Here is a 56,712-nt window from a genome sequence, read left to right as displayed (position 1 = left end):
CTGCCCGCCAGGCTGACGCCGAGCGGACCGGGGAACATCTCGGGGTAGAGGGTGAGGACGGTGGCGGAGAAGGTCATGCAGGTACTCATTATCTGGGCCTGACTGGGGCTGCAGGCGATCACAGTGTCCAGTTCTCTACCTTGAGACCGGGCACGTCCGCGAAATCGGGCTCGTTGTTGGTGATCACCACCGCACCGATGCTCAGCGCATGGGCAGCCAGCAGCCGATCGAAGCGGGCGCGCTTGAATGGCAGCTTGGCGTATGCGCGTGCCGCGGCCTCATCGAACGGGACCAGCGGCACTGCGGTCAGAAACGCCTCCAGCACTTCGGGCGGCGGCGGCCTTTGCAGTTGTACGCCCAATGCGATCTCGGCGAAACTGATGGTCGAGACGACCACGTCGCCCGGCTCGCACTCGGCCAACCTGGCATTGACCGGACTTGCCCGATCCACCATCGCGTAGATCGAGCTGTCCGCATCGATCATGTAACGGGTCATTCGCCGCGCTGCGCCTTTTCGCGCGCGGCGATGGTGCTCGGGCGCTCCTCAAATTCACGCAACTCGGGCGGAAGGGGTTTGAGCCAGGGCGCCTTGCCGGCAAAGCCGCTGACGTCGATCTTGCGGCGGGGCTGTTCCTTGGCGCGCAGGCGCAAGTCGCCATCGACCCACTCGGCGATCCATTCGCGGTCGGGCTCCACGCCAAGGCCAGCCGGCATGCGGATGGCGACCGAGTTGCCCGACTTGAAGCTCCTGGTGGTATATTCCTTGCCCATGGTGCGCTCCCGCGATGTATATATGCAACGTATATACATCGCCCTGCCGGAGACGGCAAGCACACGCCGCTTGCGCGGCTATTCTTCCGCGAAGGCCGCGTTGAGGACGATGCGCTGCGTGTCCCATTCGGGCACCGCGGCGCGCGTCATCGGCACCATGAAGCGGCGGCGCTTGCCATCCTCGCCCGACGGGCGCTCGATCTCCAGCACGTCGCCGGCGCCGAAGTTCTCGACCGCGATGCAGGTGCCCAGCGCCTCGCCCTCTTGCGAGACGACGGGCAGGCCCAGGAGGTCGGCGTGGTAGTACTCGCCTTCGTCCAGCGCCGGCATCGCGGAACGCGGGACGGTGAGGGCCGTGCCGCGCAGCCTTTCGGCGGCGTTGCGGTCCTGCACCTCTGCGAAACGGGCGATCGCGCCGCCCTTGCCGTCGTCGCGCAGCTTCACCGGCGTGAGCGAAGCGTCGTTGAAGGCGCGGTAGCGCTTGAGCGCCGCCACGCCTTCCCCGAACAGCTTGAGGCGAACCTCGCCCGTCACGCCGTGCGCACCGGTGACGGCGGCAAGCGTGACGGGACGGTCGTTCTTGCCGTCGACCAAGGCTTAGGCCTCGGTGGATTCCTCGGCGGTCTCGGCCGGAGCTTCCTCGGCCGGAGCCGCGGCAGCAGCAGCAGCGGCCTCTTCGGCCTCGCGCTGCTTCTCGGCCTTCTCCTCGGCGCGGTCCTTGGCCTTCTTGCCCGGCTCGCCCTTGCTCGGGTTCACGGTCGCCGCGCGCTCCTTGATGCCGGCCTTGTCGAGCAGGCGAGCGACGCGGTCGGTCGGCTGCGCGCCGACGCCGAGCCAGTAGCGCACGCGGTCCTCGACCAGGCGGACGCGGTTCTCGTCGTCCTTGGCGAGGATCGGGTTGTAGGTGCCGACCTGCTCCAGGTACTTGCCGTCACGCGGCGCGGTCGCGTTGGCGACGACGATCTTGTAGTACGGGCGCTTCTTGGCGCCACCGCGCGACAGACGAATGGAAACTGCCATTGAACTTACCTTTCTGTGATCTTTGAAGAACGTAGTCTTACTTTTTCAGGAATTTTCCGAGATCGGGGGCACCGCCGCCGCCGAGAAGGCCGGAGAGCCCGCCCGCGCCGGGGCCGAGGCCCTGGCCGCCGAGGCCGGGCATGGCCGCATCGAGGCCGCCCTTGCCGAACAGCGCAGCCAGCCCCTTCATGCCGCCCATCTTCTTGATCTGCTTCATCGCCTTGGACATCTCCAGGTGAATCTTGAGCAGCTTGTTGACGTCCTGGACCTGGGTGCCGGAACCGTTGGCGACGCGGATCTTGCGCTTGGCATTGAGCAGCGCCGGGTTGGCGCGCTCCTTGGGCGTCATCGAGCCGATGATCGCGTCCATGCGCAGCAGCACCCGGTCGTCCATGCCCGAAGCCTGCATCGCCGCCTTGGCCTTCTTCATGCCGGGCATCATGCCTGCCAGCGCACCGAGGCCGCCCATGGACTGCATCTGCTTGAGCTGCATGCGCAGGTCGTTCATGTCGAACTTGCCCTGCTCCATGCGCTTGGCGAGCGCCTCGGCCTCCTCGACCTTGACCGCTTCGGCCGCCTTCTCGACCATGGAGACGATGTCGCCCATGCCCAGGATGCGGTTGGCGACGCGGCTGGGATGGAAGACCTCGAGAGCCTCCATCTTCTCGCCGGTGCCGGCGAACTTGATCGGCTTGCCAGTGACCGCACGCATCGACAGCGCCGCACCGCCGCGGGCATCGCCATCCATGCGGGTGAGCACGACACCGGTGAGGTCCACCTGGCCCGCGAAGGACTGCGCCACGTTCACCGCGTCCTGACCCGTCAGCGAGTCGACCACCAGCAGCGTCTCGCGCGGGGTGGAGATGGCGGCGACCGCCTTCATCTCGTCCATCAGCTGCTGGTCGACGTGGAGGCGGCCGGCGGTGTCGAGCAGCAGCACGTCCACCGCCTGGAGGCGCGCGGCCTGCATGGCGCGCGTGGCGATCTCGGTCGGCTGCTGGCCCGCGATGATCGGGAGCGTGACGACCGACACCTGCTCGCCCAGCACCTTGAGCTGCTCCTGCGCCGCCGGACGGTTCACGTCCAGCGAGGCCATCATCACCTTCTTGCCCTGCTTCTCCTTGAGGAGCTTGGCGATCTTGGCGGTGCTGGACGGTTCACGTCCAGCGAGGCCATCATCACCTTCTTGCCCTGCTTCTCCTTGAGGAGCTTGGCGATCTTGGCGGTGCTGGTGGTCTTGCCCGAGCCCTGGAGGCCGACCATCATGATGACGACGGGCGGCGCCGCGTTCAGGTCGAGCCCGGGGGTGTCCTCGCCGCCCAGCGTCTCGATCAGCGCATCGTTGACGATCTTGACGACCTGCTGGCCCGGCGTGACCGAGCGCAGGACGTTCTGGCCCACGGCCTTCTCGGTGACCTGGTCGATGAAGCGACGGACCACCGGCAGCGCGACATCGGCCTCGAGCAGCGCGATGCGCACCTCGCGCATGGCGTCGAGGACGTCCTGCTCCTTGAGCGCGCCGCGCCCGCGCAGCTTGTCGAACACACCACCGAGACGATCGGACAGGCTGTCGAACATGGGCCGTTCACTCCATCATCACGACGCCGGCCCACCGCGAGCTAACGCCAAAAACGCCGGTGGGCGAAACCTCGCTGACCGGCGTGTGCATGAGCTTATAGCGAAAAACGCCGGTGGACGAAACCTCGTCAACCAGCGTGTCGCCATCATGCGAAACTGCAATGTTCGAAATGGTGGAGCCGAGGGGGATCGAACCCCTGACCTCTACAATGCCATTGTAGCGCTCTCCCAGCTGAGCTACGGCCCCGTCCATTTCAGCAGGCCGACCCTGGGAGGTTCGGCCCGTTTTCCCTTGTTTCCTGCGCTTCCGAAGAAGCGCCTTCGCTTGGGAGGCCGCCATCTAGTGGCGGCGCAAAACGTTGGCAAGAGGAAATTTCGGAGCGCCTTATTTTTCCTGTCCGGCGCTCCGCACCACCGCCTTGAACCTTCCGCGCGGGGGCGGACGACGGCTCAGTTGTCGTGGTCGTCCTCGTCGTCGCCGGCACCGATGCCGAGATCGTCGTCGCCGCCAAGGTCCACGTCGTTGTCCGGCGAATCGCCGTCCTCGTCGATGTCCAGATCCTCTTCGGCGAGGTCCGCGTCCTCACGCTCGACCACTTCCTTCTTCTGGATTTCCTCGAAGGGGATCGGCTGCTTGGACTTCAGCACCGGTTCGGGGTGCCACTCGTTGCCGCACTCGATGCAATGGACGGGATCGTCCTTGCCGAGATCGTAGAAGCGGGTGCCGCACTTCGGGCAGCCATGCTTGGCGCCCCATTCAGGCTTGGCCATGAAATGTCCTCGTCTGGCCCGTCCGGAAGCGGCGCGGGCGAATAATCCGTGTCTTGATGGTAAGGCGCGCGCGCAAAATCAAGCGTGCGGGCTGCATCAGGGCGCGCGCCTTGCCATAGGCGGCCGGCGCTGTCAAAAGCCGGCCGGATTTTCGCCACCCCTGATACCCTGGAAGAGCCGAGACCTTGAGCCACGACCGATCCTCCATGCGCCCCCGCCGGTTCCAGCCCAGGGGGCCGCTGAGGGGGCGCATCCGGGTTCCCGGCGACAAGTCGATCAGCCATCGCTCGATCATGCTCGGCGCGCTCGCGGTAGGCGAGACGCGCGTGACCGGGCTGCTGGAAGGCGAGGACGTCCTGGCCACCGCCGCGGCGATGCGAGCCATGGGCGCAAGGGTCGAACGCCTCGGCGACGGCGCCTGGTCGGTCCACGGCGTGGGGGTGGGAGCGCTGCTCCAGCCGGAAGCGCCGCTCGACATGGGCAATTCGGGCACCTCCACGCGCCTGCTGATGGGCCTTGTCGCCAGTCACCCGATCACCGCCAGCTTCGTGGGCGACGCCTCGCTCTCCAAGCGCCCCATGGGCCGGGTGATCGATCCGCTGTCGACCATGGGCGCAGGGTTCGAGGCCAGCGAGGGCGGGCGCCTGCCGCTGATCGTCCGCGGCGCCTCGCCCGCGGTGCCGATCCGCTACCGGCTGCCGGTCGCCTCGGCGCAGGTGAAGAGCGCGATCCTGCTGGCCGGGCTCAACACGCCGGGCATCACCACGGTGATCGAGCCTGTGCCGACGCGCGACCACTCCGAACGCATGCTCCGCGGCTTCGGCGCGGACCTCACGGTGGAGGTCGAGGCGGACGGGACGCGGGTGATCTCGATCCGCGGCGAGGCGGAATTGCAGCCCCAGGTCATCGAGGTGCCGGGAGACCCCTCTTCCGCCGCCTTCTTCATCGTCGCCGCCCTGCTCATTCCGGGCAGCGAGGTGATGATCGAGAACGTGGGTCTCAACCCGACCCGCGCCGGCATCGTCGAGGTCCTGCGCCAGATGGGCGGCGCGATCGAGGAGGTGAACCCGCGAGAGGTCGGCGGCGAGCCGGTGGCCGACCTGCTGGTGCGCCACTCCGCGCTGAAGGGTATCGCCGTCGACCCGGCCATCGTGCCCAGCATGGTCGACGAGTTTCCCGCCCTTTTCGTCGCCGCCGCCCTTGCCGAGGGGACCACCACCACTCGCGGGCTGGAGGAACTGCGCGTCAAGGAGTCCGACCGCATCGCGGTGATGGCCGCGGCGCTTGGCGCGGCCGGCGCCAGCGTCCGCGAAACGCCGGACGGCCTCGTCATCACCGGCACCGGGGGCGAGCCGCTGGACGGGACGCCGGGCCCGATCGCCACCCATCTCGATCACCGCATCGCCATGTCGATGGCGATTGCGGGCCTCGCCAGCCGGGCCGGCGTCGAGGTCGACGACACCCGCCCCATCGCCACGAGCTTCCCCGCATTCGAAGCCATGCTGGAGGCGCTCTCGGCATGATCGTCGCCGTCGACGGGCCCACCGCATCGGGCAAGGGCACCATCGCCAAGGCCCTGGCCGCCCACTTCCACCTGCCCCACCTCGACACCGGCCTGCTCTACCGCGCCGTGGGCCGCCAGTGCCTGCTGGACGGCGGCGATCCCGACGATCCGGTCGCGGCGCTCGCCGCCTGCAGCTTTCCCGAGGGCCTCCTGCTCGACCCGGAGCTGCGATCGGAGACGACCGGCGGGCTCGCCAGTCGCGTCTCGGTCCACCCGGCGGTGCGCCAGGCGCTCTACGAACGGCAGCGCAGCTTCGCCCTCCAGCCCGGCGGCGCCGTGCTGGATGGGCGCGACATCGGCACCGTGATCGCCCCGGAAGCCGGGACCAAGCTGTTCGTGATCGCTTCGGTCGAGGCCCGCGCCCAGCGCCGCTTCCTAGAGATGCAGGCGCAGCAGCGCGAGATCACGCTGGAGGCAATCGCTGCGGACCTCGCCGCCCGCGACGAACGCGACCGCTCCCGCAAGGATGCGCCGCTGGTCGCGGCTCCGGACGCCATCGTGATCGACACGTCCGACCTGCGACGCGAGGAAGCCGTCGCCGCCGCGATCGCCGCGGTCGACGCCCGCCGCGATCAGGTGGGCGAGGCCTGATCGGTCTTGCGGTCGCGCCAGCGCTGGACGCCCGCACGGGCATCCTGGACGAAGCGGGAGCGCCGCACCCCTTCCAGGAACAGGCTGCCCACCACCCATCCGACCGGGCCCACGGGTCGCTTGAACTGCACCAGCAGGACGATGCGGGTCTCGTCGCTGTCGTTCTCGACCTCGTGGTTGTAGACGTCGTCGAAGACGAGGCACCGGCCCTCTTCCCATTCGAGCCATTGATCCACGACGCGCATGCGGCACTTGTGCGACTCGCGTGGGACCTGGATGCCCAGGTGGCAGGTCAGGAACGCCTTGGAGACGCCGGTATGCTGCGGGATCCGGGTGCCCGGCACCAGCACCGAGAAGAAGGCGGAGTTCAAGCCCGGCACGCGTGACAGCAGCTGCGTGGTGCGCGGGCAGGCGCGGCAGTTCTGCTCGTCGCGATACCGATAGCCCACCAGGAAGTACGAGCGCCACCGGCCGGCCGGCGCGATGCGCCGATGGTCGGGAGAGATCGTCGCGAGAGGGGGAACCTCCTCCAGGTCCTGCAGCGCCGCTGCGGCCTCTGCCCGGATCACCTCCCAGTTCTCCTCCAGGAGGCGAGTCCACGCGAAGGCCCCATGCGGGTAGACCGGTATGTCGGGCACGCGGGAGCTGCGCGAGATCAGCCGGTTCACGCGGGGCTGCACCCACTTGCCGAACCGCATGATGAGCGGGGTCTTGGGGACCAGCGCCTTGCTGGGGGCGAGCGTGGCATCAATCGCGTCGGGAATCTGCAGCGGCGTCTGGTCCGCCATCGGCACCTCGGAAACTGTCGTTGGCAGGTGGGAATGCCCAAGTCCATCATGAGAAACAAGGCCTCGCGGGCCCCAGCGCCGCAACCCCGCCCAACGCGCCATTTTCCTTGCTTTTCGGCCGCTACGCGCCTATTGGACCGCCGGTCCGCGCAGGCATCCGCCCGGGTGGACGCCGTGACCGGCATCCGGCCGCCGCGGCAGTTCGGCCCCTTTGGCCCGCTTCCCGCATGGTGCGGACAGGCGGAGAAAAGACCGGCGGATCCAACCGCCAGGCCGGAAAATCGAACGAAGGACATCATGTAATGGCATCTGCTGCCAATCCCACCCGCGACGATTTCGCCAAGATGCTCGACGAGCAGCTCGGCGGCGTCGCTGACGACGGCTTCGAAGGCCGCGTCGTCAAGGGCACCGTCACCGCCATCGAGAACGACAAGGCCGTCATCGACGTGGGCCTCAAGAGCGAGGGCCGCGTGTCCCTGCGCGAGTTCGCGCGTGGCGAGGACGACCACGGCCTGAAGGTCGGTGACGAAGTCGAAGTCTATGTCGACCGCGTCGAGAATGCCGACGGCGAAGCGATGCTGTCGCGCGATCGCGCCCGCCGCGAAGCCGCCTGGGACAAGCTCGAGAGCGAGTTCGGCGAAGGCAAGCGCGTCGAGGGCGTGATCTTCGGCCGCGTCAAGGGCGGCTTCACCGTCGACCTCGACGGCGCCGTCGCGTTCCTCCCCGGCTCGCAGGTCGACATCCGCCCGGTGCGCGACGTCACCCCGCTGATGGACGTGCCGCAGCCCTTCCAGATCCTCAAGATGGACCGTCGCCGCGGCAACATCGTCGTGTCGCGCCGCGCCGTCCTCGAAGAAACCCGCGCCGAGCAGCGCAGCGAGCTGATCGACAAGCTGAGCGAAGGCCAGGTCATCGACGGCGTCGTCAAGAACATCACCGACTACGGTGCGTTCGTTGACCTCGGCGGCATCGACGGCCTGCTCCACGTCACCGACATGAGCTACAAGCGCGTCAACCACCCGAGCGAAGTGATCGCCATCGGCGACACCGTGAAGGTCCAGATCATCCGCATCAACAGCGAAACCCAGCGCATCTCGCTGGGCATGAAGCAGCTCGAGAGCGATCCCTGGGAAGGCGCTGCCGTCAAGTACCCGGTCGGCGCGAAGCTGTCGGGCACCGTCACCAACATCACCGAATACGGCGCCTTCGTGGAGCTGGAGCCGGGCATCGAGGGCCTCGTCCACGTGTCCGAGATGTCCTGGACCAAGAAGAACGTCCACCCCGGCAAGATCGTCTCGACCTCGCAGGAAGTCGAAGTGGTCGTGCTCGAGGTCGATTCGGACAAGCGCCGCATCAGCCTCGGCCTCAAGCAGGCCCAGCAGAACCCGTGGGAGGCCTTCGCCGAGAAGCACCCGGTCGGCTCGCAGGTCGAAGGCGAAGTCAAGAACGCGACCGAGTTCGGTCTGTTCATCGGCCTCGACGGCGACGTGGACGGCATGGTCCACATGTCCGACATCGCCTGGGGCATCTCGGGCGAGGACGCGCTGGCGCTGCACCGCAAGGGCGAGCAGGTCTCGGCCGTGGTTCTCGACGTCGACGTCGAGAAGGAGCGCATCAGCCTCGGCATGAAGCAGCTCGAGCGTGGCGCTCCGGCCGCTGGCGGCGTCGCCACCTCGGGTGGCGCGGGCTCGCTGCGTCGCGGTGAAGTCGTCACCGTCACCGTCCTCGAAGTCCGCGACGGCGGCCTCGAAGTCCAGGCGGGCGACGATGGCGCCACCGGCTTCATCAAGCGCTCGGACCTGGGCCGCGACCGCGACGAGCAGCGTCCCGACCGCTTCCAGGTCGGCCAGAAGCTCGACGCCATGGTCACCGGCTTCGATCGTTCGAAGAAGCCGAACTTCTCCGTCAAGGCCCGCCAGCTGGCCGAGGAGAAGGAAGCGGTGGAGCAGTACGGCTCGTCCGACTCGGGCGCGTCGCTCGGCGACATCCTCGGCGAGGCTCTGAAGAACCGCTCGTAAGAGCGTTTCGAGCCTCACCCGACGGTGAGACAGTGAAGGCCCGCCCGGAGCGATCCGGGCGGGCTTTTGCTTGCCGGAGCGGCCATGCGCGCCGGCAGGTGCGGAAGGCGGCGTCGGGATGGAAGGAACCTCGGCGCCGGACCGGCTTTGTCCTTGGCGAGCCTCGCAAGGACACCGCACCCATGCACGCTGTTCCATTCCTGATGTTCCAGGGCGACGCGCAGGACGCGCTGATGTTATGGAAGCGGGCGTTCCCCGATCACATCGAGGTTGCCGCGCTGGAACGTCACGCCAGCGGCGAGTTCGAAGGGCGGCTCTCCTCCGCCCGCTTCACCTTGGGCGGCACCGAATGGCGGGTTTCCGATAGCCCCATCCCCCACGCCTTTACCTTCACGCCCTCGACCTCGTTCTTCGTCGAGTGCGACGACGAGGGGCAGCTGCGCCACGCGGCGGAGGTACTGGGCAAAGGCGGCAAGGTCATGATGCCGCTCGACAGCTACGAGTTTGCCGCGCTGTTCACCTGGATCAGCGATGTGCACGGCGTCAGCTGGCAGCTCAGCCTCCCCTTCCCGCCCGCGGCGTGAACGCCTAGATCTCTTCGTGCAAGGAGAGGTCCCCATGCTCGAAGTTCACCAGTTCCCCTGCCTGTCCGACAACTACGGCTACCTGCTGCACGATACCGAGAGCGGCGAGACCGTCTGCATCGACACGCCCGATGCGGACGAGTACCTGCGCCAGGCGGGACGGCGCGGCTGGCAGATCACGCAGATATGGAACACCCACTGGCACCCCGACCATGCCGGCGGCAACGCCGCGATCAAGAGCGTGACCGGCTGCCGGATCACCGCTCCGCAGGGCGATGCGGCGAAGATCGAGGGCATCGATCGCACCGTGGGCCAAGGCGACGTCGTCAGCATCGGCGATCGTGAGGCCTTCGTGATCGACGTGGGCGGGCACACCAAGGGGCACATCGCCTACCATCTGCCCGGTGCCTGCATGGCCTTTGTCGGCGATTCCCTTTTCGCCCTGGGCTGCGGGCGCATGTTCGAGGGAGACCCCGCGCAGTTCTGGGCCTCGCTCAAGCGGCTGAAGGCGCTTCCCGGCGAAACGATGATCTACTGCGCGCACGAATATACCGCTTCGAACGCGCGCTTCGCGCTCCATGCGGACCCCGACAACGCGGAACTGCAGGCCTATGCCGAGGAGATCGCCCGGCGCCGCGAGAAGGACCTGCCGACCGTGCCTGCCAAGCTGGCGCGCGAACTGATGACCAACCCCTTCCTGCGCGCCGACGAGCCGGCGCTGCAGGCGCGCTGGGGCGGCGGCGATGCCATCGCCACCTTCGCCGCGCTCCGGAGTGCGAAGGACTCGTTCTGAGTGCAAGCCGGTCCGGCGCCCGGCCGGACCGGCGGACGCGTCAGCGCACGGTGAAGTCGAAGATGCGCGCCGTCATCGCGCCGACGCCGCCCGAAAGCGAGTAGATGAAGCCGTACTCGCCCGGCGGCAGGCTCGCCTCGGGGCGTACCTCGTACACGCCGGGCCGGATCTCCGTGTGCGCGAACGCGATGCGATCCTTGTCCATGACACCCGTCTTCGCGCCGCCGATGTTCATGCTGCCGACCCGCGCCTCGCGCCGGCCGTCCTTGGCGACCAGGCGGATCAGGGTCAGCTCGGCCGGTGAGACGACGATGGTGTTGGTGCCGCTGGCCCACGCCCCGCTCTGATCTCCGTTCGACGCGGCCGAGAAGAAATAGAACTTGGGATCGGCGGAAACGGGCACGCGGGAGGTGGCGTTCTGCAAAGCGGCCTTGACGCTCATCGATGCGATGCCGCCTGTCAGCGCATAGCCGAAGATGCCCCCGGTCTTCGCCTGGTTCGTCACCGTCGGCTCCATGCGCTCCATCCTGGCAGCGCCGTTGCCGCCCATCAGCGCGTAGAAACCGGCGGGATGCGGCACCAGCGGGTCGGGAGAATCGAGCGACGGCTCGACCTTCGCCACATAGCGGTTGGTGATGATCGCCGCGATGACAGGGGACGTGATGCCCTGCTTCTTCAGCTCCACCATCTCGTCGGTCGAAAGATCGAAATCCACCTTGTCGGCCTCTATCTTGGCCGTGACCGCGTCGTCGCCGAGACCCATCCGAGTGAGCTGGAGAACCGAGTTCTTGTCCAGAGGCTTGGCCAGCGCTGTCGACGAGAGTAGCGACAGGACCAGAGCGGCCGAAGCCGCATACGTATGCTTCATGATTTTCCCCACATGGCCGCCCCCTCGGCGCCCAGGGCACAAACGCCACCAAAATGCCCTTAGGTCAATCTCGTAGTTTCACGCGCCCAGCAGCGGCACACGCAGCGCCACGGCGAACGCGATGGGATGAGAAGCCGGGCCATCGCGCATCGACCCGCAGCAGCCGGGGCCACGCCCTCACTCGCCCCTCTCCATGGCGCATGCGAAAAGAGCCCCCGCCCGGGGGGGCGGAGGCTCCTTGATCCTGCCTGCGCAGGCTCGGAAGAGGATCAGATGCCGGCGATCGCCTGGTCGACCAGCGCCCGGTCGGCGTCGGCGGAATGGTTGGCGGCGATCAGGCGACCGGCGGCCGCAGCGGCAGCGGCGGCAGCCTGGTTGCGCAAGTCGGTGACGGCCGCGAGCTCGGCCGCGGCGATCTTGTCCTGCGCCATCTTCTCGCGGCGGGTGACCGCCTCGGCCGTGTCCTTCTCGGCCTTGGCGACAATCGCCTCGGCTTCGTGACGCGCGTGTTCGAGCATCGCGGCGGCGTCCTTCTCGGCACCGGCGATCTTGTCCGCATACTCCTTGCGCAGGGCTTCCGCCTCGGCGCGCAGGGTCTTGGCTTCCGCGAGCTGCGCCTTGATCTCCGCGATCTTGGCGTCCAGCCCGCCGGTGACCAGGCGCGGCACGCCCTTCCACACGAGGATGGCGAGCAGCACGATCATCGAGGCGCTGACCACGGCGACCGGCGGCGCGAAGCCGAGGAACAGCGGCTCGGCGTGGTGCTCGACGCCGACGTGGGCGTCGGCCCCGGTCACCTCGGCGCCTTCATGCGCGAGGCCCTGTTCGATGGCGGTGTTGGTTTCAGCCATGGACCAGGTTCTCCTTCACCGCGCCGCGCACGGCCGCGTCGTCGAGCGAGAGGCCGGCGACACGGCTGACGATCTCGCGGGTGGCGTCTGCAGCGACGTCCTCGATCTCTGCGGCGGCCGAACGGCGCGCCTCGGCGATGCGGGCCTCGGCCGAAGCGATCGTCGCGTCGATGCGGGCCTGTGCGCCGGCGAGCTTCTCCGTCGCCGCGGCTGCGGCCTTGGCGCGGGCTTCGGCGATGAGGCCCTGGGCCTCGGCCCGGTTGGCGTTCTCGCGCGTGCGCCAGGACGCCTCTTCGGCATCGGCCTGGGCGCGGGCGGCCTCGGCGGCCTTGAGGTCTGCGGCGATCTGGTTGTCGCGCTGGGCGACGGTGTCCATCACCTTCGGCACCATGCCCCGTCCGACGACGAAGAAGGTGATCCCGAAGAAGACCAGCAGCCAGAAGATCTGGCTGGAGTAGAACTCGCCTAGCTGAGCGATCTGAGGCATGGGTTCAGCCCTGTCTCGAGGAAGCCGGAAATCCTGAGCCGGATGCCGGCCGCCCCACCAAAGGGTGAATCCAAAGGATCAGGGGCGGCCGGAGCAATCCGGTCGGCGCTGGGATCAGGCGAAGATCAGCAGCGCGGCAATGACGAACGAGAGCAGGCCCAGAAGCTCGGCACCGGCGAAGCCGATGAACAGGCGGCCCTGCTGGGCGTCAGCGGCGCCCGGGTTGCGCAGCGCGCCTTCGAGGAACTTGGCGAAAACGTTGCCCACGCCGATCGAGGCGAGACCGGCGCCGATGGCGGCGAAACCAGCTCCGAGCAGCTTTGCAGCTTCTGCGTCCATTTCAAAAACTCCCTTTGGTATGCCCGTTGTGGCGAAAAAAGATCAGTGAAGGTTCTCGGCGTCGTTCAGGTAGACGCAGGTGAGAAGGGCGAAGACGTAGGCCTGGATGCCGGCGACCAGCAGCTCCAGCGCACAGATGCCGATCATCAGCAGGAAGCTGGGCAGGCCGGCGATCACGAAGAGCGCGGGGCCGGCGTTGCCGCCGCTGATGACGAAGCTGGAGAGCACCTCGAGCAGGACGTGGCCGGCCATCATCGCCACGAAGAGACGCAGGCCGAGGCTGAACGGGCGCACCAGGAACGAGATCAGCTCGACCACGAAGATGATCGGGATCATGAACACCGGCGTGCCGTGCGGCACGAACAGCGAGAAGAAGTGCAGCCCGTGCTTGGCGAAGCCGACGATGAGCACGATCGAGAACGAGAGCACCGCCAGCACGCCCGTCGCCGAGAAGTGGCTGGTGAAGGTGAAGGGATGCACGCCCACGACGCCCAGCGGCATCAGGCCGAGGAAGTTCGCGAAGAGGATGAACATGAACAGCGAGAAGATGTACGGAACGTACTTCTTGCCCGCCTTGCCCACGTTTGCGGCAAGCATGCTGTCGATGAAGCCGGTGAAGGTCTCCACCGCCATCTGCCAGCGGCCGGGAACGACCTGGCGCTTCATGCCACCTGCCACGAACACGATCAGGGCGACCGTCGCGATCGCCATCCACAGCGCGCTGTTGGTGAAGGCGATATTGTAACCGGCGATGTTCCAGTCCGCCCCAGCCAGCTTCTCGAGCTGGAACTGGTGCATCGGGTCGACCTTCGCTTCGGCTGCCACGCGATTACCCCTGTCGCCATGAACGACGGCGCCCCTCCCCCTCTTTTCGGGTCAGTCGGGACGCCGGTTCGAAATCCGGATGATGTTCCTGAAAGCAATGCCTATTCCCACGAACAGCATCACCATCAGACCCCAGGGCGACGTTCCCGCGAAATGGTCGATCAACCATCCGAGGAACAGGCCGCCCGCAAGACCCCCCAGCAATTCCGAAAGGACGCGGTTGCCAAGGCGATAGCTCGCATCGGTTTCCGCACCGGCCTTCGGTCGGTTGCGTTCCTCTTCCCGCTCGCGAAGGGCCTTCAGCCTCTCGTCGAGCGAATCGATGCGCGCATCCTCGCCAACAGGGTCTCGGACAGGTGGCTCGTCGGTCATGTCAGGCTCCTCTTTATGACAACAGGAACGCAGGACGCAAACGACGGCTGCCCGCCAAGAGCGCCGCCCCCTTAGGGTGGGGCTTTTCCCGAGTCAACCGGGGCACGTCCTGCATTGCGCCGCTTCCCGGCGCATCGCGCGCCCAACAACGCAGGCCGACCAAGTCACGGGGGCAATACCGCGATGGCGATACGGCCTAGCGCGGCGCTAAAAAGGCCGGAAAAGCGTGCCCGCTTCCCGGCCTGTTCTTGAACACGTCAGCTGCTTCCCTCTGGCCGGGGCCGCGGACCTGACACTTTTGCGGGTCGGCTCCCTCGCCGGCACAACAGGACCTCAGGGGCAGCGCGGATCGAGCTCGGGCGCTCCACCGCCGCGCGTCTTCCACGAGCCGTCGAGGCCCTGGTACTTCTCGCCCGGGCGAGTGTCGCGGATCAGCTTGCACCCGGTGGTGAAGGCGTATTCCTCGATCGTGCTCTTGCCGGCGGCGGCCGAGGTGTAGACCGAGCGGCGCTTGTTGTTGATGTCGCGCACCATGGCGGCGATGTCCGCCCCCTGGCTGCCGACGACGCCGAGATAGCCGTCGCGCTGCTCGCCCACCTTGCCGTCGGAGCGGGCCGCCGCATACTCGGGGCTGCGCTGCGCATGCGCGGCGGTGATGCCGCTCACCGTGAGAACGGCGGCGGCCAGCGCGGCGGTGGTGCGGATCCTCTTCATCAGAAAATACCCTCGTTCTGCTCCACCGTCTTGGCGGCGTCGGCCGCAAGACGATAGACCACTTCCTGCCGGATGTTGATGTTGAGCTCGATCACGATCGGCTTGTCCGGAGCGGCCACCTGGATGCAGCCGCCCAGCCCGATCGCCCCCGAAGCCGCCATCGTCATGGCCATCGTCATCGCGACTGTCCTTGCGGCGCGAACGGCGCGCCCGCCGGACCTTGCGCCTGCCTGCTGCGCCCTCGTTTCCTGCCCTTGGCTCATGGCCGGGCTTGTCGCAGCCGGAAGGCTTCCGGTCAATTCGCAGGACGTCATGGCGCTTTCTCGCTGACTGGAGGCTGAATGTCGGTGGGTGGAGGCGGCGGCGCAGACAGCGTCGCATCCGGACCGTTCTCCCGCCGGTTGCCCGCGCCGTCGAGCAGCCCCAGCACGCGCGGGTCGGTGACGTAGGCCGGATCGTAGAGCGAGCGGACCGAGCCGAACAGACTGAAGAACGGCGCCCGGATGTTGACGATGAAGCGGATCGGCAGCTTGGCGACCTGCTTGGTCAGGAAGTTCTTGCTCGCCCCCTGCCCCTGGCTGAGGCCATCGAAGCTGATGCGCGTGACGATCTCGCCCGAGAGCGAGCCGCCCAGCCCGATATCCATGCGCTTGTATGCGATCGACTTGAGCGCGTCGAAGGCGAAGTTCCCCATCGCCGACAGGTCCTTGTAGGTGAGCGCCCCGATGTACGAGACGCTGCCGCCCGGATCGCGGGAGATCAGCGAGCCGTCCTCGATCCGCCCCCCGTTCTCGTCGAAGACCAGCGGCATCACGCCGTCGAACACGCCGGTGGCGTTGATGTTGGTCAGCTCCAGGTGCTGCACGAAGGTGGCGGCGTTGAGGCCGGAGACGCGCAAGGTGTAGCGCCGCGTCTCGGCGACGCCGATCTGCATGCGCGCGGGATCGAGCGTCAGCGTGCCGTCCATGAACGGCCAGCGCGCGCCGTTCACCTGCAGGTTGTAGCCAGGCCTGAGCTCGAACGAGAGGGTGCCGTCGGTCACCTCGATACCCGGATTGACCGAGGCGATCCGCAGCGTCTGGTCGGGCGCGGTCACCAGGCCGAGCAGGTCGGTGAACACCACTTCGCCCGACAGGCCGCGCACGGGCCCGAAGGCGGCGGCGAAGTCCACCCCGTCGCTGGCGAACCGGCCGCGGCTGGTCACGCCCCTGGCGTTCCAGTCGATCCGCCCGGTGCCGCGGACCAGCCCCTTGAGGTCGGACACGACGCCGAGCGCGAGGCGGGACAGCGCGTCGGGCTGGAGCCTGACGTCGAACGTGATCCCGTCGACCGCCAGGTCGGCGTGCCCCGCGGCCGTCGCGAGGTCGTGGACGATGTCGGCGCGCACCACCGCCCGGTCGCTGGCCGGCTCGCGCAGCAGCGCCTGCGCGACGATGCGGTTGTCGACCAGGCGCAGCGTGGCGTCGCGCGCCGCCATCGGCTGGAACCGGGCGACCGGCTGTCGGTCGACGAGCGTGAAGCGCGCCCCGTCGATCGATACCACGCCGCCGGCGTAGCGCCAGTTGCCCGCCGCCTGCCGCATGTCGAGCGGCACCGCGGCGAGGCGTATGTCGGCTTCGTCGAAGGTGCCGGCGATGTCGCTGCCGAGCCTGGCGTCGATGCGGCTGACGGTGAAGTGCGAGGCGGTCTGCGCCGGGCCGAGCGCGACCTTCACTCCGCTGGCAGTCAGGGCCCCGCCCCGCCCGGTGTTGCCGGTCGCCAGCCCGAGCGGACCGCTGGCGATGCGGATCGGCGTCTGGCCCAGACGCCCCGCCAGGTCGAGCGAAGTCGCGCCCGCGGCCACGATGAGCGCGTCTCCGCGCATCTGCACGATAGCGCCGCCGCGCGAGGGGCAGAGCGTCAGCTGGCGCTTGTCGATGCTGAGCCTGGCGAATCGCAGGCCATCGAACGACACCCGGGTACAGGCCTGCCAGGCGGAGAGATCGCCGTCCGCATCCCACCGACCGTCCACCGGGAACAGCAGGTTGCGCGCCTCTCCCCCGGGCAGCGCACCGCTCAGCAGCACCTGCCCGTTGAAGCGCAGGGCGCCGTCGCGGCCCTGCTCCAGCGCCAGCCGCGGGATGCCGACCGAGGCGGTGCCGGCCCGATAGTCCGGCATGGAAACCCGCATCGCCAGCCGCCCGGCTGCGTCGGTCTCCATGCGGCCCCACACCTGCGGCAGATCCCTGCCCCCGGTCGCGAAGTTGCCGGTCACGCGCGGCGCGGCTCCTGCTTCGCCGCCGAACAGTGCCTGAACGCGCGAGAGCGCCACCAGCGAGGCACCGCTGCCGCCGCGCAGCGACCCGCGCGTCACCACCAGGCTCAGCCCCTCGCGCGAGTTGCGCAGGATGACGTTGGCGTCGAGCGAACTGCCGCGGGCCTCCCGCGCCAGGGCGCTGCGCATCTGCGCCGCGATCGGCGCCAGCAGCGTGCCGGCGCCCGTCCGCTCGGCGGAGAGGAGGGCCTCGCCGACGGTGTCCCCCAGGGCCACGCCCGTGCCCTGCAAGTCGCCTTCCACCTCGACGCGCGCAAGCCTGCCCGCCGAACGCGCCCGGCCCTCGAAGACCAGCCGGGCAAGGCGTGCCTGCGGCGCCTCCAGGCGCTTGCCGGTGATCCGGTAGGTGGCATGGAGCGCATCCTTGCGATAGGCCACGCGCCCGGTCGCGGCCGCTTCGGCAAGCCGCTGCGCCCCGTAGCGTGTCCGGCCGAGCGCCGCGCTCACGGCGGCATCACCCCCGTCGAGCGCTTCGTCGAGCGTGAGATCGAGCTGCAGGCCCATCCGCGCGACGGCGAGCGCCTGCCCGGGGCAGGCCAGCGCGTCGATCCGCACCGGCCCGACGAACCGGGGTCGGGCCGCGGCCGTGGTCAGCCTGCCATAGATCGTCGTCCGCCCCGCCCGGCAGGAGCCCAGGACAAGATCGGGCGCGACGGCCGCCAGTTCGCCCGAGAAGCCGCCGCGCAGCGCCCCTTCCCCGGCCAGCTTCACCCCGATTCGCCCGTGATCGCTCTCCACCAGGGCACGACCGTCGACGATCCGCAGGTCGAGGTCGGGCATCTCGAAGGGGCCGTCCTTGCCGGTGAACAGCACCTTGTCGAGGCTGCCGAAGCTGACCTTGCCGGCACGATGGGAGCCGTAGAGCCGCGGCCGCACCACGGTGATGCGGCCGATGCCGGGAAAGCCCCAGGACAGGCGCGTCGCCACGCGCAGCTCGGCCACGGTGAGGTCGGGCCGGCGCGGGTCGCCGATCGAGAGATTGCGGATCACCTGCTCGGCCGGCCCGATCCGCACGATCTCGTAGCGCGCCGGCAGGTCCATGGCCTCCAGCTCGCCCTCGATCACGTTGCGCGCGATCTCCTCGCGCGCCAGCCAGACCGCGCCGAATGCTGCCAGCAGCAGCGCCAGCACGACGAACGCCGGCACGCGCAGACGCCGCCACCCACGCCGCGCGCGCCGCCGGGACATCCCGGGCGCGGCTTCGTCGGTCTCGGGGGCGGGGTCCTGCTCTTGCGACATCCGATCCTTCACTTGCGCCGGGCGCGCCGGAAAGGCAATTGCTTGTACGCACATGCCCCAGCAGACGCCTCTCTTCGATGAACGCCCGGAGCGTCCTGCCGGGCCCGGCGACGACCCGAGCGGCCATCGCTCGCGGCTGCGCAAGCGGCTGCTCGACGGCGGAGCCGAGGCGCTGGCCGACCATGAGGTGATCGAGCTCCTGCTGATGCAGGCCGTCAAGCGGCTCGACATGAAGCCGCTGGCGCGCACGCTGATCCACCGCTTCGGCTCGCTGGCAGGCGTGCTCCAGGCCGACCCGCGCACCCTGGCCGCACACCCCGGGATGGGAGAGGCGACCACCGCCGCACTGCGGATCGTCTCCGTCGCCGCCACCCGCCTCGCCCGCCAGAAGGTCCGCGAAGCGCCGGTCATCGGTTCGTGGCAGGCGCTGATAGACTACCTGACCATCGACATGGCCCATCTGACGGTGGAGCGCGTGCGCGTGCTCTACCTCAATGCCCAGAACATGCTGATCGTCGACGACCTCGTCGGCGAGGGCACGATCGACGAGGCCGCGATCCACCCGCGCGAGGTGATCCGCCGCGCGCTCGACCTCGGCGCCACCGCGCTGATCCTGGTCCACAATCATCCCACTACCCCCGATATTGTCACGAACAAGCACGCTCAAGCACATTGAAACACTGAGAAATTCGCGCTTTTTTGCCCTTGCGTATTGGGGGCGGTTTTGGCAAATTGGGGGCGGTAAGAGGGGTAATAAACGGCCTTCCGCTCCCAGCTAGCGATCCCTGTTTCTCCCCGACCGATCCCAGTTCCGGGAAGGAGGAAACGCCATGGCCGCACTCACCGACTCGACGATCCGACATGCGCTGAAGCGCGTCGAGATGAGCCAGAAGCAGGAAAACCTCGCCGATGGCGAAGGACGCGGCACCGGCCGTCTCGTCCTCGTTCTCAAGCCCATGCCGAAGCGCGTCACCGCCGACTGGATGGCGCAGCAATGGCGCGACGGTAAGCGCACGAAGAAGAAACTCGGCGCCTATCCCTCGATGTCACTCGCCCAGGCGCGCGAGATCTTCAAACGCGACTTTGCCGACGTCATTCAGAAAGGTCGGAGCATCAAGATCGCCACCGACACCCGCCCCGGCACGGTCGCCGATCTGTTCGCGGGCTATGTCGCCGCTCTCAAGGACGCTGGGAAGCCCTCGTGGAAGGAGACCGAAAAGGGTCTCAACAAGATCGCCGACACGCTCGGGCGCAATCGCCTCGCCCGCGAGATCGAGGCCGAGGAAATCATCGAAATCATCCGCCCAATCTACGATCGCGGCGCGAAGTCGATGGCTGACCATGTGCGCTCCTATCTCCACGCCGCCTTCGCCTGGGGCATGAAGTCCGACAACGACTATCGGCAGCAATCCTCCCGCCGCTTCCGCATCCCTTTCAATCCGGCGACAGGCATTCCGACCGAGCCCAAGGTTCAGGGCACGCGCTGGCTCGATGAAGACGAATTCGTCCAGCTCTATCGCTGGCTCGAATGCCCCGACACGCCGGTCCATCCGTCTTATCCGCGCGCCGTGCAGATAATCATGCTGACCGGCCAGCGCGTCGAGGAGATCGCGCGCCTGCACGTCGATCAGTGGGACGCCAAGGAGCGGATCATCGACTGGTCCAAGACCAAGAACGACCAACCTCACGCCGTTCCGGTTCCGCTACTCGCCGCCGAACTGATCGAGTCGATCACACCGAACGAATGGGGATGGTATTTCCCGTCAGCCAAAGACCCGTCAAAGCCCGTCAGCCACGGCACGCTCTATAGCTTCGTCTGGCGCCAACGGGATCGCGGCGTGATTCCTTATGCGACGAACCGCGACCTGCGCCGAACTTTCAAGACGCTCGCCGGCAAGGCCGGCGTGTCGAAGGAAATCCGCGATCGCCTCCAGAACCATGCGCTACAGGACGTCAGCTCCAAGCATTATGACCGCTGGCATTACATGGTCGAGAAGCGCGCCGGTATGGCGAAATGGGACAAATTCGTCCGCAATATGCTCAGCCGTAAGCGATTGAAGCTGGTCGCGTGACTTCCGTCAATGTCGTTGACCCGACATAGCTTGAAAGCTATTTTGGCCGGACAGATTCGATATTTGTTCCGGACGTTGAGGGCGCCTTGGGGCGCGAGCGGAGTCGTGCGAAACGCAAATTTGCGTGCCTCTCGACACACAGCAGTTCGCACCCCCTCGCCTTGCTTCGCCGACCCACGTTCCCGTGCTTCCGGCTTTACGGAAACACGGCTGCCAACACCAAAGAGCGAGTTAGATGGGCCGCAGCCTTGATGAACTTATCACCTCCCTCCCGCCGGAAGACCGCGAGCGGGTCGACGCGCGGTATACCGAACTCGTGCAGGAGGTCGAAGGGTTGCGCGCGCTGCGTCAGATCGCGGGCAAGGCCCAGGCCGATGTCGCCGCCGCACTGAAGATCAAACAGCCATCCGTATCCAAGATCGAGAATCAGGCTGACATGCATCTTTCTACGCTTCGCAGCTATGTCGAAGCCGTCGGTGGTGAGCTTGAGTTGACGGTCAGGCTTCCGAAGCAGCCAGCCGTACGCATCCACGCGCTTGGTGATGTCACCCCCGTCATATCTCCTCGCAAAGCTTCTCTCGCCAAGGCGGGAGACCGCGAATGACCTACCCCTCCCCCAACTACAGCGAGGCTATCGCTAGAGAACGCCGAGCACCGGCTGAATATATAGAAAGGCGTTTCATTCCATGATCGGCACCGAGACACGAACCGCAGCCGGAATTCTCACGCTCACGGCGTTGCGCGGCATCGGCCCCGCTACGGCCGAACGCCTTGCCGAGCGCTTCTCCATCCTCGATGCGATCGTTGAAGCCGAGCCCGCCAAGCTCCGGTCCGTCGTCTCGGCTGCTATCGTGCAAAGCCTCCACGAGCCGACCGCTATCGTTCATGCCGGCGAGAAGGCGCAGCGTGTTCTGGAAGAAGCCGACCGTCGAGGCGTGCGTGTTCTTTCCATCTTCGACGCGGACTATCCCGAGGCGCTTCGCTCGCTTTCCGATCGCCCCCCCATTCTGTTCGTAAAGGGCAAGCTGCCGCCCCGTCGCAGTGTGGCTTGCATCGGCACCCGTGAACCGTCCGAGTTCGGCGAGATCGTCAGCGACAAGATCGTCGAAGCCCTTGTCGACGCCAATTGGGCGATTGTCAGCGGCCTCGCCATCGGCGTCGATACTCTGAGCCACCAAGCAGCCTTACGCCACGACGGACAGACCATCGCGGTAATGGCTGGTGGTCTCGACGGGATCTATCCGAAGCAGAATGCCAGGCTTGCCGACGAAATCCTTGACAAAGGCGGCGCCCTGGTCAGCGAACAGCCTTTCGGCGTACCGCCCTCGCCGCGCAATCTCGTTCAGCGTGACCGCCTTCAAAGTGGGTTGTCGATTGCGACCTTCGTCATGCAGACCGACATCAAGGGCGGTTCGATGCACACCGTCCGCTTCACAGTTCAGCAAGATCGCCTGCTCTTCGCACCGGTGCCGCAGGGGCGACACGCCGCCGAGCCTAAAAGCCAGGGCATCCTTGCGATGACCCAGCTTCCGGCTACTCAGTTCGCGGATGCCGCGCGCGCCGAGGGGGATTATCGGCGGATTCTGCTTGAGCGCTATCGCAACAGGCCAGTTGCCGTGCCCCTCGCCAGCAGAGAGGATTATGCCTCCATGGTCGATTTGCTGGAAACACGCATTAGCAATGTCAGCGAAGTAACGCCTCCCGCGCGCCCGGCGGCGCCCGCGCAGATGTCGATGCTCTGAGGATGCCAGGCGTGTTCTTGTTCGACCTCGACATGACGCTTGTCGACAGTTCGGCCCTTGCCCAGATGCGTGCCTTCCAGATGTGGGAAAATGTCCGGCAGAACATGCATCTGATACGGCCATTCCCCGCGCAGGGCCGCGCGGCGCCCCATGAGCTTCCAGGCTTGCTCAAAGCAGACGGACAGACGGTTGGCATCGTTACCTCGTCGCCGGAATGGTACGCGACGGCTGTCCTGCAACAGTTCCGTATCCCCTACGATGTGCTGGTAAGCTACGGCGATACCGAAAATCACAAGCCCGATCCGGAGCCGATCCAGGAAGCACTGCGGCGTCTCGGCGTCGCCGCCAGCGGAGAGTCGCTCTACATCGGTGATGATGTCGGTGACATCGAAGCCGCCTATCATGCCGGCTTGACCTCAGTGGCGGTGCGCTGGGGACCCACGTCTGTCTTCGAGCTTTCTTCCAGCGCGCCAGACATCTTCATGGCGAAGGCGTCCACCCTGCTGAGGCGAGAACGTCTCGGCGGTCGTGGCTATATCGGGGAAGCCCTGACCAGCAAATGGCCTTTTCACAGCCACTGGGGTTCGATCCTCCACTGCGATGACGACCCAACCGTCTATGCGTTGGGTCGTTACTTCACCGCCTCCGATCCACGCCACGCAACTAGCGCTTTGAGCGCAGCCGTGCTGTCGCTGAAAAACGACGACAGTCACGCCAAGGTTCTTGGTGAAGCCGTCGGCAAGTCAATCGCGAGCTTGGATTGGGCGCCAGATTACGTCGTGCCGGTCCCCATGAAGCCTTCCCAGCAGCGAAATCGCTTCGAACAGCTCCTCAACGAGGCAGTCGATCATTTCGACGAGGATATCGAGCTCGAGTTGAAGGGCTTGCGCGTCGTCAAGGAAATCGAAGGCTACAAGCAGATGAACCCGCTTGAGCGCGCTGAAGCGATCAAGGGCGCCTTCCACTCTAATTTCAAATGGAATGGCAACAAGGTTCTGCTGATCGACGATGTCTACACGACCGGCGAGACCACAGGGAAATGTGTGCGGACACTCGCCGCCAGCGGAGCCGGCGAAGTCCGCATAATGACCCTGGCAAAGGACCAGCGCGTCTTCTCCCGCAAGATATGCCCCGCCTGCGGGAGATCGATGAAGATCCGGACCAACTCCGCGAGCAACGTGAAATTCTGGGGCTGCTCGGGTTACCCGGATCACTGCCACAACACCGAGAATTTCTAATCCGGCAGGCCGGGCCGCTCGATCCGTGAGCCAGGCCCTCCTGCATCGCACTGAAAATCATTGACCGGGAGACGACCAACAGGACGTGCAACGACCGGCAAAAAAGGGGGAAATATGATCGGTCGTGGATCAGAATGGCGTCGCTGGGAACCGCATATCCATGCGCCGGGAACTGTACTGAACAATCAGTTCGGCGGCGGTACGCCTTGGGAAACCTACCTCACCTCGCTTGAATCCGTGACACCGAGGATCGAAGCGATCGCGGTCACGGATTATTATCTCACCGATACCTACGAGGAAGTCCTGCGGCATAAGGCTGCCGGCCGACTATCCGACGTGCAGCTCATCTTCCCGAACGTCGAACTTCGCCTCGATGTCGCCGCCAAGACCGGGTTCGTCAACGTCCACCTTCTCGTCAGCCCAGAAGATCCGAACCACGTCGCCGAGTTGCACCGTATCCTCCAGCGCCTCCAGTTTCAGGCGCATGGCGACACCTTCAACTGCACTCGAAACGACCTGATCTCGCTCGGCAAGAAGGCCGACACCAGCATCATCGACGATCGCGCGGCACTCGCCCACGGCGCAACGCAGTTCAAGGTGAATTTCGACCAGCTTCGTCGCGTGATGCGCGAGAGCGATTGGGCGAAGGCCCGCATCCTCATCGCGGTCGCAGGTGCGGCCGGCGACGGAACGTCGGGTCTGCGCCAAGCCGCCGACGCGACCATGCGCCAGGAGATCGAGAAGTTCGCGCACATCATCTTCTCGAGCAGCCCGGCGCAACGCGAATTCTGGTCTGGCCGCAAGGGCGTTTCGCTCGACCAGCTCAAGGAGCGCTACGACGGCTGCAAACCTTGCCTGCACGGAAGCGACGCCCACGACCAGAAGACCGTGGGTCAGCCCGTCGAAGAGCGCTATTCGTGGATCAAGGGCGGGCTCGAATTCGACGCGCTGCGCCAGGCTTGCATCGATCCCGAGGGCCGCGCCTATGTCGGCACCGAGCCGCCGCGCACGGCCATGCCCTCGCAGGTGATCTCGCATGTTGCGATCGCCGGCGCCGATTGGGCGGCAACCCCGCACATCCCGCTCAATCCTGGTCTCGTTGCGATCATCGGCGCGCGAGGCTCAGGCAAGACAGCGCTTGCCGACATGATCGCCGCCGGCTGCGACGCGATCACGCCGGCCGCTTGGAGCGCCAGCGAAAACATCAGCCCGTCCTTTCTCGTCCGTGCCCGCCAGCTCCTCGGCGACGCGACTGCGGCGCTCACCTGGGGCGGTGGCGCTTCGGTCACCCGCTTCCTCGACGGTCGCGATGCCAACGGCCATTTGGCCTTTCCTCGCGCCCGCTACCTGTCGCAGCAGTTCGTCGAGGAGCTTTGCTCCTCCGCCGGCGTCTCCGATGGCCTGATCGCGGAGATCGAGCGCGTGATCTTCGAGGCTCACGCCCAGGACGATCGCGATGGTGCCATTGATTTCGCCGAACTCCGCGACTTCCGTACCGCCCGCTTCCAACAGGCCCGGGAACGGGAGGCCGAAGCGATCGCCGATATATCGGATCGCATCGCCACGGAGATCGAGAAGGAGGCCTCTGCCGCAAGCCTCGCGCTGCAAGTCACGCAGAAGACCGGTCAGATCAAGAGCTACAACGAAGATCTCGCCAAGCTCGTCGTCAAGGGCACCGAGGCGCAAGCCAATCGTCACACCCAGCTCGGGCAGGCCGTTCAGACGCTACGCGGCACGATTCAGGCCTACAGCAATCAGCGCCGCACGTTCGTTGCCCTGCAGGATGAAGTCGCCAGCACCCGTGCCACCAAGGCGCCCGAGCTTCTGCGCCAGGCCAAGGAGCGGCACCAGCACAGCGGCCTCAACCCGCAGCAATGGGATGAGTTTCTCCTTATGACCCACTTTCTGCGGCTTCGCTTCGATGGGCACATCGCGGATGAGGAACAGGGTCGCGAGGAAGGCGATAAAGATCACCACGCCGGCCAGCAGGAAGGTCTCCCGGATGCCGATCCAGCCGGTCAGGAAACCGCCCGCCAGCGGCCCGGCGATATTGCCGGCGAGCACGCCGGTCGAGAGCACGCCGAGCGCCCATCCGACCCGGTCCTTCGGCGTCTGCGAGGCGACGAACACCACGGCGCCCGAGGAATAGCCGCCGACCAGCCCGACGACGATACGCACCAGCACCAGTTGCCAGACATCCTGGGAGAGACCGGTCAGCGGCATGGCGATGCTCATGCCGAGCCCTGCGCGGACCAGGGTCAGCTTGCGCCCGTGCCGATCGGCGAGCCGGCCCCAGAACGGGGCCGCCAGCGCCGCCATCAGGAAGGTGACGCCGAAAGCGATGCCGGACCAGCGCACGATTGCGACCTCGGAGGTGACGCCGAGCTCGGCCACGTAGACGGGCAGGATCGGCATGATCAGCGTCATGCCGGTGATGGTGGTGAAGGAGCCGAACAGGCAGACGGCGAGGTTCCTGCGCCAGTGGGGATTATGGATCGGTGTCGTCATGGCATCGCCCCGCGGGGCCTTTCGAAAAGATTCCTTGAAAAGTTTCGCCGTGATGATGGCATTTCGGCTGCGCTGCGGGAACGCAGCGTTGTTTCATCATGATGATGCAGATATGCTGCACTCATGAACTGGGACAATGCTGGCATCTTTCTCGCGATCTATCGAAGGCACTCGCTGCGCGCCGCCGGGCGCGCGCTCGGCATCGACCAGGCAACGGTCGGAAGGCGCCTCTCGGCATTGGAAGCCGAACTCGGCGCCAAGCTCTTCCTGCGGACGCCGGACGGCTATCTGCCGACACCGGTCGCCGACCGGCTCGCTTCGTCGGCCGAGCGAATGGAGACGGCTGCCGCCGAGATGGAGCGGCTGGCGCGTGGCGCCGACGCAAGCCCCAGCGGCACGGTCAGGATCGCGGCCGGCGACGGGCTCGCCCATGTCTTCGTGCTGAGGGCGCTGGCGCGAGTCCGGCAGGAACATCCCGGAATCGATGCGGTGCTCGTCGTCGGGCGCGAGGTCGCCGATCTCTCCCGCGACGAGGCCGATCTCGCGGTACGCATCGTCAAGCCGACCGATCCCGATCTCCATGCCCGGCAGCTCGGCACGCTCGAGGCCAGCCTCTACGCCAGCGCCGACTATCTCGCGCGCTGCGGCGAACCGGAGCGCGGCCATGGCTTCGCGGGGCAGCATCTCATCCTGCCAAGCGTGCTCGCCGACGCATCATTGGATCTGTGCGGTGAACCTTTCACCAAGGACCGCATCGCGCTCCAGGCCAACACCATGCTCGCGCGGGCGCAGGCGGCACGGGAGGGCATGGGCCTCGCGCTCCTGCTCGACGATCTCGCAAGCGATCTGAAGGGGCTCGTGCCCGTGTGGCCGGAGGAGAAAGTCACCTACCCGGTCTGGCTCGTCGTCCACCCCGATCTGCGCCGTATGGCCCGCATCCGCGCGGTGATCGACACGATCGCGGTGACGTTCAAGGCGCGCCGCTGAAACTCAATCGCGGATCGGCTGCATCAACTCGATGCGATTGCCAAACGGATCATCGACATACCGCCGGTCATAGCCTTCCAGCGGCTGATCCTCGACGACCCTGTAGCCTCGCGACACGAGGCCCTGCACCAATCTTGCGAGATCCGTCACGATGAAGGCGGGATGCGCTTTCCTCGCGGCACGGAAATCCTTCTCCACGCCGAGATGAACCTTGAGGGCGCCCCGCTCGAACCAGCATCCGCCGCGCACGGCGAGGTGCGGCGGCTTGGGGATTTCGGGAATGCCGAGTGCGTCGGCGTAGAAGGCGCGAGCTTCGTCCTCGCCCCCCGGCGGCATCGCGAGCTGGACATGGTCGATACACTCGATCGTCATTCTGCCACGGCCTTTCCCACGGCTGCATCCGCGTCTTCCAGCATGATCCGGGCGACGCCGGATACGCGGATGCTGGAACCGGCCGCCGCACCGATCTCCGCGAAGAGCCGGCACGGAATGCCCATATCGTCACCTTGCAGGATCTCGATCCGGCCTCCATGCGGCCAGCCGCGATCGCGCAGATAGCCGGCGAAGGCGGCAGCGGCGGCTCCTGTCGCCGGATCTTCCCGGACAGCGCCGATCGCGAAGGCGTTACGGGTGTGAAAGCGCTGCGGCGTCTCCGCATGGACAAGCGCGATTGTGGTCAGTTCCCAACGCCGCATCAGGTCGGCGCCCGCGTCGAGATCGTAGTCCATACCCGCAAGGGAAGAACGATCGCCAACCGCGAGCAGGAGATGACGGGCGCCCGCTTCGATCAAACCGGGTGGCAGGCGATCGTCGAGATCGGCATGCGACAGCCCGAACAAGGTCAGCGCCGCGTCGACCAGCGCGACCTGTGCCGCCGCACTCCGGGTCGGCGGCGACTGAAGCGCCGCAAAGAGGCGGCCGCCCTCTGCCTTCCCCTCGACGCTGATGATGCCGTCGTTGAGCCGTAGGTCGAAACGCCCATCCCCATGCGCTCGGGACAATGCCGCACCGAGCGCGATCGTCGCGTGGCCGCAGAAGGGCACTTCCATTGTCGGCGCGAAATACCGAACCCGCCAGGCGTCGCCTTGCCGCTCGGCGAAGGCGGTCTCGGAATAGCCGACCTCGGCTGCCACGGCCTGCATGTCGGCGGCAGCGGGAAGCGCGTCGCAAAGCACCACGCCGGCCGGATTGCCGCCATGATCGCCGTTGCAAAAGGCTGCGATCCGCTCGACTTTCATCATTTCATTCTCTCACGGCGGCTATTTTCCCAGATGATATTTAGGAACTGGCCGGCCGCTGTTTCAAGCAGCGGGCGTATGCTGTATTTATGCGAAGATTCCACAAGTAAACCATCTCAAATCGGGGGCGACGACATGGGAGCCAATCTGACATCGATCATTACCTTCGCGGTGGCCATCGCACTTGCGACCGCGTCGCCCGGCCCCACCATCGCCGCGTTGATCGCCCGCGCTCTCGGCCGCGGCAGCCGCGGACTCCCGGCATTCTGCCTCGGCCTCGTCATCGGCGACATGATCTGGTTCGCCGCCGCCGTGTTCGGATTGTCGATGATCGCGCAGACGGCGCAACCGGTCTTCGCCGTCATCAAATATGCCGGCGCCGCCTATCTGCTCTGGCTGGCGTACAAGATGTGGAACGCGCCGACGACGATCGCCAGCGGGGAAGAGACGTTGCCGCGCGGAGAGGGCCTGCGCCTGTTCGGCGGCGGCCTCTTCCTGGCTCTCGGCAATCCGAAGACGATGATGTTCTACGTCGCCCTCGCGCCTTCGATCATCGACCTCACCCGCCTGGGCACCGCGGATTTCGTGCTGTTCGAAGCGATGCTCGCTCTGATTTATGCCGGCGTGCTCGGGACGTATCTGGCGCTTGCCGCTCGGGCACGCCGTCTCGTCGCCGATAGCCGGATGATGCGCCGGGTCAATCGCGGCAGCGCGACCGTCATGGCCGGCGCGGCAGCGCTGGTCGCGACGCGCTGAAGCCACTACTGCGTGTATTGGGCACAAACCGCCGCATGGCCCGCCCAAGCGCTCCTCGACCTGACCGAGCCAACGCGGTCGGAAACAATCATGGTAACATCCACAAGTGAGAAGGCGGAAGCCATAACGTGTTGGTCGGATTGCTCGCGATGGCGAAGCCGTGCACGGTGGATCGCCCACGAAGGAATTTCTCTTTGAGAATAGATCCCACTGCCTCGGTCAAATGTTACGGCTTCTGCTCCGTCATTCGTCCTGAGTAGGTGTGGTAGACGATCGTTCCCTTCGCAGATGGTTCATTGAGGAGGTGCTCCCATTGGAGCGCGACCTGGAACGCTATATCGCGCGGCATTGCCGCACCGCGGAGGATGTGCCCGACCTGCGCCAGGAAACCTATGAGCGCGCCATAGTGGGTGCGGCCGGCGCGCTGCCACAGGTCACGCGAGGCTACATCTTCACCATCGCGCGCAATGTGCTGATCGATCGCGCGCGGCGCGCCAAGATCGTGTCCTTCGACCAGTTCGCCGACATCGACGCCGCATGGGACGGCGATACCGATGCGACCGAACGCGCGCTCACGGCACGCGACGAACTGCGCCGTGCGCTCGCCGGACTCGAAAAGCTGCCGCCACGCTGCCGCGAAGTGGTCCGCCTGCGCAAGGTCGAGGGTCTCAATATCCGCGAGACCGCTGTGAAGCTCGGCATCGGCCACCATACCGTGGAGCGGCAACTGACCCTCGGGCTGCGCGCCCTGGCCGATTTCATGCTGGGCGGCGAAGGCCGGATCAAGCGCCCCTCCCAGCTTTCCCGCCGCCGTGAGGACGCACAGTGAGCGCCGCCCGCGACATCGAACAGCGCGCCGCCCGATGGCTTGTCCAGCGCGAACAACCGGACTGGTCGGCCGAAGATGCCGATGCGCTCGACAGCTGGCTGGCCGAGAGTGCCGCGCATAAGGCCGCACTCTGGCGGCTGGAAGCAGGGTGGCGCGCCGCCGACCGGCTTGCGGCGACACGCCTGCCGGTGACAGCCCCTGCATATTATCGTCCATCGCTCGTCACACGCTGGGCGATCGCCGCCAGCCTGGCACTGGTGGCGTGTCTCGGCATCTTCCTGGTCCAGCGGCCGTTGACGCCGGGTGCCGCAGCGCTTCGTTTCGCTACGGCAGTCGGCGACCGTCGCGAGGTCGTGCTCGACGACGGCAGCAAGGTGACCCTCAATACCGCCAGCGTGCTGCGCGCCTCGGTCACGCCATCGAGCCGCGATGTCTGGCTCGACAAGGGTGAGGCCTATTTCGAGGTCACGCATGATGCGCGCCATCCGTTCGTGATCCTCGCCGGCAACCAGAAGGTGACGGTGCTGGGCACGCATTTCTCCGTCCGCCGTGATGGCGCGACGGTGCGGGTGGCGGTGACCGAGGGCCGCGTGCGGGTCGAGAATGCCGACGATAGCTCCGGCCGCGCGGCGATCGTGACCGCCGGCGATGTGGCGGTGGCGCACGGCTCCTCGATCCTGCTCGGCGCGCGATCGCCAGAGCGCATCGCCGACACGCTGTCCTGGCGCGAGGGGGTGCTCACGTTCGACCAGGTGACGCTGGCGGACGCGGCCGCCGAGTTCAATCGCTACAATCGCGCGCAGATCCGCTTCGGCGACGACAAGGCCGGGCAGACCCGCATCGGTGGATCGTTCGAAGCGACCGATGTCGAGGCCTTCACGCGCCTGCTCCATTCGGCCTTCGGTTTGACCATCACGCGATCAGACGACACGATCACGATTTCTTCCTGATCGGATGTTACGAGTTTTTCTTCTCCGCTCGTCTTGATGGACAGGCCGCCACGGAGCGTGCCGTACAAGATAAGGGGAGAAGGATGTTCCGGACACAGGCACTCTTGCTAGCGGCGGCATCGACCGTGGCGTTCGCCGCATCGGCTTCCGCGCAAGCCGAGATTCATAGTGCGCAGACCCAAACCTATACGATCGAAGCCGGCGCCATGCAGTCCGCGCTCGACGCCTGGGCGCGTCAGTCGAAGCGACACATCGTCTATCGAATCGAGGATGTGCGTGGGCTGCGTTCACCGGGCGTAAAGGGGCGTTACAGCGAGTTCGAGGCCTTGTCCGCGATCCTCGCCGGCTCGGGACTTGCCCTGCATCGTGATCCCTCAGGCGCGGTCGCTGTAAGCCGCGACACGGCAGCGACTGGCAATGGAGGAACAGCGCTCGCCGCTTCCGCGCCGCAGGTCACGCCTGCTACCGATCCGTCCGCCGACGGCGACAGTTCGGAGATCCAGGACATCATCGTGACCGCGCGGCGCACGCAGGAGCGGGCACAGAAGGTGCCGGTCGCGATCACCGCCTTCACGCAGGACACGATCCGCGAAAAAGGCATCAACACCGCCACCGACCTTCAGAACTTCACGCCATCGCTGACCGTGCTGGGCGATGTCGCGCGCAACCAAGAGACGTTCACGATCCGCGGCATGGGCGGCACCGGCGGTGTGGGCACGGGGAGCGGGCCGGGCGTCGTCGCCTATTTCGCGGAAGTACCCTCATCGGTGAGCGGCCCCGGCAATTTCTACGACCTCGCCTCGCTGCAGGTGCTGAAAGGCCCGCAGGGCACATTGTTCGGCCGCAACACGACCGGCGGCGCGGTGCTGCTCGAGCCGGCACGGCCGAAGATGAACACGGTCGAAGGCTATGTCGATGGCATCATCGGCAGTCTCGCCCGCAAGAGCGGACAGGCGGCGCTCAATATCCCGGTCGTCGATGATCGGCTCGCGATCCGCGTCGCCGGGCAGTTCGACAAGCGCGACGGCTATGTCACGGACGCGATCACCGGACGTGACTATCTCAACCGCAACAATTACAGCCTGCGTGTTGGCGTCCAGTTCAATCCCACCGACACGATCAGCAGCTATACGGCGGCGAGTTACATCCATGTTGACGAACATGGCGGCGGCAGCATCCTCCTCTCGGTGCGCCCCGGGAGCCCTTATGCGAGCGTGCTAGCCCCCTATCTGGCGCAACAGCAGGCGTGGGGCGTGCGCAAGACCGCGCTCAGCACGCCGACCTTCGAGAAGGCGCGCAACTTCCTCGTCCTCAACAACACCGAGTGGCGCGCCACCGACACGCTGACGATCAAGAACATCGTGAGCTATGGCCGCAGCCAGTCGACCAGCGCGACCGATCGTGATTCGACGCCGCTGCCGATCGCCGACCTGCTCGGCGCCTTCCCCGGCGGCTGGAACAACAACCTTCGCACCATCACCGAGGAATTGCAGGTACGCTACGACAATGGCACCTTCCGCGTGCAAGCTGGGGGTTTCTATCTCGACCAGAAGAGCATCGGCGCGCTCACCTTCCTGACCCGCAACCCGCTTCAGGCGGGCGGCATCCTCGGCGGCGGCCCGATCATCCTGCCGCCGATCGCACAGACGTTGCTCGGGGTGAACGGGCCGCTGCTGCCCGCGCTCGGCGTCCAGCCCGATGCATCGGTCAAGGGACGCAGCAAGGCGGTCTATGCCCAGGCTCAATACAAATTCACCCCGACGCTGACCGCCACGGCCGGCTTCCGCTGGACCTGGGACACGTTCGGCGGCGACATCACCAGCTATCAGGATGCCTCAAGCTATCAGGTGTTCAACCAGCTCGCCGCGCTAGGGCTGGTGACGCCGGCGCAGGCGGCGCAGGTGATCGGGCTCAACGCCAATCTGTGCACCTACGATGCCTTCAAGGCGGTTGCGGCCGGCGGCTTCCCGACGCTCCACTATCCCAATTGCACCAAGCCGACATTCAACGGCAAGAGCGACGGGCCGACCTGGCAGATCGGCCTCGACTGGCAGGCCGATCCCGACACGCTGCTCTATGCCGTGTCGCGGCGCGGTTACAAATCGGGCGCGAACAATCCGATCGTGACGCTGTTCCTCGGCGACAGCTATCCACTGGCCGCCGTGAAACCGGAAAAGGTGACGGACGCCGAGATCGGCATTAAGCGCGACTGGAGGTTGGGCGGCATGAAGGCCCGCACCAACGTCTCGGCCTTCTATACCTGGTTCAACGACATCCAGGTGATCCAGCGCGCCGCGATTGCCGGCTCCGACATCCTCGCCAACGCGCAGAAGGCGCGCGTCGTCGGGCTGGAGTTCGAAGGGTTGCTGGTGCCGAACAAGTGGCTGACGCTGGGCGCGACCTATTCCTACAACGACGCCAAGTTCCTCACCTATACGACCATTCCGATCCCGGCGATCCCGTCGGCGCTGACCGCCGCGCAGCCCGCGCGCGACCTCAAGGGCGTGCCCTTCTCCTTCGTGCCGCGCCACAAGTTCAGCCTTGACGGCCGCATCGGGCTCCCGATTCCGGCGAGCGAGGGCGATATGGGGCTGCGCGCGACCTGGTCCTGGCAGTCCAGCCAGCGTGTCGCGCCCGACGCACAGCCGTTCGACACGATCCCGGCCTATGGCCTGCTCAACCTGCGTTTCGAGTGGAATAATATGCGTGGCGCCCCGCTCGACTTCGCGGTCTACGGGACCAACGTGCTGAACAAGGAATACCGGATCACCGCCAACACCGGCTACAACAATTCGGGCTTCAACAACTCGATCTATGGCGAGCCGGCGCAATATGGCGTCGAGCTGCGGTATCGGTTCTGAGGGGGGTGGCAATGAAGGCTTTTGCCGCCCTGCCGCTCGCGCTTCTGCTCGCGAGCGGCAGCCTCGCCCAGCAGGCCGTGACCGCTTCACCGGCGACCGATGCCGCCCCCTCGCCCGCGCAACGAGCCCTGCTCGACCGCGCGGCACAGACGGGCGCCACGGCGATCACGACCAAGGCCGCCCCGGCCGGCGGGATGATCGTCAACGGCATTCTCGACGGGCACGCCTTCGTGCTGGTGCTGCCGGCGAACTGGACCGGCGAAGCGGTCTTGTTCGGGCAGGGCTATGCCACGCCCGGCTCAGCCCCGACCGTGCCCGCCGATCCGCTCGCCAAGGATCCTGGCGGCGGGCTTTTCAAACATCTCTATGGCGAGGGCATCGCCAGCGGCATCATCGCCTTCGACAAAACGGGCGTCGCGACCGAGAGCGGCGCAAAGAACACGATGCGGCTGCGCGCGTTGATGACGAAGCTGGGCGCCACCCGCTTCTACGCGGTCGGCGGATCGATGGGCGGCAGCATCGTCATGTCACTGATCGAGCTCTACCCGCAAGCCTTCTCGGGCGCGGTATCGATGTGCGGCGTGGCGCAAGGTTGGCTGCCCCTGGTGCAGCAGCTCGCCGACCTGCGCGGCGCCTATCAGGTGCTGACCGCGGGCACGCCCTATGCGCTGCCGGGGGAGCAGGACCTGACCCGCTCGGCGCTGCCGACCGTCCCGCCCGCGGGCGACGCGACACCAGGCGACGCCTTCCGCGAAGCGCAGAAGATGAAGGTGCTGATGCCGCTCTTCGCCCTGTTCCAGGCGGCGAAGGCGAACCCGAACGGCAAAGAGGCGCGGATCATCCGGCAGGTGGCGGCGGTGGGCGGCTTCGCCCCCGATCCCGCCGCGCTCGGCGCGCCGCTCTATTCGGCGGCGCTCGGCATGGACGATATCGTCGCGACGATGGGCGGGCTGCCGATCGGCAACACGGCCAAGGTCTATGATCCGCCCGAAATGACCGCGGCAGAGAAGGCCGAGTTCAATCGCAGGATGCAGCGCTACGCCGCCTCCCCGAAGGCCATCGCCTATGCGCGGCAATGGCACCAGGCGACCGGGCGGTTCCGCGTGCCGCTGGTGACGGTACACCAGACGATCGACGCGCTGGTGCCCTTTTCGCAATCCGAAGGACTCGGCCGCGTCGTCGCCAAGGCCGGCAATACCGGCCGCATCGTCCAATATGCGGTGCCGCCGACGCGGATGCCGCTGCCCGGTGGCCTCGAAGGCTATACCCATTGCGGCTTCACCCCGGCGCAGAACATCGCCGCCTTCGAGGCGATGCGCGACTGGGTCAGGAACGGACGCAAGCCCGGGTCGGACGCGGTGCGATGAAGGGTCTGCGTGTTGTCGTCCCGGCGCTGCTCGCGCTGTCAGCCTGTAGCCACGCACCGGAACGGCGTGCCATTTCTCCATCCCAGCAGCAACTGGTCGCGCGGATGCGCGCCGCGGGCGCGACCGATCTCGACGCTAATGGCCGCGCCGATGGCGGGATGAGCGTCGCGGGCAAACTCGACGGCCGCGCCTTCGGCATCGCGGTGCCGGCGCGATGGAACGGCGAGGTCGTGCTGTTCGCCAACGGCTATTCGATCCCCGGCACGCCGGTATCGGTGCCCGCAGATCCGATCGCGAAGGAGCCGTCGGGCGGCTTCCTCACTGCCGCCTATCAGGAAAACTTCGCGGTCGGGCAGAGCGCTTATGACAAGCCGGCGATGGCGGTGAAGAGCGGCGTCGCCAACACATTGCGGCTGCGCGGGTGGTTCGCGAAGCTCGGCGCGCGGCGCTTCTATCTCGGTGGCGCGTCGATGGGCGGCAATATCGTCATGGCACTGATCGAGAAGCAGCCCGACGCCTTCGCCGGCGCGATGACAGCGTGCGGCGTCACCGGCGACTGGCAGAGCGAGATCGGCACCCTGGTCGACCTGCGCGCGACCTATGACTATTTCACGCGCGGTACGGCGTACGAGTTGCCCGGCGATCATGACATCGCCGCTAATGCATTGTCGCCGGTGCCACCAACCGGGCTGGGCTTCACCCGTCCCGCCTGGCTGTTCATGCAGATCAAGCGGATGAGTGCGCCGATCGCGAAACTGTTCAAGGCGGCGCGCGCGAACCCGAACGGTCCCGAGGCGAAGATCGTAGCACGGATCGCGTCGGTCGCCGGGGTCGATGCCGACCCGGCGGTCTTCCTGTTCCCGATCATGACCGCGATGGTCGGCATGGACGATATGCGCGCGAGCTTCGGCGGCCGGGTCTATTCGAACCGCGACAAGGTCTATCATAGCGACCTGCTCTCGCCCGCGGAAAATGACGCGCTCAACCGCGGCATCCAGCGGATGGACGCCGACCCGGCCGCGCAAGCCTTCGCCCGCGACTGGTATCGCTCGACCGGGCGCTTCCAGACCCCGCTCGTCGCGGTCCATAACCGCCATGACGGGCTGGTCTTCGCCGGGCAGGCGGTGCTGCTGAAGCAGCGGGCTCGGGCGCAGCATAACGAGGCGCATCTCTTCCAGCTCTGGGCGCCATCGCAACAGAAGGACATTCCGACCACGGGCCTCAAGGGCTGGGCGCATTGCGGCTTCACCCCGCGCCAAGCGGCTGTGCTGTGGCGGACGCTGCATCACTGGGTCGAGACCGGCAAAAAGCCGACACCGGGGAGATATTGATGCGCACCCTGATCGACCGGCGCGAGGCGATCGGCCTCGTCGCGGCTGGGACCGCCCTCGCCTCCTCGGGCATCGCCCGCGCCGCGCCCCGCACACCTTTCCTGTGGGGAGCGGCGACCGCCGGGCACCAGATCGAGGGCAATAACGTCAATGCCGACATCTGGCTGCTCGAGCAGGTCAGGCCGAGCGTGTTCGCCGAGCCCTCCGGCGATGCCTGCGACAGCCTCCATCGCTGGCGCGAGGATGTGGCGATCGTCCGCGCGCTTGGCCTCAACTGCTATCGCTTCTCCGTCGAATGGGCGCGGATCGAACCGGCAAAGGGCCAGTTCAGCCAGGCCTATCTCGACCATTATGCCCGCATCGTCGATCATTGCCGCGAGCAGGGACTGGCGCCGGTCGTCACCTTCAACCATTTCACCTGCCCGCGCTGGTTCGCGGCCGAAGGCGGGTGGGAAAACCGGCAAGCGCCCGACCTGTTCGCACGCTATTGCGACAGGGTGGCGCGACGGATGGCGGCGGGGATCAGCCACGCGCTGACCTTCAACGAGCCCAATCTCGCGCTCGGCGGCAGCTGGTCCGCCACGCCGCCACCGGCCGCGTTCATGGAGCGAATGGCCGCCTCCGTCGCGGCGGCGGCGAAAGCGAGCGGGTCGGATCGTTTCTCCGTCCTCAACGCCGGTGATCCGCGCCCGATGATCCCCGGCATCATCGCCGCGCATGGGAAAGGCCGCGACGCGATCCGCGCGGCATGCGGCGATCTGCCGGTCGGCATGAGCCTCGCCATCCCCGACAATGTCCCCGTCGGCCTCGACAGCGGGATCGAGCGCAAGCGTCGTGAGATCTACGCTCCCTTCTTCGCGGTGACAGACAAGGACGATTTCATCGGCGTCCAGACCTATGGCCGTGCCTGGGTCGGCCGCGACCGCGATGTCGAACCGCCCGCCGATGCGATACGCGGGGCGGACGGTAAACCCTGGTATCCCGACGCGATCGGCCAGGTCCTGCGCTACGTCCACGAGGCGACGGGCAAGCCGGTGCTCGTCACCGAGAACGGCATCGATGCGGCCGACGATGCGCTGCGCCAGCGTTTCATCCCGTCCGCAATCGCCTCGGTCGAGGCGGCAAAAGCCGATGGTGTGCCGGTGCTCGGCTATATCCACTGGTCGCTGCTCGACAATTTCGAATGGCTCTCGGGCTATGGCCCCAAATTCGGGCTGGTCGCGGTGGACCGCACGACCTTCAAACGCACGCCCAAACCGAGCTCGAAGCTGTTCGGCGCGATCGCGCGCGCCGGCGGGACGAAGCGCGGATGAGCGGACGGCCACCCTTCCTATGGGGCGTGGCGACCGCCGGGCATCAGGTGGAAGGCAACAACGTCAACGCCGATATCTGGCTGCTCGAACAGGTAAAAGGCACCCGCTTTGCCGAACCCTCCGGCGACGCCTGCGACAGCCTGCATCGCTGGGCGGAGGATCTGCGGATCGTACAGTCGCTCGGGCTCAATTGCTACCGCTTCTCGATCGAATGGTCGCGGATCGAGCCGGCCGAGGGTGCGTTCAGCATGGCCTGGCTCGATCACTATGCGCGGATCGCCGCCGCCTGTCGCGACGCGGGCATCGCACCGGTCGTCACGCTCAGCCATTTCACAAGCCCGCGCTGGTTCGCGGCAAAGGGCGGATGGGAGAACCCGCAAGCGCCGGCGCTGTTCGCACGCTTCGCCGACCATGCCGCGCGCAGGCTCGCGCCGTTCGCCAGCCATGTCGTCACGTTCAACGAGCCAAACCTGCCGCTGATGGGCCGCTGGGCGTCGACGCCGCTCTCCGATCCCGCCCGTGCCGGACTGGACGCGATGCTGGCGCAGGCGGCGCATGACAGCGGTTCGGAGCGGTTCGCGGTCTGGGTCTATTCGCGCGGCGAAGGGGCCGCACTCATTAACCTGCTTGCCGGGCATCGCGCCGCCCGCACGGCGTGGAAGACGCAGCGGGCGGATACGCCGGTGGGCATGAGCCTCGCCCTCCCCGACGCGCAAGGCGTGGGCGACGACAGCGGCATCGCCGCTTATCGCCGTTTCGCCGAAGCCCCTTTCTTCGCCGCCGCGCGCGAGGACGATTTCATCGGCGTCCAGACCTATGGCCGGATGCTGATCGGCGCGACCGGCGTGATGCCGCCGCCCGCAACGGCCGAACGGACCGAAAGCGGCGACGAATATTATCCGCAGGCGCTCGGGGCCGCCGTCGCACATGCGCATGAACAGACCGGGCGCCCGGTGCTCGTCACCGAGAATGGCATCGCCACCGCCGACGATCGCCAGCGCGCGCGCTACATTCCCGCAGCGCTGGCCTCGCTCGACGCCGCCCGCGCGAAGGGCGTGCCGGTGCTTGGCTATATCCACTGGTCGCTCATGGACAATTTCGAATGGCGGCGCGGCTACGCCCAGCATTTCGGGCTGGTCGCGGTCGATCGCACGAGCTTCCGCCGCACGGTGAAGCCGAGCGCCCATATCTATGCCAGCGAAGTGAGGAAACGCCGATGAACGCCCGCCTTGCCTTCGCGGCCGCATTGTTCGCCGCCACATCCGCCGCCGCGCAGGTCGTCACGGCCCCGTGGCCAGAGACGCTCTCGGCCGAGGCACGGGCCGGCCTTGCCGCCAATAACGCGCGCGCGCCGGAGCCTGCAACGACGGAGGAACGCCGTGCGCGGACGGAAGCGATCCAGCAGGCAATCGGGCAGGCGCGACTGAAACGCTATGGCGTCACCATGACCGAAACGGTCGTGGCCGGCGTGCCGGTGCGAATGTTCGCGCCGAAGCATATGCGCGCGGACACACCGATCCTGCTAAACCTGCATGGCGGCGGGTTCGTGGTCGATTCCGGCTCGATCACCGAGAATGCCGCGATCGCCGCGCTGACCGGCTATCGCGTCATAGCAGTGCGTTATCGCCTCGCGCCGGAGCATCTCTTCCCGGCCGCCGTCGAGGATGCGCTTGCGGTCTATCGCGCCCTACTCGCCGAACAGCCACGCCGGCGCATCGGCCTGTACGGCACCTCGGCGGGCGCGATCCTGTCGGCCGAACTGGTCGCCCGTTTGCGGGCGGACGGCCTGCCACTGCCCGCCGCGCTCGGCTTCTTTTCCGGCACGGCGGATCTGATCCGGTCAAGCGACAGTCTGAGGCTGTTCGGCGACCCGGACGGAGCCGCGAAGCTCGCCGCGCTGTATGTCGGCAAGCGTGATCCCTCCGGTCCGCTGGCTTCACCCCTGCGTGGCGATCTCTCCGGCTGGCCGCCGGCCTTGTGCCTGACGAGTGGGCGCGATTTCCTGCTGGGCGCGACCGCCGATTTCTGCCGTTCGCTCGACGCGGCCGGCGTACCGGCGAACCTCATCCTGTTCGACGGCCTGCCTCACGCCTTCTGGAGCTATATTGACGCGCCCGAGACCGATGCGGCCTTCGCCGCGATGGCGCGCTTCTTCCGCACCCGCCTGGAGGCAGAATGACCAAAGCCGCCCTCGCCCTCCTGTCGCTCGCCATCGCCGTCCCGGCGGGCGCGCAGACGGTTGCCGTTCCCACCTTTACCCTGCCGCCCTCCAGCCAGCTCAGCCCGCAAGCGAAGCAGGTGCTGGCACACATGAAGGCCGAGACCGCGCCAAAGGACATCGCCGGCGATCTCGCGAAACAGCGCGCTTTCTACCAGGCGTGGAACGATCGCCGCCTCGCCGAGATGCGCCGCCATTTCGCGACGCGCGAGTGGCGCGAGACGATCGGCGGCGTCACCGTCGACGTGGTCGAGCCGAAGGAGGGCGTCGCCCCCGCCAATGTCGAGCGCGTGCTCATCAACGTCCATGGCGGCGCCTTCATGTGGGGATCGGGCAGCGGCGCGCTGGTCGAGGCGATCCCGATCGCCGCGACGATGAAGGCGCAGGTGGTGACCGTGGACTATCGCCTGACACCCGAGAACCGATACCCGGCCGCGTCCGAGGATGTGGCCGCGGTCTATCGCGCCCTGCTCGAAACGCATCGCCCGGAAAATATCGGCATCTACGGCTGTTCGGCCGGCGGCATCATCACCGCACAGGCGACCGCGTGGATCCACAAACAGGGTCTGCCCCGTCCCGGCGCGATCGGCACCTTCTGTGGCACCGGCGCGGGTTATTCCGGCGACAGCCCGTTCCTCGCGGGGCCGATCACCGGCGGCGCCCCGCTTACCGCACCCGCGCTGCCCGCGACCCTGCCCACGCCCTATATGGCGGGTGTTCCGGCGGGCGATGCGGCGGCCTATCCGCTCGATTCCGCCGAGGAGACGCGCGCCATGCCGCCGACGCTGCTGCTCGCGGGCGGGCGCGACTTCGCGGTCAGCGCGCTGACCAGCGCGCACCGCCGCCTGACCGCGGCCGGCGTGGAGAGCGATCTCCAGCTCTTCGACGGCCTGCCCCACGCCTTCTTCATGTGGCCCGACATGCCGGAAGCGATGGAGGCCTATCGCCTGATCGCCAGCTTCTTCGACCGCCATCTCGGCCGCAAGGCCAAATGATCCCCTATCTCGCAAGGAGTTCCTGCCGATGCCCCCTGTCCGCCTGATACCGTTCGCCGCGCTCGCGCTGCCGATCACCGCCGCACAGGCGCGACCCGCGCCCGCCCCGGCCCCAATTCCAGCCTCTGTCGCTAGCGCGACCGCCGACTGGCAGGATGCCCTGGTCGCACGCGCGAAGGCATTGGGCGTGACCGATGTCACCACCAGGCCCGCACCGAACGGCGGCTTCATCCTCGACGGAAAGATCGCGGGCGATGCGTTCGCGCTCGGCATTCCGTCGGGATGGCAGGGCGGCGCCTTGCTCTACGCGCACGGCTATTCGACCCCCGGCACGCCCGTCGCCGTGTCCGACGATCCCGTCGCGAAGGGACCGGGCACCGGATTGCTTGGAGAAGCGTATAGCCAGGGCTTCGCGGTCGGCCACAGCGCCTATGCCAAGGCCGGGCTGGGGGTCGAGACCGGCGTCACCAACACCAAGCGGCTCCGCGATCTGGTCGAGAAGCTCGGCGGCAAGCGCATCTATGTGATGGGCGATTCGATGGGCGGCGGGATCGTCGTGACGCTGCTCGAGATGTATCCGCGGGCCTTCGCGGGCGGTCTCGCGCGGTGTGGCGTTGTGGATAGCTGGCAGGACCTGCTCGGGCGGCTGATCGACATGCGCCTCGCTTATAATGTCCTCACCAAGGATACGCCCTATGCGCTGCCCGGCGAACAGGATGTGCGCAAGAACGCGATTGCGCCCGAGCCGCCCGCCGGCACGCCCGATGCTGCGGCACAGGCCTATGTCTGGGGCCAGATCGGCAAGGTCGGCGCCCCGCCGCTCGCGCTCTGGGCCGCAGCGCAGAAGAATCCGGACGGGCAGGAAGCGAAGATCGTGCGCGCCGTCACTGCGATCGGCGGGTTCGACAACGACGCCGCAGCGCTCGCCTTCCCGCTCGTCACCGCCACACTCGGCGCGGAGGATATGGCGGCAACGGCGGGCGGCTGGGTCTATGGCAATGTCGGCAAGATCTATGCCGCGCCGGGCCTCACGCCCGAGGAGAATGCAGCGCTCAATCGCGATATCCAGCGGGTCGAGGCGGCGCCTGCCGCCCTCGCCTATCTCCAACGCTGGCATACCGCCACGGGCCGGATCGCGACGCCGCTGGTGACGATCCACAACCGCATCGACTCGCTCGTCCCCTTTGCGCAGGAGGACACGCTGAAGGCAGCGGTCGCGAAGGCGGGACGCGGGCGCTACCTCGTGCAATATGGCGTGCCGCCCACCCGCGCCCCGCTGCCGATCGGCGGGATCGAGGGCTATACCCATTGCGGCTTCGACAAGGGGCAGACCCTCGCGGCCTGGACCGCGCTGCGCGGCTGGGTGGAAACGGGCGCAAAGCCTTCGCCCGAACTGCCCTGACCATGGGGCTGCGTTTCGCCGACCCCGCCGCGGAAGCCTATCGCTACCCGCTGCTCATTCGCCATCTGTTGCAGAGCGCGCTCGACACGCGCAGCGGGAACGCAATCGTCGGCTCCGATGGGCGGCGGCTGGGCTATGTCGATCTGGAAAGACGGATTGGCCGGCTTGCCTGTGTCCTGTCCGCAAGCGGCGTCCGTCCCGGCGACACGGTGGCGGTGATGGACTGGGACAGCCATCGCTATCTCGAAGCCTATTTCGCGGTGCCGATGATGGGCGCGGTGCTGCAAACCGTCAATGTGCGCCTCTCGCCCGAACAGATCGCCTATACGGTCGAGGACGGCGGCGCGCGCATCCTCTTGTGCCACGCGGATTTTGCGCCGATCGCGGCGGAGCTGCGCAAACGCCTGCCGCAAATCGAGCGCGTCCTTTCCATGCATGACGGTGACCCCGCCCCCGACAGCGGGGATGGGGACTATGAAACGCTGCTTGCCGACGGCGAAGATCTCTATCCGTTCGAGGATTTCGACGAGAATGCGATCGCGACGACCTTTCATACCACCGGCACGACCGGTCTGCCCAAAGCGGTTGCGTTTAGCCATCGCCAGATCGTGCTCCACACGTTGGCCGTGGCCATGACGCTGCTCGGCCAGCCCGATGGGGAGCGGCTGACTCGATCCGACGTCTACATGCCGCTCACGCCGATGTTCCACGTCCACGCCTGGGGCATGCCCTATATCGCGACCTTGCTGGGCCTGAAGCAGGTCTATCCCGGCCGTTACATTCCCGACCGGCTGCTCATGCTCAGGGACCGCGAAAGCGTGACCTTCTCGCACGGCGTTCCCACCCTCGTGCAGATGCTGATCGGGGCGCTCGGCGACCGCACGCTCGATGCGGACTGGAAGATCATCGCCGGAGGTTCGGCCTTTCCCGTGACGCTGCGCGACGCCGCCCGGGAGCGCGGCATCCGTGCCTATGCCGGCTACGGCATGTCGGAAACCGCGCCCGTCATCTCCGTCGCCAGGCGGAATGAGGACGATGCCGGGGACGCGGCCGCCTTGTCCTGTCTCGCTGGAAAACCGGTCCCGCTCGTGCAGGTGCGCATTGTCGACGATAGCCTACACGACGCCGCCGAAGGCGAACTGGTGGTACGCGCGCCTTGGCTGACCATGAATTATGGAACGGACCATGGTGCATCCGACGGTCTCTGGCGCGGCGGCTGGCTCCATACCCAGGATGTGGCGCGCTTCAGCGCGCGTGGCGACATCGTTATCCGCGACCGCCTCAAGGACGTCATCAAGACCGGCGGCGAATGGGTGTGCTCGACCCAGATGGAGGAACTGGTCCTGCGTCACCCCTATGTGGCGATGGCGTCCTTCGTCGGTGTCCCCGACCCGCGCTGGGGTGAGCGCCCCGTCGCCTTCGTCGTGCCGCGCGGCGAGCCGCCGACGATCGAGGACATCCATGTCTTTCTCGCCGCCTTCGTCGCTGACGGGCAGATCAGCCGCTATGCGCTGCCCGACCGGCTGATCCTCGTCGATGAACTGCCGCGCACCAGCGTCGGCAAGATCGACAAGAAGGCGCTACGCGGCATGGTGGGAGCAGCATGACCATGCCGGGCCTCTCGGCCTGTCGACGCCGACTGGGGCGCGGCGCAAAGACATGGCTTGGCATCTTGTCATTGTTCGTCGCTTCTCTCGCCGGCCCGGCCATGGCTGCGGAGCGGCCTTTCACCGCCCCGCCGTTGGCCGTCGGCGCCTCCTGGTATCCGGAACAATGGCCTGAGGCGCGCTGGGAAGCGGATCTGGCCCTCATGGAGCGTGCCCATCTGTCGGTGGTGCGGATCGGCGAGTTCGCCTGGGCGCGAATGGAGCCGGAGGACGGCCGGTTCGACTTCGCCTGGCTCGACCGCGCCATCGCCGCCGCACGGCGCCATGGTCTCAAGGTCGTCCTCGGCACGCCCAGCGCCGCCCCGCCGATCTGGTTGACGCAGGCCCATCCCGATATCCGCCGGATGGAGGAAGACGGCCACATCCAGGGCCATGGCGAGCGCCGGCAATTCTCGGTCGCGAGTGCGACCTACCGGCGCTATGCCGTGCGGATCGCCACCGAAATGGCGCGCCGCTACGGGCACAACCCCACCGTCGTCGGCTGGCAGATCGACAACGAGATCGGCCTCGAAAGCTTCGACCCGGAGGCCAAGGCGCGCTGGGCGAACTGGCTCGCCGCGCGCTACGGCACGATCGACGCGCTCAACCGGCGCTGGAGCACGCAGTATTGGAGCCAGCTCTACCAGCGCTTCGATCAGGTGCCGCTGACGCTGGGGCGTGACCAGAATCCGGCACTGGTGCTCGACGCACGGCGCCTCTTCAGCGCGATCTGGGCCGATTATGTGGATGCGCAGGCGACCGCGATCCGCGCGCAGGCCGACCGACGGCAATTTATCACCATCAACTCGACCGCATGGAACGACCATTTCGATCAATATGCCGTGCATCGCGGCCTCGATCTCGCTGCCTGGGACGAATATGTGCCCGATGGCCGCCCGGACCCGGCGGCGCTGGCGCTGCATCATGCCGTGGTGCGCGGCTATTTGCGCCGCAATTTCTGGGTGATGGAGACCCAGCCCGGGCGTGTGAACTGGGGCACAAATAACCGGTCGCTCGATCCCGGCGAAACCCGCGCATTGGCGTGGCAGGCGGTCGCTCATGGCGCAGACGCAATCCTCTACTGGCAATGGCGCAGCGCTCCGGGCGGACAGGAACAATATCACGGCACGCTGGTCGGCGCAGACGGACAGCCGATGCCGGTCTATGACGAGATCGCGCGGACGGCGGATGAGCTGCGGGCTGCGTCTCGATGGCTGGCGGGCACCGCGCCGGTCGCCCGGGTAGCGATGGTCTATTCGCAGGATAGCCGCTGGGCGATCGAACAGCAGCGCTTCGCCCGCGACTATGATCCGGTCGCCGTGCTGAAGGACTGGTATCGCCCGTTCCATGCGCTGGGGATCGCGGTCGATATCGTGCCGCCCGATGCGGACCTGTCACGCTATGCGCTGGTGCTGGCGCCAGGCCTGAACGTGCTGGACGCGGCGACCGCCGACCGGCTCGCGGCCTATGTTCGTGGCGGCGGACATCTCGTCCTCGGCCCGCGATCGGGTATGAAAGACGGGGACAACGCGCTCTGGCCACAGCGTCAGCCGGGGCCCCTCGCATCCCTGCTCGGTGCGACGGTGGAAGACTTCTTTGCGCTCGATGCGCCGATCGCCGTCCCCGGTCTCGGCGCGGTCGCCAACGTCCGCATCTGGGCGGAAGCGCTAACGCCTCGCGAACCCGATGCCATCGGGCTGGCGCGCTACGGCATGGCGCCGTGGCTCACGGACAAGCCGATGGCGGTCGCTCGCGGGTCCGGGCACGGCGAGATCGCCTATATCGGCGCGCTCCTCGACGAACCGGGACAAGCCGCGCTCACCGCAATACTGCTCGGCCGCGCCTGTCTGCCCGTGCCGCCCGCATTGCCCGCCGGTATCGAGATGGCGGAGCGCAGCGGCCCTCCCGGACGCTTCCGTTTCCTCATCAACCACGGCGACACACCGGCTCCGATTACGATACCGGACACCGCGCAAGTGCTGCTCGGCGATATGCGGGAAGGGAGGTTGGCCGCCCACGGCGTCGTACTCCTCAAGCTTGCGGGAGGAAATCGATGAAACGGAATACCGCTGCCAGGACGATCGCCTATCTGGCCTGCTTCTCGCTCGCCGTTCTTGCCGCGCCGCTGTCGGCCGATAGCGGCGCGGCACCATCCCGTCCGACAAATGCGCCGGCTCAGACTGCTAGCCCGTCCGATATCTTTGGCCCGCTCTTCGACGCCGTCCAGATGCGCCGCCTGTTCGCCGACAGCAAGACCTTCGCCGACGCGATTCCCCGCCGCTCGCCGCCCGCGATCCTCGCCGACTATCGTGCGAGGACGGAGTGGAGCGACGATGACCTGCGCGCATTCGTTCGCGCCAATTTCGACATGCCGGATGAAGCGGTGCCAGCGGCTGCCGGGCGGACCTCACCGCGCCCGCTCCTCGATCATATCCGCAACCTTTGGGACCTTCTCGCTCGCCCGCCGGTCACCCCCTCACCCGGCTCCTCGGCGCTCGCGTTCGCGGGAACGCATGTGGTTCCCGGCGGACGGTTCCGGGAGATCTATTACTGGGACAGCTATTTCACGATGCTGGGCCTGCGCGAGGATGGCCGACGCGATCTGATCGAAGGCATGATCGACGGCTTCGTCGGGCTGGTCGAACGCTACGGCCATGTCCCCAACGGCGCACGAAGCTATTATCTGAGCCGGTCGCAGCCGCCTTTCCTCTATCTGATGATGGGCCTGTCAGACGTTCACGACCCGGCAGTCCTCAATCGCCGTCTCGACGCGTTGATTGATGAGCATGGCTACTGGACGCGAGGCGCCCATGTCGTCCGGATGCCGGACGGCGCAACGCTCAACCGGTTCTGGGACGATCGCGACACCCCACGCGACGAAAGCTATCGCGAGGATGTCATCACCGCGCGCGCCAGCGGGCGGCCTGCCGCAGAGGTCTATCGGAACCTGCGCGCAGCTGCGGAGAGCGGCTGGGACTTCTCCTCGCGCTGGCTGGCCGACGGGCATATGCTGGCGACGGTCGATACCACGGACATCGTGCCGGTAGATCTCAACAGCCTGCTCTACGGACTGGAACGAGATATCGCCGGCCGTTGCATCGCGCTGCACCGCTCCTGCGCGACGACATTCGAGCGACAGGCACGGCAACGCCGTGCAGCAATCGAACACTGGCTGTGGGACGACGCGGAAGGCCGGTATGGCGACTGGGAATTGCCCAGGCGGCGTTTGCGCCCCGGGCTCAGCGCGGCGACCGCCTATCCGCTGTTCACCCGCCTTGCCATCCCCGCACATGCGGCGCGTGTCGCCGCCACGATCGAGACGCGGCTGATCGCGCCAGGTGGACTGCGCACGACGCTGGTCCGTACCGGCCAGCAGTGGGACGAGCCCAACGGCTGGGCGCCGCTGCAATGGATAGCCGCCAATGGCCTCGACGCCTATGGGCATGGGACCGTCGCCAGACACATTGCGCGTGCATGGATTTCCACGGTCGAAGCACGCTACCGGGCCAGCGGAAAGCTGGTCGAGAAATATGACGTGGAAACACGGGGAAGTGGCGGCGGAGGTGAATATCCGCTTCAGGATGGCTTCGGCTGGACCAACGGCGTCACCCGCGCGATGATCGCGCGCTGGGGCGATCCTATTCGATCGCCTTGACCAACGGCGGTTACGAGTGCCTCGTGCTTGCCGATCGGAAACAAGTGACGAGAGGTCTCCGGTGCTCGGTCCATCTGAGCGGAAAGAGCACCGGTAACGGGGCCATCAACCGTTGAGCTTGTCTTTCACGCCCTTGGCCGGAGCGAAGGTCAGCTTCTTCGACGCCTTGATCGTCATAGCCTCCCCCGTGGCAGGGTTGCGGCCCTCGCGCTGCGAGCTATCCTTCACCTTAAACTTGCCGAATCCGTGGATCGAAACGTCCTCGCCCTTCGCCGCCGCGCTGCCAATCGCCTCAAAAACACCGTCGACCAGCTTCCTGGCATCGACCTTGGAGATGCCGTGATCCGCGGCGAGTTTGTCGGCGATTTCGCTGTTGTTCATCCTTATCCACCTTTCTTCGAGTCTGATCTGTCTGCTTACCTCCCACCACAATCTGCGTCACCACATCTCGGGTCTTTCGATGGGGTACCAACACCACTGTCAGGCGGTCGGCAGAACCAAAGCGAGGACCTAGCCGGTATCATGGCACCGCTTCTCCTGTCCTGGCGAACCCGTATCGTACGCAACTTTGTCAAAGCTCCTTTCAGAGCGCCATGATGCCGATTTAAGTTCTGCGCTCGATACGAGCGCACTTTAGTATATTGTGAAAGCGTGATGACATAGTGTGTTGCGATCGGCGCAACAGTCGTCGTGCTTCCTGCGCTCGCGGTGCTAAGCAAGATCGCCCTATCCCCGCTGCGGGGAGAATCTCATGCGATCAAGACTTACCGGCGTTGCGCTATGCGCAGCGCTCACCACCACTGCCGCCGCACAGGCCCAAAGCCATGACACCCAACCGACCGCCGCGAGCGACGACATCATCGTCACCGGCACGCGCGCGCCCGACCGTACCGCGCTGCAATCCTCGGCACCGATCGACGTCGTTTCCGGCGACCGGATCACCGGGCAGGCGATGCCTGACCTCGGTCGGGCGCTCAACTTTCTCGACCCGTCGATCAATTTTGCACGGGCCGCGACCACGGCGAGCGCCGCCAATACCCGGCCGATCACGCTGCGCGGCCTGTCGCCCGACCAGACCCTGGTGCTGGTCAACGGCAAGCGCTGGCACGCCAATGCGGTGCTCAACGTCAACAATTCGATCGGCCGCGGTTCGGCCGGCATCGATCTCGACACCATTCCCGAGGCCGCGATCGAACGGATCGAGATCCTGCGCGACGGTGCGGCCGCTCAATATGGCTCGGAGGCGATCGCGGGGGTGGTCAACATCATCCTCAAGTCCAACGCGCATGGCGGGGCGGGCGATCTGCTCGGCGCCATCACCGAAGCGGGCGATGGCGCGAGCGGCGCGGTCTCGGCCAGCGTCGGACTGCCGCTCGGCGGCGGCCATATCACGCTGACGGTCGCGGCACGTCACGCCGATCCGACCAACCGCGCGCTGGTCGACCAGCGGTTTGGGCGCGTCACCTATCGTATCGGCGATCCGCTGAGCTCGATCGCCAACGGCGCGATCGACCTCGCACTGCCGCTCGGCGGGGCAGAACTCTACGCCTTCGGCACGGCGACGCGGAAACGGTCGAACAATGCGGCCGGGTTTCGCGTGCCAGGCTTCTCGCCGCTCTATCCGAACGGCTTCCTGCCGATCATCGAGCCGACCATTGACGACATTGGCGCGACCGTGGGTGTGCGCGGCACGATCGCCACGGCGCGCTGGGACGTGAGCGAGAGCTATGGCTACAACCGCGCCAATTTTCAGATGTTCAACACGGCCAACGCCTCGCTCGGCGCGGCCAGCCCAACGCGGTTCGATTCGGGCGGCGTCACCTATCGCCAGGCCGTCACCGATGCGACCATATCGCAGCCACTCGACGGCGTGCTGGCCGGCGGCAACATCGCCGTGGGCGGCCAATACCGCCACGAGAGCTACGGCATCCGCAACGGCGAGCCGCTGGCCTATTTCGGGCTGGGCGCGGATGGCTTCGCCGGCTTCAACCCGCGCAACCCGACCGACGCGCGCCACAATGCCTGGGCCGCATTCGTCGACGCCGAATTGCGCCCGGTTCGTCCGCTGCTGATCGGCGGTGCGGCGCGCTACGATCATTATGACGATTTTGGCGGACGCGCGACCTGGCGATTGACCGCCCGGCTCGACGCCGCCAGGGGCGTGGCCCTGCGCGGCACGATCGGCACCGGCTTCAAGGCGCCATCGCTCCAGCAGCAATATTTCTCCGCCGTGCAGGGCGCGACCAGCGCGGGCAAGCTGGTGACGGTCGCCACGCTTCCCGTCTCCGATCCGATCGCGGCTGCGCTCGGCGCCAGTGCGCTCAAGCCCGAGCGGTCGCGCAACGCGACCCTCGGCGTCGTATTCGGCCCCTTCGCCGGCTTCGTCTTCACCGCCGACTGGTTCCACATCCGCATCCGCGACCGCATCGCCTTGTCCGAGCAATTGGGCGGGGCGGCGGTGAACGCGGTGCTGGCGGCTAACGACATCACCGGGTTCAGCCAGGTGCGCTTCTTCACCAATGCGGTCGACACCACGACCGAAGGTGTCGAGATCACCGCGCGCTGGGCCGGACGGATCGGATCGAGTACCCACCTCGCCGTCAATCTCGGTTACGGCCTGTTCGAAAACCGGCTCGATCAGTTGCGCGCCAATCCGGCGCTGCCCACCCTGCCGTTGCTCGCCAACAAGTCGATCCTGTTCCTCACCGCCGCCCAGCCGAAAAACAAGGCGACGATGCAGGTGCAACTGGATCGCGGCCCGCTCGATCTCGGGCTGAACCTCGCCGCCTTCGGCACCTACACCTCGGCGCCACTGGTCGCGACCCAGACGTTCGGCGGCAAGGAGACGCTCGACCTGTCGGCGGGTTACACGCTGCGGTCCGGGATACGGATCGGCGCGGGCGTGCAGAACCTGTTCGACGCCAAGCCCGACCCGATCGCCGACCAGTCTGCCGTGATCGCCGCGACTGGGGGCAGTTTTCCGACCGGCGAGGAAACGCCGATCGGCGTCAACGGCCGCAGCTACTACCTCCGCCTTTCGGCGCGCTTCTGATGCCGGCGCGGCGTGAGATCATCATGGGCGCGGCGGCGCTCGCGGCATGGCGGTTCCTGATCCCCAACCCGCTGACGGCCGAAACCGCGCCTCCAACGGTCGACCCCTTTGCGTTCGGCGTTGCCTCGGGCGACCCGACAATGGACGGCTTCGTGCTCTGGACCCGGCTGGCGGGGCGTAGGGGCGATCAACATGTCGGGTATGAGATCGCGCCGGACGACAGCTTCCGTCGCATCGTCCGGCGCGGCCGGGCCATCGCTCCCGCTGCTCGGGCCAACGCCGTCCATGTCGAGGTCTCCGGACTTTGGCCGGGACGCCCCTATTTCTACCGTTTCCATCATGCCGGCACCGTGAGCCGCACCGGTCGCACTCTCACCGCGCCGGCGCGGAGTGACCGGCTGCGGCTCGCGCTCACCTCCTGCCAGCATTGGGAGCAGGGTTGGTTTACAACCTATCGCGACATGGTCGACCAGGCGCCCGATCTGGTGCTTCAGGTCGGCGACTATATCTATGAAAAGTCGTTCGGCGCCGGTCCCGATGTACGCTGCTTCGGCGCGCCGGAGCCGGTGACGCTGGCCGATTATCGCGCGCGCCACGCTTTGTATCGCACCGACCCGGATCTTCAGGCTGCGCACGCTGCCCTGCCCTTCGTCGTGACCTGGGACGATCACGAAGTCGAAAACGACTATGCCGGCCTGCAGGGAGTCGAGACGATCGATCCCCGCGCCTTCGCCGCGCGCCGTGCGGCCGCCTACCAGGCCTATTTCGAACATATGCCGTTGCGCCGTGCCAGCATCGCGCGGCTCTACCGTCGACTGCGCTGGGGCGATCTCGCCACGCTCCATGTGCTCGACTGCCGGCGCTATCGCACGCCGCAGCCCTGCGGGCGCGGCGGCCATGTGATCGGCCATTGCGCCGCGCTTGAGGCACCCGGCGCGACGATGACCGGTGCAGAGCAGGAACGCTGGCTCGTTGACGGCCTGCGGTCCGAACGCGCCCAATGGTCGCTGCTGGTGCAGCAAACGCTGTTCGCCCGGCTGCACCTGCCGCAGGGTCCAGAAGCGCGCTATTCCGATATCTGGGATGGCTATCCGGCGAGCCGGCAACGCGTGATCGATGCGTTACAAGTCCCGTCCGTCCGCAATGCGCTTATCCTCGGTGGCGACGTCCACAGCTTCTGGTTCAACGATATCCATCGTGACGCCGAGCGTAACGCCGGACCGGTCGTCGCGAGCGAAGTGGTCGCCTCCTGCCTCGCCTCGCGCAACGGTCCACCGGCGCTGTTCGACAGTGCGATGCGGCTCAATCCGCACGTCCGTTTCCTCGACAATACCCGCGCAGGCTATGTCCTGATCGATATCGACCGCACGGCTGCGACGATCGACTGCCGCGCCATCGACAGCCTTACAGACCGGGAGGCCGCGACGCATTCGCTGATCCGGCGCACCATTGCCGATCGTCTTCCCGGCTTCCTGTCGTGAGGATGACGCATTGGGTCGGCATGTCGGTTTGATGGCGCGACAGACACCGCCACTCGAAGCCATCGAGGCCTTCCTCGCGGTCGCCGAACAGGGCGGGGTCCGCGCAGCTGCCGATGTGCTTGCGCTCAGCCCCTCGGCGACCAGCCGCAGGATAGCGTCGCTGGAGGCCTTTCTGGGCACGCCCTTGTTCGATCGGACGGACCAAGGGTTGAAACTCACGTCCGGAGGTCGGCGGTACTATGAGCAGGTCGAGCCTGCCGTGCGCGCGATCGGACGCGCATCGGTGCGGGTGGATACGGCGACGACCCGTATCACCATCGCCACCTCGCACAGCGTCGCGACCAACTGGTTGATGCCACGCGCCGCCAGCATCCTGCGCGACACCGGACTTTACCTCGATATCCTGCCTACCCGCGACCCCAATGTGCTTCGGTCGGGCGAAGCCCAGTTCGCGCTGTGGGGCGCGATGGAGGCTGACGATTTCTTCGGCGAGCCGATCGTGAACGTCCAAGCCCGGCCGGTTACCGCGCCGCGCCTGTTCGATGGCCGCCCCGCGCCGCAACGTCAGGATCTGATCGGCTTACCGCTGCTCGCACCGCGCGAGCCGAAAGGCATCTGGCAGCGTTGGCTCGCGCAGGCCGGTTTATCCGCCGAGCCGGGACAGGTCCTCGAACATGCCACGCTGGCGCTCACCTATGAGGCGGCTGCGGCGGGAATGGGAGCCGCGCTGGCGATCCCGATGCTCTGCGAAAGACAATTGGAGGACGGAAGGCTGGTCGCCTGCGGGCCCGCCCTGTCGGTGGGTGAACGCTACGTCCTGTACCGGATGCGCCGCCGCCTCAATGCGACACCGGCCGAAACTCGCTGGATCCACTGGTTACGACGCGAGGCGGCACTGTCGGTCAAAAAGTTCGAAGATATCACCTGATCGAAGGCGCGTGAGGACCGGTGATCGGAGGAAATCCGCAACAACGGACCGGATAGCTCCTCTGAACTCAGCGACGCGCTAACCCATCAATCTGGCCCGCGCATCGGGTTGATGAACTTGATGCTGGCGTTATCCTTTTCGTTGTCCGTCACGTCCATCGAACTGCTCTCACTGGGTTCGAATCGATCATAACCTGACCCGAGCCAGCACGGGTCGGAACAACCGTCCTTTGTTTAGCCAGCCGTCGCCGAATTCCCTACGCCACTCCAACGGGGCTTTCCGTTGCCCATCCCGAAGCGCATGTTCACTCGTGCAGCAGCATGAGCCACCAACGATCAGCGAGCCCAACGGTGATGCTGAATGATGGCTTCACTGCATGAGCATCATGCAAACGCATGGCATCAAAGAGCGCGCGTTTGCGTGCAAGGGAGGATTCATGTCGTTCACCAGATTTCTCACCGCAGAGGAAGTCTCTGAGCGCTATCGTGGCAGCGTCTCCGTAGGTACGCTTCGGAACTGGCGCACGATGAAGATCGGACCGTCATTCGTGAAAATCGGAAAGGCCGTGCTCTATCCGATCGATGAGCTTGAAGCGTGGGGCAAAACCACCCCACTCACTGATTTCGATCCCGCAGGATCACGCTCAATACCGTTGAAACACTAGGACAATTGGCGTTTTTTGGCATTGCGTAGTGGGGACGGTTTTGGCAAATTGGGGGCGGTTGAAGGGATAGAAAACGGCTTTCCGCTCCCAGCAAACGATCCCCGTTTCTCCTCGACCGATCCCAGTTGCGGACAAGGAGGAACGCATGCCAGCCCTGACCGACACCACGATCCGACATGCGCTGAAGCGCGTCGAGATCAGCCGCAAGCAGGAAAATCTGGCCGATGGCGAGGGGCGCGGCACCGGCCGACTCGTCCTCGTCCTCAAGCCAATGCCGAAGCGCGTCACCGCCGACTGGATGGCGCAGCAATGGCGTGACGGCAAGCGCACCAAGAAGAAGATCGGCGCCTACCCCTCGATGTCGCTCGCGCAGGTCCGCGAGATTTTCAAGCGCGACTATGCCGACGTCATCCAGAAGGGCCGGAGCATCAAGATCGCATCCGACACTCGCCCCGGCACCGTCGCCGATCTCTTCGAGGGTTACGTCGCTTCGCTCAAGGCCGCCGGCAAGCCCTCCTGGAAGGAGACGGAGAAGGGCCTCAACAAGATCGCCAACACCCTTGGGCGCAACCGCCTCGCCCGCGAGATCGAGGCCGAGGAAATCGTCGAGCTGATCCGCCCGATCTATGAGCGCGGCGCCAAGTCGATGGCCGACCATGTGCGTTCCTATATGCACGCGGCCTTTGGCTGGGGCATGAAGTCGGACAACGACTATCGGCAGCAGTCGGCTCGCCGCTTTCGCATCCCCTTCAATCCGGCGACAGGCATTCCGACCGAACCGAAGGTCAAGGGCACCCGCTGGCTCGACGAAGACGAGTTCGTGCAGCTCTATCGTTGGCTGGAATGCCCCGACACGCCGGTTCACCCGCCCCATACCCGCGCCGTCAGGATCATCATGCTGACCGGCCAGCGCGTCCAGGAGATCGCGAGCCTTCACATCGACCAGTGGGACGCGAAGGAAAAGATCATCGACTGGTCGAAGACCAAGAACAATCAGCCCCATGCCGTTCCGGTGCCTGAGCTGGCCGCAGAGCTACTCGCCTCCATCAACGTCAACGAATATGGCTGGTTCTTCCCGTCGGCCACAGACCCGTCCAAGCCTGTCAGCCACGGCACGCTTTACTCGTTCATGTGGCGCCAGCGGGACCGCGGCGTGATCCCCTATGTGACGAACCGCGACCTGCGCCGGACCTTCAAGACGCTGACCGGCAAGGCGGGGATCTCGAAGGAAATCCGCGACCGCCTCCAGAACCATGCGTTGCAGGACGTCAGCTCCAAGCACTATGACCGCTGGCACTACATGGTGGAAAAGCGCGCGGGCATGGCGAAATGGGACAAGTTCGTCCGCGCCATGCTCGCCAAGAAGCGCCTGAAAGCGGCGGCATAAGCCTCCGGCGCACCATAAAAGGCGGAAGTGAAAAACGACTATGCGTATCGTAATGGGGCTGGCCGTGCTGGCCGCACTGACCACGGCGACGGCGGCCAAGGCCGACCCCTGCAAGGCCATTCCCGACCGCGGCCCGATGCCGTCCTATCTCCATCGCGGCGCGCACTTCTCCGGTCCCGTGGTCTATGTCGGTGACGGCGACTCCTTGTGCGTGGCCGTCGGTCAAGGGCCGGCCAACTGGGTGGAGATCCGGCTGGAGGATTTCTACGCGCCCGAACTTCACTCCCCCACTGGCCCCGCCGCCAAGGCCGCGCTGGAGAAGATCGCGATGGGTCGGAATGCGGAGTGCGTCGCCAACCGCCAGTCCTACGACCGCGTGGTGGCCACCTGCCGGATCGGCGGGCGCTCCATCGGGGATTTGCTGAAGGCCGCCGGGAGCATCGAGGGCGGCAATGGATACGGCCAGGGCAAGCAATAGCCTGGCCCTCGACGGCGTTCAGATCCGGTCTGAAAACCGATCATACGCATCGATCCGCCGAACCGGGGGATCGACCTCATACCGATAGATTTCCGTTCTCAAGAACCGTAGCTCGGCCTCGCGCTGAGTTTCGGGAACATCAATATACCATGCGCGCGGCTGCGGGCCGGGATCGCCGTAAGCGGGGCCGCGCCGCCACCTTGCGTGTCTGAAGCGTAGCGCCGAGTCTTCGCGCCCTGATCGGGCGGGAGTGCGCTGCTACTATGATAATCTCGGGTGATGATCCTGTGAGCAAGGGCGCGCAGCGGTTCGAGGTATTCACGGGCGCGGGCAGGCGGCGCGAGTGGCCGCCAGAGGTGAAGGCGTCGATTGTCGCGGAGTGCTATTCGGGCCGTGAAGGTGTCGGTGCCGTTGCTCGCCGGCATGGGCTCGATCCTTCGCAGGTTTACGCATGGCGGAGAGATCTGCGGAAGCAACTCGAGGCGGCGGGCGTGGTTCTGCCGGCGACTGAGCCGGAAGTGCCGTCATTTGTGCCTGCCATAGTTGAAGTGGCTCCGGCTGTTGAGCCTGTCGCGACAGCACGTCGTTCGAAGAAGCGGCGGCGTTCGAAGGTGAGCGCTGTCGAGTTGGAGATTGACGGTGTGGCGGTGAAGATCAGCCATGGCGCCGACGCGGGCGTGATTGCCGCGGTGATCGAAGCGCTCAAGGCAACACGATGATCGGACCCGGCGCTGGCGCGCGCGTGATGGTTGCAACGCGGCCGGTAGATTTCCGCAAAGGGCCAGATGCCTTGGCGGCGCTGGTCGGCACTGAGTACGGCGGCGATCCCTATTCCGGCGTCATCTACGTGTTCCGGGCAAAGCGCAGCGACCGGATCAAGCTGGTCTGGTGGGATGGTACCGGGCTGTGCCTGATGGTCAAGAAGCTTGAGCAAGGAGGCTTCCGGTGGCCGGGCATTCAGGACGGCGTGATGCGCCTGACATCGGCGCAACTCGGTGCGCTTCTCGAGGGCCTGGACTGGCGGCGGGTGCATGGCGGGCGCCGTCCGATTGCCCCGCAGATTGCCGGTTGACGGGGCTTTCGATGCCTGATTCATGTGTGGACGACCCCCGTTGGGCAAGATCGAT

The 56,712-nt window shown here is 66.5% G+C and carries 52 protein-coding genes, 1 tRNA gene and 3 pseudogenes (1 of these 56 only partly in view); 34 read left to right on the top strand and 22 right to left on the bottom strand.

The annotated features are described in order from the left end of the window. The 8 genes and pseudogenes from trmD to ACFFJC_RS14105 all read right to left on the bottom strand — a co-directional run. On the bottom strand, positions 1–77 hold the 5' end (the start) of the coding sequence (gene trmD, locus ACFFJC_RS14140; RefSeq protein WP_379488126.1) for a tRNA (guanosine(37)-N1)-methyltransferase TrmD. It extends 670 nt beyond the left edge of the window; the window shows 77 of its 747 coding nt (coding positions 1–77); the start codon lies at positions 75–77; its stop codon lies beyond the left edge, outside the window. A gap of 41 nt (positions 78–118) precedes the next feature. Beyond that, positions 119–496, bottom strand: a complete 378-nt coding sequence (locus ACFFJC_RS14135) for a type II toxin-antitoxin system VapC family toxin (protein ID WP_379488125.1) — start codon at positions 494–496, stop codon at positions 119–121. After that, positions 493–771 (bottom strand): hypothetical protein, encoded by a 279-nt coding sequence (locus ACFFJC_RS14130; protein WP_379488124.1) that lies wholly within the window; start codon positions 769–771, stop codon positions 493–495. The genes ACFFJC_RS14135 and ACFFJC_RS14130 overlap by 4 nt, the downstream gene beginning before the upstream one ends. A gap of 78 nt (positions 772–849) precedes the next feature. Beyond that, on the bottom strand, positions 850–1,365 hold the full coding sequence (gene rimM / locus ACFFJC_RS14125) for a ribosome maturation factor RimM (RefSeq protein ID WP_379488123.1): 516 nt from the start codon (positions 1,363–1,365) through the stop codon (positions 850–852). A 3-nt stretch (positions 1,366–1,368) separates the two neighbouring features. Continuing rightward, positions 1,369–1,791, bottom strand: a complete 423-nt coding sequence (gene rpsP / locus ACFFJC_RS14120; RefSeq protein ID WP_379488122.1) for a 30S ribosomal protein S16 — start codon at positions 1,789–1,791, stop codon at positions 1,369–1,371. 37 nt (positions 1,792–1,828) lie between these two features. Continuing rightward, positions 1,829–3,369, bottom strand: a pseudogene (locus ACFFJC_RS14115) (signal recognition particle protein). Between the two features lie 171 nt (positions 3,370–3,540). Continuing rightward, positions 3,541–3,616, bottom strand: a tRNA-Ala gene (locus ACFFJC_RS14110). 203 nt (positions 3,617–3,819) lie between these two features. After that, the gene (locus ACFFJC_RS14105) at positions 3,820–4,140 is read right to left on the bottom strand and encodes an FYDLN acid domain-containing protein (RefSeq protein WP_379488121.1); all 321 of its coding nucleotides are present in this window, start codon (positions 4,138–4,140) and stop codon (positions 3,820–3,822) included. Between the two features lie 206 nt (positions 4,141–4,346). On the opposite strand from ACFFJC_RS14105, the gene aroA reads away from it, so the two are divergent. Further along, entirely contained in the window at positions 4,347–5,663 is a 1,317-nt protein-coding gene (gene aroA, locus ACFFJC_RS14100) for a 3-phosphoshikimate 1-carboxyvinyltransferase (protein WP_379488233.1), read from the top strand. Continuing rightward, entirely contained in the window at positions 5,660–6,295 is a 636-nt protein-coding gene (locus ACFFJC_RS14095; protein ID WP_379488120.1) for a (d)CMP kinase, read from the top strand. The genes aroA and ACFFJC_RS14095 overlap by 4 nt, the downstream gene beginning before the upstream one ends. Here ACFFJC_RS14095 and ACFFJC_RS14090 read toward each other — a convergent pair. Then, complete coding sequence (locus tag ACFFJC_RS14090; protein WP_379488119.1) at positions 6,277–7,083, bottom strand: aspartyl/asparaginyl beta-hydroxylase domain-containing protein; 807 nt, start codon at positions 7,081–7,083, stop codon at positions 6,277–6,279. The genes ACFFJC_RS14095 and ACFFJC_RS14090 overlap by 19 nt on opposite strands. 302 nt (positions 7,084–7,385) lie before the next feature. Between ACFFJC_RS14090 and rpsA the strand changes: the two genes are divergently transcribed. The 3 genes from rpsA to gloB all read left to right on the top strand — a co-directional run bounded on the left by rpsA (position 7,386) and on the right by gloB (position 10,478). Further along, positions 7,386–9,101, top strand: coding sequence for a 30S ribosomal protein S1 (gene rpsA, locus ACFFJC_RS14085; protein WP_379488118.1), 1,716 nt, complete (start codon positions 7,386–7,388; stop codon positions 9,099–9,101). Between the two features lie 182 nt (positions 9,102–9,283). Then, entirely contained in the window at positions 9,284–9,685 is a 402-nt protein-coding gene (locus ACFFJC_RS14080; RefSeq protein WP_379488117.1) for a VOC family protein, read from the top strand. Positions 9,686–9,719: 34 nt separating this feature from the next. Beyond that, positions 9,720–10,478: a hydroxyacylglutathione hydrolase gene (gloB, locus tag ACFFJC_RS14075; protein WP_379488116.1), complete on the top strand. Its 759-nt coding sequence runs from the start codon at positions 9,720–9,722 to the stop codon at positions 10,476–10,478. Positions 10,479–10,518: 40 nt separating this feature from the next. On the opposite strand, the gene ACFFJC_RS14070 is transcribed toward gloB, so the two are convergent. The 9 genes from ACFFJC_RS14070 to ACFFJC_RS14030 form a co-directional block, all read right to left on the bottom strand. Continuing rightward, positions 10,519–11,346 (bottom strand): hypothetical protein, encoded by an 828-nt coding sequence (locus tag ACFFJC_RS14070; RefSeq protein WP_379488115.1) that lies wholly within the window; start codon positions 11,344–11,346, stop codon positions 10,519–10,521. 269 nt (positions 11,347–11,615) lie between these two features. After that, positions 11,616–12,197 carry a F0F1 ATP synthase subunit B family protein gene (locus ACFFJC_RS14065; RefSeq protein ID WP_379488114.1) on the bottom strand — a complete coding sequence of 194 codons (582 nt, stop codon included), beginning with the start codon at positions 12,195–12,197 and terminating at the stop codon, positions 11,616–11,618. Beyond that, entirely contained in the window at positions 12,190–12,684 is a 495-nt protein-coding gene (locus ACFFJC_RS14060) for a F0F1 ATP synthase subunit B family protein (RefSeq protein WP_379488113.1), read from the bottom strand. The genes ACFFJC_RS14065 and ACFFJC_RS14060 overlap by 8 nt, the downstream gene beginning before the upstream one ends. A gap of 114 nt (positions 12,685–12,798) precedes the next feature. Further along, entirely contained in the window at positions 12,799–13,023 is a 225-nt protein-coding gene (locus ACFFJC_RS14055; RefSeq protein WP_008833283.1) for a F0F1 ATP synthase subunit C, read from the bottom strand. A 42-nt stretch (positions 13,024–13,065) separates the two neighbouring features. Further along, positions 13,066–13,848: a F0F1 ATP synthase subunit A gene (locus ACFFJC_RS14050; RefSeq protein WP_379488112.1), complete on the bottom strand. Its 783-nt coding sequence runs from the start codon at positions 13,846–13,848 to the stop codon at positions 13,066–13,068. 51 nt (positions 13,849–13,899) lie between these two features. Beyond that, a complete protein-coding gene (locus ACFFJC_RS14045; RefSeq protein ID WP_379488111.1) occupies positions 13,900–14,220 on the bottom strand; it encodes an AtpZ/AtpI family protein in 321 nt (106 codons plus the stop codon). A 333-nt stretch (positions 14,221–14,553) separates the two neighbouring features. Beyond that, the gene (locus tag ACFFJC_RS14040; RefSeq protein ID WP_379488110.1) at positions 14,554–14,934 is read right to left on the bottom strand and encodes a YdbL family probable chaperone protein; all 381 of its coding nucleotides are present in this window, start codon (positions 14,932–14,934) and stop codon (positions 14,554–14,556) included. Then, positions 14,934–15,113: a YnbE family lipoprotein gene (locus tag ACFFJC_RS14035; RefSeq protein ID WP_379488109.1), complete on the bottom strand. Its 180-nt coding sequence runs from the start codon at positions 15,111–15,113 to the stop codon at positions 14,934–14,936. Before ACFFJC_RS14035 ends, ACFFJC_RS14040 begins: the two co-directional genes overlap by 1 nt. 131 nt (positions 15,114–15,244) lie before the next feature. Beyond that, complete coding sequence (locus tag ACFFJC_RS14030; RefSeq protein WP_379488108.1) at positions 15,245–18,487, bottom strand: intermembrane phospholipid transport YdbH family protein; 3,243 nt, start codon at positions 18,485–18,487, stop codon at positions 15,245–15,247. 52 nt (positions 18,488–18,539) lie between these two features. Between ACFFJC_RS14030 and ACFFJC_RS14025 the strand changes: the two genes are divergently transcribed. From ACFFJC_RS14025 to ACFFJC_RS14000, 6 genes and pseudogenes are all read left to right on the top strand, one after another. Then, complete coding sequence (locus tag ACFFJC_RS14025) at positions 18,540–19,163, top strand: JAB domain-containing protein (protein ID WP_379488107.1); 624 nt, start codon at positions 18,540–18,542, stop codon at positions 19,161–19,163. A gap of 154 nt (positions 19,164–19,317) precedes the next feature. Continuing rightward, complete coding sequence (locus tag ACFFJC_RS14020) at positions 19,318–20,559, top strand: tyrosine-type recombinase/integrase (RefSeq protein WP_379488106.1); 1,242 nt, start codon at positions 19,318–19,320, stop codon at positions 20,557–20,559. A 235-nt stretch (positions 20,560–20,794) separates the two neighbouring features. Then, a complete protein-coding gene (locus tag ACFFJC_RS14015) occupies positions 20,795–21,163 on the top strand; it encodes an XRE family transcriptional regulator (protein ID WP_379488105.1) in 369 nt (122 codons plus the stop codon). An 82-nt stretch (positions 21,164–21,245) separates the two neighbouring features. Then, positions 21,246–22,301 (top strand): DNA-processing protein DprA, encoded by a 1,056-nt coding sequence (locus tag ACFFJC_RS14010; protein ID WP_379488104.1) that lies wholly within the window; start codon positions 21,246–21,248, stop codon positions 22,299–22,301. A gap of 11 nt (positions 22,302–22,312) precedes the next feature. Continuing rightward, entirely contained in the window at positions 22,313–23,539 is a 1,227-nt protein-coding gene (locus ACFFJC_RS14005; protein ID WP_379488103.1) for an HAD-IA family hydrolase, read from the top strand. A 114-nt stretch (positions 23,540–23,653) separates the two neighbouring features. Next, positions 23,654–25,435, top strand: a pseudogene (locus tag ACFFJC_RS14000) (TrlF family AAA-like ATPase); the annotation flags it as partial. A 39-nt stretch (positions 25,436–25,474) separates the two neighbouring features. Here ACFFJC_RS14000 and ACFFJC_RS13995 read toward each other — a convergent pair. After that, a pseudogene (locus ACFFJC_RS13995) lies at positions 25,475–25,954 on the bottom strand (MFS transporter); the annotation flags it as partial. Positions 25,955–26,170: 216 nt separating this feature from the next. On the opposite strand from ACFFJC_RS13995, the gene ACFFJC_RS13990 reads away from it, so the two are divergent. Then, a complete protein-coding gene (locus ACFFJC_RS13990) occupies positions 26,171–27,034 on the top strand; it encodes a LysR family transcriptional regulator (protein ID WP_379488102.1) in 864 nt (287 codons plus the stop codon). 3 nt (positions 27,035–27,037) lie between these two features. On the opposite strand, the gene ACFFJC_RS13985 is transcribed toward ACFFJC_RS13990, so the two are convergent. Beyond that, the gene (locus ACFFJC_RS13985) at positions 27,038–27,406 is read right to left on the bottom strand and encodes a VOC family protein (RefSeq protein WP_379488101.1); all 369 of its coding nucleotides are present in this window, start codon (positions 27,404–27,406) and stop codon (positions 27,038–27,040) included. Beyond that, positions 27,403–28,275: a PhzF family protein gene (locus ACFFJC_RS13980; protein WP_379488100.1), complete on the bottom strand. Its 873-nt coding sequence runs from the start codon at positions 28,273–28,275 to the stop codon at positions 27,403–27,405. Before ACFFJC_RS13980 ends, ACFFJC_RS13985 begins: the two co-directional genes overlap by 4 nt. On the opposite strand from ACFFJC_RS13980, the gene ACFFJC_RS13975 reads away from it, so the two are divergent. The 14 genes from ACFFJC_RS13975 (at position 28,231) to treF (ending at position 47,595) form a co-directional block, all read left to right on the top strand. Further along, a complete protein-coding gene (locus ACFFJC_RS13975; protein ID WP_379488099.1) occupies positions 28,231–29,028 on the top strand; it encodes a LysE family translocator in 798 nt (265 codons plus the stop codon). The two genes, ACFFJC_RS13980 and ACFFJC_RS13975, sit on opposite strands and share 45 nt — an antisense overlap. Before the next feature lie 304 nt (positions 29,029–29,332). Further along, positions 29,333–29,857 (top strand): RNA polymerase sigma factor, encoded by a 525-nt coding sequence (locus ACFFJC_RS13970; RefSeq protein WP_379488232.1) that lies wholly within the window; start codon positions 29,333–29,335, stop codon positions 29,855–29,857. Beyond that, positions 29,854–30,807, top strand: a complete 954-nt coding sequence (locus tag ACFFJC_RS13965) for a FecR family protein (RefSeq protein ID WP_379488098.1) — start codon at positions 29,854–29,856, stop codon at positions 30,805–30,807. The genes ACFFJC_RS13970 and ACFFJC_RS13965 overlap by 4 nt, the downstream gene beginning before the upstream one ends. Positions 30,808–30,890: 83 nt before the next feature. Continuing rightward, on the top strand, positions 30,891–33,668 hold the full coding sequence (locus ACFFJC_RS13960) for a TonB-dependent receptor (RefSeq protein WP_379488097.1): 2,778 nt from the start codon (positions 30,891–30,893) through the stop codon (positions 33,666–33,668). Positions 33,669–33,679: 11 nt separating this feature from the next. Further along, complete coding sequence (locus ACFFJC_RS13955) at positions 33,680–35,035, top strand: alpha/beta fold hydrolase (RefSeq protein WP_379488096.1); 1,356 nt, start codon at positions 33,680–33,682, stop codon at positions 35,033–35,035. After that, positions 34,939–36,366, top strand: coding sequence for an alpha/beta hydrolase family protein (locus ACFFJC_RS13950; protein WP_379488095.1), 1,428 nt, complete (start codon positions 34,939–34,941; stop codon positions 36,364–36,366). The genes ACFFJC_RS13955 and ACFFJC_RS13950 overlap by 97 nt, the downstream gene beginning before the upstream one ends. Continuing rightward, positions 36,366–37,679, top strand: a complete 1,314-nt coding sequence (locus tag ACFFJC_RS13945; RefSeq protein WP_379488094.1) for a glycoside hydrolase family 1 protein — start codon at positions 36,366–36,368, stop codon at positions 37,677–37,679. The genes ACFFJC_RS13950 and ACFFJC_RS13945 overlap by 1 nt, the downstream gene beginning before the upstream one ends. Beyond that, on the top strand, positions 37,676–38,899 hold the full coding sequence (locus tag ACFFJC_RS13940; RefSeq protein WP_379488093.1) for a glycoside hydrolase family 1 protein: 1,224 nt from the start codon (positions 37,676–37,678) through the stop codon (positions 38,897–38,899). Before ACFFJC_RS13945 ends, ACFFJC_RS13940 begins: the two co-directional genes overlap by 4 nt. Then, positions 38,896–39,858: a GTSAG motif subfamily hormone-sensitive lipase gene (locus tag ACFFJC_RS13935; RefSeq protein WP_379488092.1), complete on the top strand. Its 963-nt coding sequence runs from the start codon at positions 38,896–38,898 to the stop codon at positions 39,856–39,858. Before ACFFJC_RS13940 ends, ACFFJC_RS13935 begins: the two co-directional genes overlap by 4 nt. Further along, on the top strand, positions 39,855–40,892 hold the full coding sequence (locus ACFFJC_RS13930; protein WP_379488091.1) for an alpha/beta hydrolase: 1,038 nt from the start codon (positions 39,855–39,857) through the stop codon (positions 40,890–40,892). Before ACFFJC_RS13935 ends, ACFFJC_RS13930 begins: the two co-directional genes overlap by 4 nt. A gap of 28 nt (positions 40,893–40,920) precedes the next feature. Further along, on the top strand, positions 40,921–42,294 hold the full coding sequence (locus ACFFJC_RS13925) for an alpha/beta hydrolase family protein (RefSeq protein ID WP_379488090.1): 1,374 nt from the start codon (positions 40,921–40,923) through the stop codon (positions 42,292–42,294). Positions 42,295–42,296: 2 nt separating this feature from the next. Next, positions 42,297–43,901, top strand: coding sequence for a long-chain-fatty-acid--CoA ligase (locus tag ACFFJC_RS13920; protein ID WP_379488089.1), 1,605 nt, complete (start codon positions 42,297–42,299; stop codon positions 43,899–43,901). 101 nt (positions 43,902–44,002) lie between these two features. Beyond that, a complete protein-coding gene (locus ACFFJC_RS13915) occupies positions 44,003–45,997 on the top strand; it encodes a beta-galactosidase (RefSeq protein WP_379488088.1) in 1,995 nt (664 codons plus the stop codon). Continuing rightward, entirely contained in the window at positions 45,994–47,595 is a 1,602-nt protein-coding gene (treF, locus tag ACFFJC_RS13910) for an alpha,alpha-trehalase TreF (RefSeq protein ID WP_379488087.1), read from the top strand. The genes ACFFJC_RS13915 and treF overlap by 4 nt, the downstream gene beginning before the upstream one ends. A gap of 105 nt (positions 47,596–47,700) precedes the next feature. Here treF and ACFFJC_RS13905 read toward each other — a convergent pair whose 3' ends face one another. Continuing rightward, the gene (locus tag ACFFJC_RS13905) at positions 47,701–47,976 is read right to left on the bottom strand and encodes an HU family DNA-binding protein (protein ID WP_379488086.1); all 276 of its coding nucleotides are present in this window, start codon (positions 47,974–47,976) and stop codon (positions 47,701–47,703) included. A gap of 370 nt (positions 47,977–48,346) precedes the next feature. Here ACFFJC_RS13905 and ACFFJC_RS13900 point away from each other — a divergent pair, with 370 nt between their 5' ends. The 8 genes from ACFFJC_RS13900 (at position 48,347) to tnpB (ending at position 56,657) form a co-directional block, all read left to right on the top strand. Continuing rightward, a complete protein-coding gene (locus tag ACFFJC_RS13900) occupies positions 48,347–50,647 on the top strand; it encodes a TonB-dependent receptor plug domain-containing protein (RefSeq protein ID WP_379488085.1) in 2,301 nt (766 codons plus the stop codon). Further along, the gene (locus tag ACFFJC_RS13895; protein ID WP_379488084.1) at positions 50,647–52,128 is read left to right on the top strand and encodes an alkaline phosphatase D family protein; all 1,482 of its coding nucleotides are present in this window, start codon (positions 50,647–50,649) and stop codon (positions 52,126–52,128) included. The genes ACFFJC_RS13900 and ACFFJC_RS13895 overlap by 1 nt, the downstream gene beginning before the upstream one ends. A gap of 31 nt (positions 52,129–52,159) precedes the next feature. Then, entirely contained in the window at positions 52,160–53,056 is an 897-nt protein-coding gene (locus ACFFJC_RS13890) for a LysR family transcriptional regulator (RefSeq protein ID WP_379488083.1), read from the top strand. A gap of 376 nt (positions 53,057–53,432) precedes the next feature. Next, positions 53,433–53,720 carry a helix-turn-helix domain-containing protein gene (locus ACFFJC_RS13885; protein WP_379488082.1) on the top strand — a complete coding sequence of 96 codons (288 nt, stop codon included), beginning with the start codon at positions 53,433–53,435 and terminating at the stop codon, positions 53,718–53,720. Positions 53,721–53,865: 145 nt separating this feature from the next. Continuing rightward, a complete protein-coding gene (locus ACFFJC_RS13880) occupies positions 53,866–55,107 on the top strand; it encodes a tyrosine-type recombinase/integrase (protein ID WP_379488081.1) in 1,242 nt (413 codons plus the stop codon). A gap of 40 nt (positions 55,108–55,147) precedes the next feature. After that, the gene (locus ACFFJC_RS13875; RefSeq protein WP_379488080.1) at positions 55,148–55,585 is read left to right on the top strand and encodes a thermonuclease family protein; all 438 of its coding nucleotides are present in this window, start codon (positions 55,148–55,150) and stop codon (positions 55,583–55,585) included. Positions 55,586–55,872: 287 nt separating this feature from the next. Continuing rightward, positions 55,873–56,304 (top strand): IS66-like element accessory protein TnpA, encoded by a 432-nt coding sequence (gene tnpA, locus ACFFJC_RS13870; protein ID WP_379488079.1) that lies wholly within the window; start codon positions 55,873–55,875, stop codon positions 56,302–56,304. After that, complete coding sequence (gene tnpB, locus ACFFJC_RS13865) at positions 56,301–56,657, top strand: IS66 family insertion sequence element accessory protein TnpB (RefSeq protein WP_379488078.1); 357 nt, start codon at positions 56,301–56,303, stop codon at positions 56,655–56,657. Before tnpA ends, tnpB begins: the two co-directional genes overlap by 4 nt. The last annotated feature ends 55 nt before the right edge of the window (positions 56,658–56,712 follow it).

This window comes from Novosphingobium soli (assembly GCF_042432915.1).
GTDB classification, from domain to species: domain Bacteria; phylum Pseudomonadota; class Alphaproteobacteria; order Sphingomonadales; family Sphingomonadaceae; genus Novosphingobium; species Novosphingobium soli.
This window is presented reverse-complemented; position numbering and strand designations above follow the sequence as displayed.

Excerpts from the sequence above, each read along its gene's own strand:
- ACFFJC_RS13980 (WP_379488100.1), bottom strand. The coding sequence starts at position 28,275 with ATGATGAAAGTCGAGCGGATCGCAGCCTTTTGCAACGGCGATCATGGC.
- ACFFJC_RS13905 (WP_379488086.1), bottom strand. The coding sequence starts at position 47,976 with ATGAACAACAGCGAAATCGCCGACAAACTCGCCGCGGATCACGGCATC.
- ACFFJC_RS13880 (WP_379488081.1), top strand. The coding sequence starts at position 53,866 with ATGCCAGCCCTGACCGACACCACGATCCGACATGCGCTGAAGCGCGTC.
- aroA (WP_379488233.1), top strand. The coding sequence starts at position 4,347 with ATGCGCCCCCGCCGGTTCCAGCCCAGGGGGCCGCTGAGGGGGCGCATC.
- ACFFJC_RS14010 (WP_379488104.1), top strand. The coding sequence starts at position 21,246 with ATGATCGGCACCGAGACACGAACCGCAGCCGGAATTCTCACGCTCACG.
- ACFFJC_RS14040 (WP_379488110.1), bottom strand. The coding sequence starts at position 14,934 with ATGAAGAGGATCCGCACCACCGCCGCGCTGGCCGCCGCCGTTCTCACG.
- ACFFJC_RS13960 (WP_379488097.1), top strand. The coding sequence starts at position 30,891 with ATGTTCCGGACACAGGCACTCTTGCTAGCGGCGGCATCGACCGTGGCG.
- ACFFJC_RS13885 (WP_379488082.1), top strand. The coding sequence starts at position 53,433 with ATGAGCATCATGCAAACGCATGGCATCAAAGAGCGCGCGTTTGCGTGC.
- ACFFJC_RS14045 (WP_379488111.1), bottom strand. The coding sequence starts at position 14,220 with ATGACCGACGAGCCACCTGTCCGAGACCCTGTTGGCGAGGATGCGCGC.
- ACFFJC_RS14055 (WP_008833283.1), bottom strand. The coding sequence starts at position 13,023 with ATGGACGCAGAAGCTGCAAAGCTGCTCGGAGCTGGTTTCGCCGCCATC.
- ACFFJC_RS14060 (WP_379488113.1), bottom strand. The coding sequence starts at position 12,684 with ATGCCTCAGATCGCTCAGCTAGGCGAGTTCTACTCCAGCCAGATCTTC.
- ACFFJC_RS13940 (WP_379488093.1), top strand. The coding sequence starts at position 37,676 with ATGAGCGGACGGCCACCCTTCCTATGGGGCGTGGCGACCGCCGGGCAT.
- ACFFJC_RS14105 (WP_379488121.1), bottom strand. The coding sequence starts at position 4,140 with ATGGCCAAGCCTGAATGGGGCGCCAAGCATGGCTGCCCGAAGTGCGGC.
- ACFFJC_RS14020 (WP_379488106.1), top strand. The coding sequence starts at position 19,318 with ATGGCCGCACTCACCGACTCGACGATCCGACATGCGCTGAAGCGCGTC.
- ACFFJC_RS13975 (WP_379488099.1), top strand. The coding sequence starts at position 28,231 with ATGATCGCCGTTGCAAAAGGCTGCGATCCGCTCGACTTTCATCATTTC.
- ACFFJC_RS14035 (WP_379488109.1), bottom strand. The coding sequence starts at position 15,113 with ATGACGATGGCCATGACGATGGCGGCTTCGGGGGCGATCGGGCTGGGC.
- ACFFJC_RS13990 (WP_379488102.1), top strand. The coding sequence starts at position 26,171 with ATGAACTGGGACAATGCTGGCATCTTTCTCGCGATCTATCGAAGGCAC.
- ACFFJC_RS14135 (WP_379488125.1), bottom strand. The coding sequence starts at position 496 with ATGACCCGTTACATGATCGATGCGGACAGCTCGATCTACGCGATGGTG.
- ACFFJC_RS14130 (WP_379488124.1), bottom strand. The coding sequence starts at position 771 with ATGGGCAAGGAATATACCACCAGGAGCTTCAAGTCGGGCAACTCGGTC.
- ACFFJC_RS14095 (WP_379488120.1), top strand. The coding sequence starts at position 5,660 with ATGATCGTCGCCGTCGACGGGCCCACCGCATCGGGCAAGGGCACCATC.
- ACFFJC_RS13925 (WP_379488090.1), top strand. The coding sequence starts at position 40,921 with ATGCCCCCTGTCCGCCTGATACCGTTCGCCGCGCTCGCGCTGCCGATC.
- tnpB (WP_379488078.1), top strand. The coding sequence starts at position 56,301 with ATGATCGGACCCGGCGCTGGCGCGCGCGTGATGGTTGCAACGCGGCCG.
- ACFFJC_RS13920 (WP_379488089.1), top strand. The coding sequence starts at position 42,297 with ATGGGGCTGCGTTTCGCCGACCCCGCCGCGGAAGCCTATCGCTACCCG.
- ACFFJC_RS13935 (WP_379488092.1), top strand. The coding sequence starts at position 38,896 with ATGAACGCCCGCCTTGCCTTCGCGGCCGCATTGTTCGCCGCCACATCC.
- ACFFJC_RS13915 (WP_379488088.1), top strand. The coding sequence starts at position 44,003 with ATGGCTGCGGAGCGGCCTTTCACCGCCCCGCCGTTGGCCGTCGGCGCC.
- treF (WP_379488087.1), top strand. The coding sequence starts at position 45,994 with ATGAAACGGAATACCGCTGCCAGGACGATCGCCTATCTGGCCTGCTTC.
- ACFFJC_RS13985 (WP_379488101.1), bottom strand. The coding sequence starts at position 27,406 with ATGACGATCGAGTGTATCGACCATGTCCAGCTCGCGATGCCGCCGGGG.
- ACFFJC_RS13900 (WP_379488085.1), top strand. The coding sequence starts at position 48,347 with ATGCGATCAAGACTTACCGGCGTTGCGCTATGCGCAGCGCTCACCACC.
- ACFFJC_RS14025 (WP_379488107.1), top strand. The coding sequence starts at position 18,540 with ATGCCCCAGCAGACGCCTCTCTTCGATGAACGCCCGGAGCGTCCTGCC.
- ACFFJC_RS13955 (WP_379488096.1), top strand. The coding sequence starts at position 33,680 with ATGAAGGCTTTTGCCGCCCTGCCGCTCGCGCTTCTGCTCGCGAGCGGC.
- ACFFJC_RS13875 (WP_379488080.1), top strand. The coding sequence starts at position 55,148 with ATGCGTATCGTAATGGGGCTGGCCGTGCTGGCCGCACTGACCACGGCG.
- ACFFJC_RS14015 (WP_379488105.1), top strand. The coding sequence starts at position 20,795 with ATGGGCCGCAGCCTTGATGAACTTATCACCTCCCTCCCGCCGGAAGAC.
- rpsA (WP_379488118.1), top strand. The coding sequence starts at position 7,386 with ATGGCATCTGCTGCCAATCCCACCCGCGACGATTTCGCCAAGATGCTC.
- rpsP (WP_379488122.1), bottom strand. The coding sequence starts at position 1,791 with ATGGCAGTTTCCATTCGTCTGTCGCGCGGTGGCGCCAAGAAGCGCCCG.
- gloB (WP_379488116.1), top strand. The coding sequence starts at position 9,720 with ATGCTCGAAGTTCACCAGTTCCCCTGCCTGTCCGACAACTACGGCTAC.
- ACFFJC_RS13895 (WP_379488084.1), top strand. The coding sequence starts at position 50,647 with ATGCCGGCGCGGCGTGAGATCATCATGGGCGCGGCGGCGCTCGCGGCA.
- ACFFJC_RS14080 (WP_379488117.1), top strand. The coding sequence starts at position 9,284 with ATGCACGCTGTTCCATTCCTGATGTTCCAGGGCGACGCGCAGGACGCG.
- ACFFJC_RS14030 (WP_379488108.1), bottom strand. The coding sequence starts at position 18,487 with ATGTCGCAAGAGCAGGACCCCGCCCCCGAGACCGACGAAGCCGCGCCC.
- ACFFJC_RS13930 (WP_379488091.1), top strand. The coding sequence starts at position 39,855 with ATGACCAAAGCCGCCCTCGCCCTCCTGTCGCTCGCCATCGCCGTCCCG.
- ACFFJC_RS14065 (WP_379488114.1), bottom strand. The coding sequence starts at position 12,197 with ATGGCTGAAACCAACACCGCCATCGAACAGGGCCTCGCGCATGAAGGC.
- ACFFJC_RS13890 (WP_379488083.1), top strand. The coding sequence starts at position 52,160 with ATGGCGCGACAGACACCGCCACTCGAAGCCATCGAGGCCTTCCTCGCG.
- ACFFJC_RS13945 (WP_379488094.1), top strand. The coding sequence starts at position 36,366 with ATGCGCACCCTGATCGACCGGCGCGAGGCGATCGGCCTCGTCGCGGCT.
- ACFFJC_RS14090 (WP_379488119.1), bottom strand. The coding sequence starts at position 7,083 with ATGGCGGACCAGACGCCGCTGCAGATTCCCGACGCGATTGATGCCACG.
- ACFFJC_RS14070 (WP_379488115.1), bottom strand. The coding sequence starts at position 11,346 with ATGAAGCATACGTATGCGGCTTCGGCCGCTCTGGTCCTGTCGCTACTC.